The sequence below is a fragment of the Bacteroidales bacterium genome (assembly GCA_016707785.1).
Classification (GTDB): Bacteria; Bacteroidota; Bacteroidia; order Bacteroidales; family UBA4417; genus UBA4417.
This window is the reverse complement of sequence record JADJGZ010000026.1, coordinates 1-57671: the sequence shown is the minus strand read 5'-3', so window position 1 is coordinate 57671 and position 57671 is coordinate 1. Positions and strand designations below refer to the sequence as shown.

At 43.7% G+C, this 57671-nt stretch carries 41 protein-coding genes and 4 pseudogenes (1 of these 45 running past the window's edge); 22 read left to right on the top strand and 23 right to left on the bottom strand.

The window, feature by feature from the left end:
- From IPH84_14265 to IPH84_14225, 9 genes are all read left to right on the top strand, one after another.
- Positions 1-670 carry the 3' portion of an alpha/beta hydrolase gene (locus IPH84_14265; protein ID MBK7174360.1) on the top strand. It extends 578 nt beyond the left edge of the window, so the window shows 670 of its 1248 coding nt (coding positions 579-1248); its start codon lies off the left edge, out of view; the stop codon is at positions 668-670.
- Positions 671-742: 72 nt separating this feature from the next.
- On the top strand, positions 743-1189 hold the full coding sequence (gene arr, locus IPH84_14260) for an NAD(+)--rifampin ADP-ribosyltransferase (protein ID MBK7174359.1): 447 nt from the start codon (positions 743-745) through the stop codon (positions 1187-1189).
- A 242-nt stretch (positions 1190-1431) separates the two neighbouring features.
- A complete protein-coding gene (kaiC, locus tag IPH84_14255) occupies positions 1432-3168 on the top strand; it encodes a circadian clock protein KaiC (protein MBK7174358.1) in 1737 nt (578 codons plus the stop codon).
- A gap of 11 nt (positions 3169-3179) precedes the next feature.
- On the top strand, positions 3180-3521 hold the full coding sequence (locus IPH84_14250; protein ID MBK7174357.1) for a circadian clock protein KaiB: 342 nt from the start codon (positions 3180-3182) through the stop codon (positions 3519-3521).
- A 29-nt stretch (positions 3522-3550) separates the two neighbouring features.
- Positions 3551-3901 (top strand): circadian clock KaiB family protein, encoded by a 351-nt coding sequence (locus tag IPH84_14245; GenBank protein MBK7174356.1) that lies wholly within the window; start codon positions 3551-3553, stop codon positions 3899-3901.
- A 40-nt stretch (positions 3902-3941) separates the two neighbouring features.
- Positions 3942-4649 carry a PAS domain S-box protein gene (locus IPH84_14240; GenBank protein MBK7174355.1) on the top strand — a complete coding sequence of 236 codons (708 nt, stop codon included), beginning with the start codon at positions 3942-3944 and terminating at the stop codon, positions 4647-4649.
- A gap of 130 nt (positions 4650-4779) precedes the next feature.
- Positions 4780-6579, top strand: coding sequence for a T9SS type A sorting domain-containing protein (locus tag IPH84_14235; protein ID MBK7174354.1), 1800 nt, complete (start codon positions 4780-4782; stop codon positions 6577-6579).
- A 202-nt stretch (positions 6580-6781) separates the two neighbouring features.
- Positions 6782-7039 (top strand): hypothetical protein, encoded by a 258-nt coding sequence (locus tag IPH84_14230; GenBank protein MBK7174353.1) that lies wholly within the window; start codon positions 6782-6784, stop codon positions 7037-7039.
- Positions 7040-7136: 97 nt separating this feature from the next.
- Positions 7137-7877, top strand: coding sequence for an FKBP-type peptidyl-prolyl cis-trans isomerase (locus IPH84_14225; GenBank protein MBK7174352.1), 741 nt, complete (start codon positions 7137-7139; stop codon positions 7875-7877).
- A gap of 82 nt (positions 7878-7959) precedes the next feature.
- Here the strand turns inward: IPH84_14225 and IPH84_14220 are convergent, their stop codons facing one another.
- A complete protein-coding gene (locus IPH84_14220; GenBank protein ID MBK7174351.1) occupies positions 7960-8907 on the bottom strand; it encodes an NAD-dependent epimerase/dehydratase family protein in 948 nt (315 codons plus the stop codon).
- Between the two features lie 345 nt (positions 8908-9252).
- On the opposite strand from IPH84_14220, the gene IPH84_14215 reads away from it, so the two are divergent.
- Positions 9253-10038 (top strand): hypothetical protein, encoded by a 786-nt coding sequence (locus tag IPH84_14215; protein MBK7174350.1) that lies wholly within the window; start codon positions 9253-9255, stop codon positions 10036-10038.
- A 27-nt stretch (positions 10039-10065) separates the two neighbouring features.
- Here the strand turns inward: IPH84_14215 and IPH84_14210 are convergent, their stop codons facing one another.
- The gene (locus IPH84_14210; protein ID MBK7174349.1) at positions 10066-11469 is read right to left on the bottom strand and encodes a hypothetical protein; all 1404 of its coding nucleotides are present in this window, start codon (positions 11467-11469) and stop codon (positions 10066-10068) included.
- Between the two features lie 91 nt (positions 11470-11560).
- Positions 11561-12889, bottom strand: coding sequence for a hypothetical protein (locus tag IPH84_14205; protein ID MBK7174348.1), 1329 nt, complete (start codon positions 12887-12889; stop codon positions 11561-11563).
- Positions 12890-13108: 219 nt separating this feature from the next.
- Here IPH84_14205 and IPH84_14200 point away from each other — a divergent pair, with 219 nt between their 5' ends.
- On the top strand, positions 13109-14077 hold the full coding sequence (locus IPH84_14200; protein ID MBK7174347.1) for a T9SS type A sorting domain-containing protein: 969 nt from the start codon (positions 13109-13111) through the stop codon (positions 14075-14077).
- A gap of 46 nt (positions 14078-14123) precedes the next feature.
- Here the strand turns inward: IPH84_14200 and IPH84_14195 are convergent, their stop codons facing one another.
- The 8 genes and pseudogenes from IPH84_14195 to IPH84_14160 form a co-directional block, all read right to left on the bottom strand.
- A complete protein-coding gene (locus IPH84_14195; protein MBK7174346.1) occupies positions 14124-15554 on the bottom strand; it encodes an alpha-L-fucosidase in 1431 nt (476 codons plus the stop codon).
- 9 nt (positions 15555-15563) lie between these two features.
- On the bottom strand, positions 15564-16712 hold the full coding sequence (locus tag IPH84_14190; protein ID MBK7174345.1) for an adenylyltransferase/cytidyltransferase family protein: 1149 nt from the start codon (positions 16710-16712) through the stop codon (positions 15564-15566).
- A 321-nt stretch (positions 16713-17033) separates the two neighbouring features.
- Positions 17034-17345 (bottom strand): annotated as a pseudogene (locus tag IPH84_14185) (L-rhamnose mutarotase).
- A gap of 101 nt (positions 17346-17446) precedes the next feature.
- Positions 17447-18079 carry a class II aldolase/adducin family protein gene (locus IPH84_14180; protein MBK7174344.1) on the bottom strand — a complete coding sequence of 211 codons (633 nt, stop codon included), beginning with the start codon at positions 18077-18079 and terminating at the stop codon, positions 17447-17449.
- 259 nt (positions 18080-18338) lie between these two features.
- Positions 18339-20465 carry an alpha-galactosidase gene (locus IPH84_14175; protein ID MBK7174343.1) on the bottom strand — a complete coding sequence of 709 codons (2127 nt, stop codon included), beginning with the start codon at positions 20463-20465 and terminating at the stop codon, positions 18339-18341.
- A 124-nt stretch (positions 20466-20589) separates the two neighbouring features.
- Positions 20590-22566, bottom strand: coding sequence for a glycoside hydrolase family 97 catalytic domain-containing protein (locus tag IPH84_14170; protein ID MBK7174342.1), 1977 nt, complete (start codon positions 22564-22566; stop codon positions 20590-20592).
- A gap of 89 nt (positions 22567-22655) precedes the next feature.
- Positions 22656-25310, bottom strand: coding sequence for a transglutaminase domain-containing protein (locus IPH84_14165; GenBank protein MBK7174341.1), 2655 nt, complete (start codon positions 25308-25310; stop codon positions 22656-22658).
- Between the two features lie 66 nt (positions 25311-25376).
- Positions 25377-28310 carry a GH92 family glycosyl hydrolase gene (locus IPH84_14160; protein ID MBK7174340.1) on the bottom strand — a complete coding sequence of 978 codons (2934 nt, stop codon included), beginning with the start codon at positions 28308-28310 and terminating at the stop codon, positions 25377-25379.
- Positions 28311-28506: 196 nt separating this feature from the next.
- On the opposite strand from IPH84_14160, the gene IPH84_14155 reads away from it, so the two are divergent.
- Positions 28507-29613 (top strand): carbohydrate-binding family 9-like protein, encoded by a 1107-nt coding sequence (locus IPH84_14155; protein ID MBK7174339.1) that lies wholly within the window; start codon positions 28507-28509, stop codon positions 29611-29613.
- Positions 29614-29696: 83 nt separating this feature from the next.
- Here IPH84_14155 and IPH84_14150 read toward each other — a convergent pair whose 3' ends face one another.
- The 6 genes from IPH84_14150 to IPH84_14125 all read right to left on the bottom strand — a co-directional run bounded on the left by IPH84_14150 (position 29697) and on the right by IPH84_14125 (position 39518).
- Positions 29697-30506 (bottom strand): M50 family metallopeptidase, encoded by an 810-nt coding sequence (locus IPH84_14150; GenBank protein ID MBK7174338.1) that lies wholly within the window; start codon positions 30504-30506, stop codon positions 29697-29699.
- A gap of 129 nt (positions 30507-30635) precedes the next feature.
- A complete protein-coding gene (locus IPH84_14145; GenBank protein ID MBK7174337.1) occupies positions 30636-31619 on the bottom strand; it encodes a lipoate--protein ligase in 984 nt (327 codons plus the stop codon).
- Positions 31620-31709: 90 nt separating this feature from the next.
- Positions 31710-32885, bottom strand: a complete 1176-nt coding sequence (locus IPH84_14140) for a hypothetical protein (protein ID MBK7174336.1) — start codon at positions 32883-32885, stop codon at positions 31710-31712.
- A gap of 107 nt (positions 32886-32992) precedes the next feature.
- Positions 32993-34795 carry a hypothetical protein gene (locus IPH84_14135; GenBank protein ID MBK7174335.1) on the bottom strand — a complete coding sequence of 601 codons (1803 nt, stop codon included), beginning with the start codon at positions 34793-34795 and terminating at the stop codon, positions 32993-32995.
- A 435-nt stretch (positions 34796-35230) separates the two neighbouring features.
- Positions 35231-38227 carry an alpha-N-acetylglucosaminidase C-terminal domain-containing protein gene (locus tag IPH84_14130; GenBank protein MBK7174334.1) on the bottom strand — a complete coding sequence of 999 codons (2997 nt, stop codon included), beginning with the start codon at positions 38225-38227 and terminating at the stop codon, positions 35231-35233.
- 124 nt (positions 38228-38351) lie between these two features.
- Positions 38352-39518, bottom strand: coding sequence for a proline dehydrogenase family protein (locus tag IPH84_14125; GenBank protein ID MBK7174333.1), 1167 nt, complete (start codon positions 39516-39518; stop codon positions 38352-38354).
- Positions 39519-39856: 338 nt separating this feature from the next.
- Between IPH84_14125 and IPH84_14120 the strand changes: the two genes are divergently transcribed.
- Together IPH84_14120 and IPH84_14115 are read left to right on the top strand one after the other, a co-directional pair.
- Positions 39857-40933 (top strand): 3-dehydroquinate synthase, encoded by a 1077-nt coding sequence (locus IPH84_14120; GenBank protein MBK7174332.1) that lies wholly within the window; start codon positions 39857-39859, stop codon positions 40931-40933.
- Between the two features lie 282 nt (positions 40934-41215).
- On the top strand, positions 41216-41512 hold the full coding sequence (locus IPH84_14115; protein ID MBK7174331.1) for a hypothetical protein: 297 nt from the start codon (positions 41216-41218) through the stop codon (positions 41510-41512).
- A gap of 101 nt (positions 41513-41613) precedes the next feature.
- Here the strand turns inward: IPH84_14115 and IPH84_14110 are convergent, their stop codons facing one another.
- Positions 41614-42300, bottom strand: coding sequence for a DedA family protein (locus IPH84_14110; protein ID MBK7174330.1), 687 nt, complete (start codon positions 42298-42300; stop codon positions 41614-41616).
- 222 nt (positions 42301-42522) lie between these two features.
- Entirely contained in the window at positions 42523-42834 is a 312-nt protein-coding gene (locus IPH84_14105) for a hypothetical protein (protein ID MBK7174329.1), read from the bottom strand.
- Between the two features lie 258 nt (positions 42835-43092).
- Between IPH84_14105 and IPH84_14100 the strand changes: the two genes are divergently transcribed.
- The 8 genes and pseudogenes from IPH84_14100 to IPH84_14065 all read left to right on the top strand — a co-directional run bounded on the left by IPH84_14100 (position 43093) and on the right by IPH84_14065 (position 53897).
- Positions 43093-43812 (top strand): (Fe-S)-binding protein, encoded by a 720-nt coding sequence (locus tag IPH84_14100; GenBank protein MBK7174328.1) that lies wholly within the window; start codon positions 43093-43095, stop codon positions 43810-43812.
- Between the two features lie 193 nt (positions 43813-44005).
- On the top strand, positions 44006-47176 hold the full coding sequence (locus tag IPH84_14095) for a hypothetical protein (protein ID MBK7174327.1): 3171 nt from the start codon (positions 44006-44008) through the stop codon (positions 47174-47176).
- Positions 47155-50511 (top strand): PKD domain-containing protein, encoded by a 3357-nt coding sequence (locus IPH84_14090; protein ID MBK7174326.1) that lies wholly within the window; start codon positions 47155-47157, stop codon positions 50509-50511. Before IPH84_14095 ends, IPH84_14090 begins: the two co-directional genes overlap by 22 nt.
- A gap of 100 nt (positions 50512-50611) precedes the next feature.
- Positions 50612-50920, top strand: a pseudogene (locus IPH84_14085) (PKD domain-containing protein).
- Positions 50921-51166: 246 nt separating this feature from the next.
- Positions 51167-51454: pseudogene (locus IPH84_14080) on the top strand (PKD domain-containing protein).
- Positions 51455-51511: 57 nt separating this feature from the next.
- Positions 51512-51697, top strand: a pseudogene (locus tag IPH84_14075) (PKD domain-containing protein).
- A gap of 699 nt (positions 51698-52396) precedes the next feature.
- Positions 52397-53674 carry a PKD domain-containing protein gene (locus tag IPH84_14070; GenBank protein MBK7174325.1) on the top strand — a complete coding sequence of 426 codons (1278 nt, stop codon included), beginning with the start codon at positions 52397-52399 and terminating at the stop codon, positions 53672-53674.
- Complete coding sequence (locus IPH84_14065) at positions 53571-53897, top strand: gliding motility-associated C-terminal domain-containing protein (GenBank protein MBK7174324.1); 327 nt, start codon at positions 53571-53573, stop codon at positions 53895-53897. Before IPH84_14070 ends, IPH84_14065 begins: the two co-directional genes overlap by 104 nt.
- A gap of 106 nt (positions 53898-54003) precedes the next feature.
- Here IPH84_14065 and IPH84_14060 read toward each other — a convergent pair whose 3' ends face one another.
- From IPH84_14060 to IPH84_14045, 4 genes are all read right to left on the bottom strand, one after another.
- Positions 54004-54657 (bottom strand): DUF2807 domain-containing protein, encoded by a 654-nt coding sequence (locus IPH84_14060; protein ID MBK7174323.1) that lies wholly within the window; start codon positions 54655-54657, stop codon positions 54004-54006.
- An 85-nt stretch (positions 54658-54742) separates the two neighbouring features.
- On the bottom strand, positions 54743-55396 hold the full coding sequence (locus IPH84_14055) for a hypothetical protein (protein ID MBK7174322.1): 654 nt from the start codon (positions 55394-55396) through the stop codon (positions 54743-54745).
- Positions 55397-55810: 414 nt separating this feature from the next.
- On the bottom strand, positions 55811-56107 hold the full coding sequence (locus IPH84_14050; GenBank protein MBK7174321.1) for a hypothetical protein: 297 nt from the start codon (positions 56105-56107) through the stop codon (positions 55811-55813).
- Between the two features lie 420 nt (positions 56108-56527).
- On the bottom strand, positions 56528-57454 hold the full coding sequence (locus IPH84_14045; protein ID MBK7174320.1) for a bifunctional hydroxymethylpyrimidine kinase/phosphomethylpyrimidine kinase: 927 nt from the start codon (positions 57452-57454) through the stop codon (positions 56528-56530).
- Positions 57455-57671: the final 217 nt, after the last annotated feature.

Sequence of the window (57671 nt, the reverse complement as noted above, 5' to 3'; positions counted from 1 at the left end):
AATAGGCGAGTCGGAAAATGACAGCCTTCCTCCAACCACGGCGCATATTGTCGATAACCTGAGAAATATGCTTTTACAAAAAGGACTGAAACCACCCTATTTATTGGTTTCTCATTCATTTGGAGGTGCTTATATAAGAAGTTTTGCATCTATGTATCCCGGAGAAATAGCCGGACTTGTTTTTGTGGACCCCATTGATTTTACGCAAAAAAGCGGGGACGGTGATTTACCTTACCTTGAGATAGGATTGAGCCAACATCAGGTTGATTCCATGTTTGGGAAACCCTATGCTAATTTTGTAGAGAAACTTTATGAAGAAATGCCTGTTTTCTATGTGGAAGAGGTGAAAATTTCGAGGGCGTTATATCAAAGCGAATTCAAAGAATGTGAAATCAATCCATTGCCCGATGTGCCGGTGCATTTCATTCAGGCAGGGGGATTCACATCAGGTTTGGATCATGCACCTGGTATTTATGACAGGGAGAAGTTGTGGCGGATAGCCAATCATCTGAAAATGAAACGATGGCTTAACCTGATAAACCCCTTGAAATATGGTAAGTACTTCTATAGTGCGCAATCCGGCCATTTCATTCAGCAGGATGACGCTGACCTGGTGATTTCAAGTATTCACCTGGCCCTGAAAGATTATGAAAGAACAAAGAAAGAATAGGAACCGGTCAATTTGGTATCATTACAGCCTGGCAAAAGTGTCATAAAAAAATTCATAGTTGCATAAACGACCATGGAAAAAGATAAAAGTGAAAGTAAACAGAATGAAGCAGGACCGGCTCCGTTTGTCCAGACCTACTTCCATGGTACTAAAGCGGATTTGAAGCTTGGTGACTTTATAGAAGTGGGGCTTAATTCAAATTATGGACAAAGAAAAAATGCAAAATTTATATACCTGACTGCAACACTGGATGCTGCGATCTGGGGTGCTGAACTTGCGCATGGAGAAAAAAGGGAAAGGATTTACCTGGTTGAACCTACAGGCCCCATTGAAGATGATCCCAATTTAACGGATAAAAAATTTCCGGGTAACCCTACAAAATCCTATCGTTCAGCACATCCATTTAAGGTGGTTGGGGAGGTTTCCATTTGGCAAGGTCACTCTGCAGAATTGGTCAATGCTATGAAAGACGGATTGGAAAAACTTAAGGAGCAAGGTATTGAGGCAATAGAAGAATAAATTGTTCTGTTTTTAAAAGCATAATAACTAGATTATCAATGAAAAGAAGGGTTGTACTGTTATTCAGTACAACCCTTTTTTGCATTCAAACCTGTGAATTATGTAGTAATTTTTAATAATTGTATAAATAAAGGTTCACTTAGAAATTGAAACTTTGACGCTTTTATATTTAGAAAATATGGAGACCATTTTATTGGTTGATTTTAACCCTATCTAGCAGAATAAAGATTAAACATACATCAATGAAAAAAGCAGAACAGAAGAATCTCAGTAATTCACTTCAAAAATCTCCAACCGGAATCCAGGGGTTTGATGAAATAACTTCAGGCGGATTACCTAAGGGCAGGCCAACACTGGTGTGCGGAGGGGCAGGATGTGGAAAAACACTTTTTGGAATTGAGTTTCTTGTTCGTGGTGCAACTCAGTATAATGAACCGGGAGTCTTTATGTCATTCGAAGAAACGAATGAGGAATTAATCAAGAATGTAGTTTCTCTAGGTTTCGACCTGGAAGAACTTATTAAGGAAAAGAAAATTGCTATTGACCATATTTACCTGGAACGCAGTGAAATCGAAGAAACCGGTGAATATGATTTGGAAGGCTTATTTATTCGCCTGGGTTATGCAATAGATTCAATCGGGGCAAAACGTGTTGTGCTGGACACTATTGAATCGCTGTTTGCGGGGTTGCCTAACCAATTGATATTGCGGGCTGAACTCCGCCGTTTATTTCGCTGGTTAAAGGAAAAAGGCGTTACTGCCATCATAACAGGTGAAAGGGGAGATGAAACGCTTACCAGGCAGGGATTGGAAGAATATGTCTCAGATTGTGTTATTATGCTCGACCACCGGGTAAATGACCAGACATCTACCCGTCGGTTAAGGGTAGTAAAGTATCGTGGTTCTATGCATGGCACTAATGAGTATCCATTTCTGATTGATGAAGATGGGTTTTCAGTTTTGCCTGTAACTTCTTTAGGCTTAAAACATCATGTTACCGATGAAAGAATTTTAAGCGGGATAAAAGTACTGGATGAGATGCTTGAAGGTAAAGGCTACTACCGGGGCAGCACTATACTTGTTTCAGGAACATCCGGCATCGGGAAAACAAGTATAGCCGCTCATTTTGCGGAAGCAGCCTGCAAAAGAGGAGAACGTGTACTCTTTTTCAGCTTCGAAGAATCTCCAAACCAGTTAATGCGCAATATGCTTTCCATTGGAATAAACTTAGAACCCTGGGTCAGGAAAGGACTATTACAATTCCAGGCAACCCGTCCCACATTTTATGGACTGGAAATGCACCTGGCAACCACACATAAAATTGTAAATCAATTTAAACCTGATATTGTGATCATGGATCCAATCAACACTTTTGTAGTGGGTGATAAGGATTTCGAAGTTAAGTCCATGCTGATCCGTATGGTTGATTTTCTGAAAGCGAATCAGATTACGGCATTATTTACCAGCCTTACAGATAACCATACCGCCATGGAGAATACTGATGTTGGCATATCATCCCTCATCGATACCTGGTTATTACTTCGTGATATCGAACTGAACGGTGAAAGAAACAGGGGAATGTATGTGCTGAAATCGCGTGGTATGGCGAATTCTAACCAGATCCGTGAATTCATTTTAACTAATCATGGTGTAGAACTTAGGGAGGTTTATGTGGGAGCGAGCGGAGTTTTAACAGGCTCAGCCCGCATTGCACAGGAAGCCCTTGAAAATGCAGAACGACTGACCCACAAACATGATATTGAACAAAAAAAGCGTGAAATAGAACGAAAACGAAAGGCTTTGGAAGCTCAGATTGCAACATTAAATGCCAATTTTGAGGCGGAAGAATCAGAAGTAAAAAAAATGATCGAAACAGAACAAGAAATGATTAAGCGGCTTGAATTGGATGAAATAGAAATGGCAGTGAGCAGGAAAGCCGGCAAAGTGAATAACAAAACTAAGAATCAAAAAAATAAGTAAAAGAATTTTCCATGAGACAAAAGGAAGTGATTTCAAATACAAGAAGTACAGAAGAAAAAGTGGCAGAATCAGATCACGATAGGTGGATTCTTCGTTTGTATGTTGCAGGGAAAACTCCAAAAGCCTTAACTGCATTTACTAATCTCAAGAAGATATGTGAAGAACAATTAGATGGTAAATACTCTATTGAAGTTATAGACCTTTTAATTAACCCTAAGTTAGGTGTTGAAGACCAGATTTTTGCCTTACCCACATTGGTAAGAAAACTACCGGTCCCGGTGCGTAAAATAATTGGTGATCTATCTAATACAGAACGTGTACTTGTTGGATTGGATTTATTACCCATAAAATGATTGGAAATATAAATAAATCCGTAATTATCATGAAAGAGAAAAAGAAAATCAGAAGCTCTGCGGAAGAATTTGATTTGACAATTTCAGATTTAGCTAAAGACAAATACTTGTTGCGTTTATACATTACCGGGTCCACAAGCCGATCAATTATTGCCTTAACTAACCTTAAAAAGATCTGCGAAGAATACCTGGAAGGGAGATATGAGCTCGAAGTGATTGACTTGTACTTAAAGCCAAGTTTAGCGGTTGGTGACCAGATCATTGCAGCTCCAACACTGATTAAAAAGCTGCCCCTTCCTTTTCGTCGTATTATTGGCGATATGTCAGACAAAGATAAGGTGCTTTTGGGACTGGATCTGAAAGAAGTTAAAAACACATAGCAATCAGGAATTTACACATTTGATCTATTCAATCAATTCAATGAATAAAACCAGTAAACAGCTCAGTATTGAAAATGAGGAATTACGCTCCCGCCTTATTGAAATTGAAGAAGCACTAAATGCAATCAGAAACGGTGAAGTTGATGCAATTATGGTTTCCGGCCAAAATGGAGAGCAAGTCTATTCTGTCAGCTCTGCTGAAACACCTTACCGCACTTTTATTGAGGAAATGAGTGAAGGGGCTGTCACTCTTACAAAAAAAGGTACAATTCTTTATTGCAATCCGAGATTTGCTGATATTGTTAAGCATCCTTATGAAAAGGTTATTGGTTCGTCGCTTAAGCGCTTTATCACCCATGATGATCATCCAAAACTAGGTGAATTTCTTGCACGGCCAACCTATGAAAAACATGATGTTTTAATTGTATCCCTTACCAATACCGTATATCTTAGGTTGTCGATTCACCTTTTACCCCCTTATCTGCAAGGTGATAATTATATTCTCATAGCGACAGATATTTCCGATTTAAAGAAAAAGGAAAATGAACTTAAGGAAATTGTTTTAAAGCTGTCGAATCACATAAAAGCTTTACGGGCATTGCATATCGATACTATTTGTGATTCCCTGGATTTAGAAGGAAGGAAAAATAAACTGGAGTTTGCCAATGATAAGCTGGGTAAGGAAATCCTGAAGCTTAATCATTTAGTAGCAAAATTAAAGCAGAAGCAAAAGAAGTCAGCTTCCTGAAATTATCATTTTACATGTAGTATAAAAGATCTTCTTGCCATCAGGCTATAATAATTTCTTCAACAGGCGGTGTAAACATTGAACAATAATATTTTATTGTTGTTTAATATTTTAACAAAAACATGAAACAATGAAACTGATCCGCCACCGAATTGCACAACATCTGAAATCTTTGTTTTTCGTGTTGTTTCTGATAGCATCACTCATAACAAAAACTTCCTATGGCCAATCAATTACCATTCAATCTCCGAACGGTGGCGAGGTATGGAACTATGGAGGGTATGAAACAACTTCATGGACAGGACAGAACATAGGTGTTAATGTCCGCATAGAATTTTCTCCTGATGGAGGAACCTCCTGGTGGATCATGGGTGATTTTACCTCGGGTCCAAACGGTGGAATCACTCCAGTACAGCCATTTTATTTCTCAACCACGAATGCTCTTCTGAAAATAACCGACTTCAGCAATCCGGAGGTGAGCGATATAAGCGATGCTCCTTTCACTGTGAACACCAATCCCATCAGTATTTATCAACCCGCATCCGGATCTGTCGTTTTTGTGAACACACTGACTTATGTGAACTGGATCGTTTATGATCCGGATATCAGCCTTCTCAATGCCGAAATATCAACTGACGGAGGACTGACCTATAAACCTGTTGCTCAAAACATCAATGCACAGAACGGGTTTGCATATCTGATTTTATCCGACATCCCGGCCGAAGCATGTGTTCTGAAGCTATATAATGCCATGGATCCTTCGGAGTTTGTCGTAAGTACTCCTTTTACTATCAGTGCAGTACCTTCTTATAACCTGACCTCTCCTGCCGGGGGAGAAATCGTGAATATTTACAGCCCTCTCAACATCAGCTGGACTGTTGAAAATTCATATTCCGACAATTGCAATCTCGAATATTCAACGGATAATGGTGAAACCTGGGTAGTGATCAACAATGTAACAAGCACCGGGAATTTCGGGAGTTACGAATGGACTACCCCCAATGTAAACTCTGATGAATGCCTGATCCGCATCAGTGATTTGTATGCACAGTCGGCCATTGACATCAGTGCAGCATTTACCATCATGCCCTATCCTGAAACTCCGGTTTGTTTGGTAACAGTTGACAGTCTGACAAAAAATAATGTGATCATTTTCGAAAAACCAGTCTCTGACCTGATTTCTGATTTCCTCGTTTATAAGGAAACAGATGAAGCCAATGTTTATGAAATAATTGACACATTAAGCTACGAAGAGGTTCCAATAGTTACTGACTTTTCCTCCGACCCTGCCATGAGGCCTTACCGTTACAAAATAGGTTTCCAGGATAGTGAAAACAGGGTATTCCCGGCAGGAGATTACCATCAGACCATTCACCTGATCATTAACCAGGGTGTAAATAACAGCTGGAACCTGATCTGGACGCCTTATGTCGGGATTAACTATGCATCCTGCAACATTCTTCGTAAATCAAAATCAGGAAATTATGAGCAGATTGCCACCGTTTCCAGCAGTTTCAATTCATTTACTGATTTCAATGCCCCACAGGGTGATATTGCCTATATTGTGAGTATCGTACATCCGACCGGATGTGGCATTGGTATGCGTGCTACCGATGTTAATATAGTTTATTCCAATGAGGCATCATTAAGCCTCTCTTCATTGGATGAAAACAAAGAGGTTAACATCAGTATATATCCTGTTCCGGCAAATGATCTGATTAACATTCAGTTTGGAGACAATAGCAATGAAACAATCAACCTAACCATCACCGATGTTACCGGACGGATCATTTACTCAAAGGAATTCAGTGATGTCCTTCCCGGCCAGGTACATTCAATCAACAGCACAAACTATGCTGAAGGAATGTATTTACTGAATGTTATTTCTTCAGGGAACAAGAGTACCAGGAAAATTGTGATTCAACATTAAATTCTGACTGATATCCGGGCAGCTTTTTAGAGGCCGGATGATGAGATTTCAACAGGAGAATCCCGGCATTGACGGGATTTTTCGTTTTCAGAGGTTCGTCATTGCAATTGCTGTATTGTACATAGATATACTGACCTCTGTTGTTTTAATTGTTTATTTCGTTTAAATCCTTGAATAACACTTTGCTGCTAAGGTTTGTAAAATGATCAGGTTGGTTTTAGGATTCATAGTAATCTGTCTGCCCTTAGTAGGCGGAAATTGCAACCACACTAATGGTTGGTCATTTCAAAAGACCATGCCGGTAGTAAATAAAATACAGATTTCCGATCGTTCGGTGCTGACGCCGATACCATCTGTTTATCAGGCAGAACAATGGGCATATAGTCCTGCAGGTGTGCCGGTGTGCATACTTACAGGTAAACTCGCAGCAAATAAGATTATCAAATCAATGAAGAATTAGAGGCTGATTAAAATCAGGCTTTGCTACTCAAATTAACAACTTTTAATAGCTCAGGTTCTTACGTTTTCCTACATTTGCGCTTTCAAAAAAATAACTAATGAAAAAGAGCAACTTCCTACTGATCATTTTAGCGATGATATTAATTCTTCCTGCAAGCACTTTTGCACAGAAGAAGAGTGATAAGAAAAAGAAACGTAAAGGGGAAGCTATAGAGCGCCCGGTGTTACTGAATAACATTGATACCATCAGTTATATCATCGGGTCAGATATCGCCCGTAGCTTCAAAAGCAATGAGGTGGTAGTAAATTACGATATGATGAATGTAGGGATTCAGGATGGGCTTAAAGGAGCAGATACCCTTTTCACTCCTGAGCAGATACAGGAAATTATGACCGCCTGGAACCAGGAAATCATGAAATGTAAACAAGATAAAGCAGCAAAGGACTATATGGATAACAAAGCAAAAGGTGAAGCATTCCTTGCAGAAAATAAAGCAAAGGAGGGTGTAATTGAACTTCCCAGCGGATTGCAATACAAAGTGATCAGGGAAGGTGCCGGGATTTCGCCGGTTGATACAAGTTTCGTTAGAGTGGACTATGTAGGTACACTGATTGACGGCACTGTTTTTGATTCTTCAAGAGAGAGGGGTGAACCTATTGAATTCGCTTTGAATGGTGTAATTCCCGGTTGGACCGAAGGTCTTATGCTCATGAAACCAGGTGCTGTTTATATGTTATACATCCCTGCCGACCTCGCTTATGGTGAACGTAAAATGGGGACTATACCTGCAGGTTCTACCTTAATTTTTGAAGTAGAATTGTACTCCATAAAAGAATAATCGTTTTTTTTATTGACGCAAATACAGGAAAGCCCGGTTTATCCGGGCTTTCCTTTTTTGAATTGAAGGTTCATTTTTACACTCAATCCTGCCAGATACTCTTCCGTCTTGGATTATAAGTAAGCATTGTGTTAATAAGTCCCTCCTTGTAGGTCGTATTTTCCAGGCGAAATATTCTATCGAATTTTCCGGAATGGAATAGATATTCATACTTAAACTGGTATGCCATTTCCCTGGTTTCCCATAACACTGGATTTAAAAGCCCCGAAAGGCTGAGCATCCAGGGCTTTATGATGGTAGGCTTGCGACGCAGTCCCATCTCATCGAGGACAATCTTGAGCATCTCGGCTCCTGTAAGCACCCTGGCGTCGGTAGGTAAATGCCAGGTTTGATTGAAAGCGGTCAATGTATTCCCTAACAGAGCAGTTGCATAACCTGCATCAGGAGTATAGGTGTAAGAATGTCGCACATGTTTGTCTATCAGAATCTGAGGATTTTTGCGTCTTACCAGGTTTCCAATCATCATCTCGTTCAGGAAACTGTTTTCGGTTTCTGGCCCATAGAAATCCGCAGATCGGGCAATCATGGCTGTGATATTTTTTTTTCCTATCTCATCCAATAGCATTGTTGCCACTTTAGCCCTTATTTCTCCTTTTTTGCTGCAAGGATTAAAAGGAGTGGCTTCAGTCATCCAGCCATCCACTTTTCCGTACATATATACATTATCAACAAACACCAGCCGGGCATTGTAGGTTTTACACGCATCAATCACATTCTGCATCAGTGCCGGCCAGGCTTTGAGCCACATTCCGGTATCATATTTTAAACCTACAGTTAAATAAACAACTTCAGAACCCTTCACAGCATTCATCACTTCATCCCTGCGGGTGAGATCCGCCTTGAATAATTCCTCCTTGCCAATGATCTTCTTGGGATTGCGGCTAACCAGCCGGACATCCTCTGTAAAGTTACTCAATGAACCAGCTACGTATGACCCAACAGAACCATTGCCACCTAAAACTGTATGCATATGAATTTTTTTTGCAAAGATAAGGATGTAGGAAAGGATGTGCATGATAAATGGACGAACGGTATGAATTTGATGGTAAACGGTAGCTTTTAGCTATCTAAGGTATTTCCCGGATTTCTGCTTTGGACTGACAATTTAGTGATTTAGCCTCCTATACCGAATCGCAACGGGTTTACGATCCTTCAATTGATGGACTGTTCTTCATCCTGGTAAAACTCATTCCATGCAGTTTCCGTAAGCCAACAGATCGCAAAACAGCCTGGTATGATTAAAAAAGAAAAAGTACTGTGTTTCTATTGGATCAAATTAAACAATTTATAAATTAGCTTATATAAATAACACCATATGAATCAGACCCCCGCTACTGATAAACATCCGCCTTCAAAAAGTAACGGGATTTGGGGTGATTTGCGGTATTTTTTTATTCAAAACCCTGCTGAATCCACGCTTGTGAAGTTCAGCAATGAAGAAAAGAGGCGGGAATACAGTTCGAGCATCCTGCAAAGGACGGGAATGGAGGTGGATAAGTTCAGGGTACTGAATATTCATAAAATCGGCATTGATGTCCCGGCTACTTTTGTTTTTGAAGAATTACTGAAATGGAACGGGGATTCCAGTTGCTGGCCGAATCATATTGCCAGGGTAACTCTTAAAGATGGTGAACTCAAAACAATCAAAGTCAACCTTTTTGGATTGCCTTCTGATCCTTTCCGGCCGGGGAAAGGCTTACTCAGGATACAGTTGCTTCACCTGTTTAACCTGAATGCCATCAAAATTCAGCGTACCCCGGAACCGTATGATTTCGATAATGCCAGGTACCTGTTATACGAGTGTTGTGGCGGGTACCCGATTGGTGTGTTTTCAATGTACCTGCGATCAGCCATTCCCGAGAGAGGAGAAAAGGAGGTGTCACAACTATTTATACTTGTAGGATTTAATTTTTATGGAAGCCGGTCACTAACCCGGGTGAATTTCATTCATAAAACCTGGGAAGCCATCCATAACCGGGCTACTGCGCATATATTGAATCGCTTTAAACAACTCTGCGAATGGCGCTTTCAGAAATTTATTACTGAATCCACCCTGAAAAGCTCTTTTACTACAGAGACTTCTGATTCCATCCCTTTTTAATTGGAATTGATTGAAGAATTCGCTGCACTATCTTTGATTGGTCTTTGGATCAACAGGCTTATAGGCGGGCTTGCCAGGATCCGGGAAAGTTGAAGGATGTTGACCTGTCATCAAACGTTGATTTTCATAATAAAGCCCTTCTGCATCCTTTTGGGTATTCCCATCATCATTCAGGCCGGTTGATATTTTCCGTTTATAGCCGGCAGAGGTCACCTCAGTTGAAAGTTCAGGTTCTTCGTACCCTTTCCTGTTTCCAATAGCTATATATGACAAAGACACCGTGTTTTTGCCTGCATTGTTCTCCAGTACTTTGCATCCGGTTGCAGAAACTTCTGCGAGGTAAACGCCATTGGAGTTGCCCGTTGGAGTAATCGTAACAACAATCGGTTCATCCGTGGAAACAGCTTCTGCGAATGCAGGGTCAAAGGTGATGATGGCTTTACCATTCGAAAGGGTAGCGTATCCACTGGTTTGAACCGTGACTTTTGAGGATACCGAGGTATAAAGCACAGTCTGTGATTCGGAGCCATTGCCCTGAAGATGAACATCAAGTCCATTCCGGTAAACATCCCCATCAGCATATAATGCATATTGCTCACCTTGAGTGAAGGTGCCATAAATATTTCCATGGATATGGGCCCCCATCAGGTCGCCATAGGCACCCATTCCGATACTGGTATGTGCCTGGGATGATTTACCAGTTCCATTGCTGCTGCTGGTAAAATAACCTCCATATGTGGTGCCACCTGAATTTTTATAACCCAGGGATCCCCAATACATGCCTGATTCCTGCGAACCCAGTATACCACCACAGCGGGTATAATCATTATAATTAAAACCACTGATCCCAAAGGAGTAAACATCACCCCAATACGAATAACCAACAATCGCTGAGTTCCCCCCGCTAATGCCATAGGATATACCGCTATTCACCGTTGTACGGGTCCTGATGGAATAAATACCTGTCTGCCCGTCGGTCTGGTCGCTTTCTACATGTATGATATGATCCTGAATGTACTGACTAAACCCGATATTGGTGTAGTTGTAAAAGTCATAATTGACCTGCAGAACAGAAGAAGGTGAATCTGTCCCCATTCCAACAAAACCATCAGTGTAATATATACTATTACCATTCCATAACCAGGGAGGAGTATTTGCCCCTACCATCGTCCAGTATGGGTAAGCCGGGGAGCCGGCATTATGATATAACCCTACATCTCCATCAGTCTGATAAACTATCAATCCAAAGGCCGGATTAGAGATTGACATTCGCTGGGCAGCTGTCATTCTCGGAGCCAACAGGCCTTTACTGTTGCTCTTTATATCAAGAATAGAAGAATTGTCAGGGCTGGAACCATCGGTGTTTACAGCTACCTGTGCGAAAGAGAAACTCGCCAATACAAGTAGTATTGGTAACAGAAATTTTTTCATGCGGGGGTTTTTGGTTTTTCTCAACTGAATCACCGCTTGCCAGGAAAACCTGTTAAATGGTAATAATTTCCCGGTTCTGTACATTCCGGGATCAGTCAGCCTCAAAATTATGGATTTTAAGCAAGCAGTAAAGCCTTGAATAGATTATAATGCTGAAAAATTTGCAACGTGCATAGTCATTATACTCTTGAAGGTAACCCTCCCCCCCCCCCCCCCCCCCCCCCCCCCCCCCCCCCCCCCCCCCCCCCCCCCCCCCCCCCCCCCCCCCCCCCCCCCCCCCCCCCCCCCCCCCCCCCCCCCCCCCCCCCCCCCCCCCCCCCCCCCCTCCCCCCCCCCCCCCCCCCCCCCCCCCCCCCCCCCCCCCCCCCCCCCCCCCCCCCCCCTCCCCTTCCCCCCCCCCCCCCCCCCCCCCCCCCCCCTTCCCCCCCCCCCCCCCCCCCCCCCCCGCCCCCCCCCCCCCCCCCCCCCCCCAAAATCCTGTTTTGTAAATATTGCCATTCTCATAATACCATTTCCAGGTACTATCAGGTACACCTTCTTTATAAAAACCCTCTGTTTGTACTTTGCCATTTTCATACCAATAGGTCCAGTATCCTACTTTACGACTGTCCTTGAATTCTCCTTTGGCCTGCTGGTTTCCGGAAGGGTAATTGATGGTTTTTATTCCATTCACACCCTTGTCAGCAAAGAAATAAGTGGCAATGATGATGATAAGTCCGATAATTAATGCAACCGGGCGGTGCTTAAAAGATTTTGGAATGCCATTGCTTTCATAGGCGCTGATTTGGCGGATGGTTTCTTCCGAAACTTTTCTGAACGCAAACTTATATCCTTCATAGATTGCTATACCATAGATGAAAAAATCCACAGGCTGATAGGAACCGCTAACCAGGCCCCATGCAGCCTCAGCATTTAATGACAGGAGGGTTTCAAGGTAACTGCTGTTCAATTCCTGTGCAAGGAAAACCACCTGGCTGAAAAAATTCCCCAGGAAGCAGGCAATAAAGGCAAGGAATGCTCCCAGGTAGCCAAATTTTTTATCGATTCCACCTCCGAAAAAGGAGATGGAATATCCGATCAGCAGCCCGATGATAATAGCACCAAAACCGGTCTGGTAGTTGGTAATAATTGTAATTGCAGCCCAGATGATCGCACAACAAAGTGCTGCAACCAATCCTCCCCAAAATGCAAAACTGAAATCCTGCTGGCTTTTCAGTATCCTGCTGATCTCTTCACCGGGTAAGCCATTGGAACTCCTGGCTTCTTCCACTGTTTCTTCTACTTCAGCCTGCCCCTCCAGGTCTTCATAATACGGGCATTCCTGTGATTCTGCCGAAGGCTTTCCAGTAACACTGCAATAAAGGACTTTAACTCCATCCTTTTCGGTATGAATACACTCCGTACACCTGAACTTTGGCATAATTTATTAGAATTTTGGGATTCCTATGGCTAAGATATTAAATACCAGTGAATATGAGAGACAATCCTGCAATTCAATTTATTCTTATTTCAGGTGATCCAATCCGGCTGTGTAAGCTACTTCCTGTATTCCTTGCAAATCTATTCCTGTATTTGCAGGGTATGGATGTTTTCAGTGTAATTTTACAGGTACTTTAGGTGTTTCTGAAATGCCAGGACTATGAAAAGGCTATTCCTTTTATTTGCTTCAATTTTCTTCATCATGCTTGCTGCCAGGGGTCAGACTACTATTAATTTTTCAGGGATAAGCTGGAATGTAAGGAACGGAACTGGCGGACCAGGCCCTAATCTCTGGTCAGATGATCCAGCTAATGTTTGGGTTGATACTCTTGGTTACCTTCACATGAAAATCCGAAAGGAGAATGACCAGTGGTTCTGTTCCGAGATCTATTCCCAGAAATCATTTGGTTATGGTGACTACACGTTTGAGCTGCTCAGCGATCCGGAAGTCTATGATCCACGCATTGTTGCGGGATTATTTACCTATGAGGATGATAGCAGGGAGATCGATATTGAATTTGCCAGGTGGGGTAATGTGTCGGGGTTGACTTCCTGGTATACGGTTCAACCTGCTCCCTATACCTCTGAAAATCAATTTGGTTTCAGGATGGGCTTACAGGGAAGTCCATCGAGCCATAGTTTCCGCTGGACCGCTGACAGCATCTTTTTCAGAAGCGCTAAGCCTTTTACTTTTACTCTTCCGCCTCTGGATTCAACCATTGCCGAATGGACTTATGACGGGCCTCATATTCCACCGGTCGGAAATGAACGACTGCACCTGAACTTCTGGCTTTTCCAGGGACAGCCTCCCCTGGATGGAAATGAAGCCGAACTTATTATAAAGTCAGTAAAAGTACATTCCATTGCTTCGGAACAAGAATCGGAAAAAGAATCAAAAATCCAGGTATTCCCAAATCCTGCTAAAGATATGGTTCGGATTAAGTTTGAGGGCCCGGCAGTATCCACCAGGATCCGTCTGTTGAATGCCCTGGGAGTACAGTTACTTGAACTGGTCAGTGATAAGGCGGTAACAGAGATTGATATCTCCCGCTATTATAGAGGGATGCATTGCATTATTGCTGAGCGGGAGGGTAAAGTTTACAGTACAAAATTCATGATCATTCCTTAAAGGATGCTGCGGGATATGAATGCAAAGCGTAAATAGGATAATCAGACTATTCTGCCCGGCTGATGCTGAAAGTGCAGGCATATTTTGAAGGAGGAGTTTTCTGAGCTTTGGCCGGAACCAGGATAATGGTTTCCCCATCTACAGTCTTCCACTTCAGTTTTCCTTCGAAACCTTTGAGCTGAATCACTGCTTTGGATGCAGGTTTAATGCCTTTGATCCTGATTTCAGCCGGTAAACTGCTTACATTTTCATCCAGGAGGTAAATGGCATTCACCTGTCCATTTTTGTTCCTGGTAAAACAAATATTGTTTTCCTTATAAGGGGCAACGGGACGGGTGGCATAAATTGCCTCGCCATTGATTTTCATCCAGGCACCAATTTCTTTCATCCGGTCGTAGGCTGCATCATGATAATCGCCTTCAGGGCTTGGGCCAACATTCAGCAGGTAGTTACCGCCTTTTGCGACAATATCCACGAGGTTATGAATGATCTTCCAGGCAGGTTTATAAACATCATTTGGAACATAGCTCCATGAGCCGGCCATGGTCATACAGGTTTCCCATGGGTAATCCAATGGCTTTGCAGGGATCTGTTGTTCAGGAGTGCGGTAATTCTCAAATTCAGTTCCTACCGCCCTGTCCACAACAATAAGCCCGGGCTGATGACTTCGGCCCATTGCAGCAATTCCAGCCATATCAATATCCTGGTCGATCACCTTATGATAGTAGTCTACGTTAGGGTTGACGGTGCTTTTAGGACAAACCCAGCCACCATCGAGCCACAGGATATCAATTTTACCATAACCGGTCATTATTTCCTCAATCTGGTTGAAAGTGAATTTCTTGAATGAGTTCCATCTTTCCGGATATTTGGCAGGATCATAGTTTACGTTCCTGTCTTTTGGCGGGAAATAGGACCACCAGTAATCAGGACAATTCCAGTCGGGCTTGCTGAAATAGGCTCCCACTTTAAACCCGTTGGAACGAAATGCATCCGTAACTCCTTTGGCAATATCTGCTTTGGGATTGGTATGAAAAGGGGTCTTTCCTGAAGTGATCTTATAGTCTGTCTGCTTAGAGTCGAACATACAGAAGCCGTCATGGTGTTTAAAAGTAAATACTACATATTTGAAGCCTGCATCTTTAGCAGCAGTGGCCCATTTCTCAGGGTTGAACTGCGTAGGATTGAAAGTTGTCTGAAGGCCTTCGTAGGCTTTCTTGTAAGTAAAGTAATCTTTCGAGAATTCACCGCTTCTTTGCGTCCATCCTTCATCTTCGGGGCAAAGGCTCCAGGATTCCACAATCCCCCATTGACTGTATGTTCCCCAATGCATAAAAATTCCGAATTTAAGGTCCTGCCATTCTTCGAGATTTTGCAATACTTTAGGATCAACAGGTTTGATATAAGGGGATTCATGTTCCTGGCAGAATGAGCTGATGCCAATGAACATAAGCAGAATGAGGAGTTGAGTTTTCATATTATTGGATTATAGGCTGTTTTTCCTTCTGATTTTGATTTGCATGGCTCCGTCAATGGGTTCACTGGAAACGAGGATAAGGTATCCACCGCCCCCGGCACCGGATAATTTCCATCCCCATGCTTTATCTTTATACATATTGATTGTATTGTTGATATCCTCATCCACCATGTTGGGGAACATCGCTACCTGGGCTTCGAAAGATCGTCTGAAAGCATCCCCGAAGGCCTTGATATCTCTTTTCAAAATTGCATTCCAGCAATCCACGGTTGCTTTGGATAGTAATCCGGCTGCATCGGGGGTTATTTTTGTGTTGTCCAGGACGCTGTAGGTATTCACCCTGGGTCCCAGTGTTACCAGGTACAAGTTCTTTTCAATCCAGGTGAGGATTCCTTCTTCATGCACAGAAGTGATCTTTTCAGGCCAGTAATTCCCGTTATAATCAAGCCTGTTAAGCCCGGGAAGCACTATCCCTAATGAATCCTGTGAACCTGCCACTTCCTTGGTGCCGGGTGGGTTCTCGAAACTAAACAGCAGTCGTGCCAGTTGTTCCGCATCCCCGAGCGGGATTTCATTTTTCCATAATTCAATGGCTTTCCTGCGGGTACTTGACGACATACCGCTTCGTTCGTTGAAAGCCACGGTAGGTTCAATGCTGACAGTGATTACCGGACCGGGATGATACCTTGAAACAAAAGGTTGATCCAGCCATCCACCTGCCAGGTCGATGCGGAAAGGGATCGTACATTCGGTGCGGAGGGAAGTGGTGGAACGTACCGGCAAATCGGCATGAGGGATCCTTTTCAGGACCTTATACTCAATGCCCATATCCTTGCAAAGGGCTTGCTTGGTAGGTGTATGCCCATCTTCATTAACGATGAAAAAATCGGGCATAATATCACGCAACTCCTTTTCAAAGTCGATGATACCCCAGCCGGAGTTAATACGGCATTCCTTTACGCATGCAAGTGCATCAATCATATACTTCCGTTCAGCCTGGGAATTGACAGGATACCTGCCTTTGAGGTGCTCAACATTGGCATCGGAGCCTATGCTTACATAGAGATCACCATAGGAGGCAGCCTCCTGGAGAAATGCAATATGGCCGCTATGGAGTAAATCGAAGCAACCGGTAACAAATACTTTCTTTTGAATCATTTCGGGCAGGGGTTGGCGATGATCTGTATGGAACACTTCTGTCATAGGTTCAGGCCATTCATTGAGGTTTAAGGCTGAACGCAGGCTGGAAAGCATCGGGAAAAGTCCGCTGATGAGTGATGTTTCAATATACAGGAAGAGTTGCTGGGCTTTTTTAAATATGCGGATACGGTAGATCCCTTTGAAGATGGAACCAGATTCCTGTTCATTAATAAAATCAGCAGGAAAACTGCCTAGTGGGAATGGAGCTGAAAAAGTATAGGCCAATCTTACAGGATTGTCAATAGGAGGGATGTTGGGTTCCCATTCAAACCATAATTCCAGCCCGGTCCACCATTCTCCTTCGTTTCGGTTTTCCAGCGGTTCCTGCATCGAATCAGTGAGTTTCCACCATTCACGGGTAGTTGAATCCTGACCGATAGCATTCATATCTTTCTTGAAATCCTCGCCGGAGTAAACCATATGGCTAAAAAGCAGGCTATTATGGAGAAAGATAGTGTAATCAGTGATATTCGAACGCCTGATCTGCTCCAGCACCCTGGGAAAGGTATGGCGGTGAAGAACTATGTAACGCTCTTCAAATTCTTTCTTCAGGCCAATAATGCTTCCAAAACAACTGGATAAATCTTCCATAGGTGAAACAGGGGTCTGTTCATATTAAAATCTGATCATCATGCAATTAAAGGAATAAATTAAAGGACCATTATCAGCAAGGGCCTCCCTGATTCAGCATTCTATTCCCTGTGATATCTTTTCATTTCAGCAATCTGCTCTGCTGTTAACCTGATTGCCATATTATTGCTTCTCATTATAATACCGCAAGCCAGTTCAAAGAACAATGCCTTCTGGATAACATCCTCAAAGGACTTGCCTACTACTACCTGCCCATGATTCTGAAGGACAACAAGATCATGATGCTTCATGGATTCTGTCACCTTTTTCCCAATTTCAGGGGAACCCGGACAAATATAGGGGAGCATGGCAACCGGTCCGACATACATAGGGATTTCATTCACCACATTAAAATCCTGTGGGGGCTCCGGCAGGCATGCCAGTGTCGTAGCATAAAGTGACTGGAAATGCAGGATCACTTTCACATCTTTTCGCTCTCTCATGATGCCAAAATGGAAACCACTGTCCATAGAAGGCCGCACTGAATTCAGGATCATCCCATCCGTCAACCGGCTGATACAGATTTGATCCTTTGTTAAGGTTGGAAGCCATGAGCCTGTTTGAGAAATAAGCATAATATCATTGTCGATGCGCCATGACATATTACCACTGCTGCACAGCAGCAATTGATGCGTTCCCAGTTTATGGGCGGCTTCCGTGAATGCCCTGAGCTGACTATCGGTTACAATTGGCATGATGAGCGGATAATTAGGTTACAAGTTTAAGAAATATTTTATTTTGTGGTTATTCTTTGATAAGCTTTCATTTACCCTCATCCTGTTGAGAATAGATTCCAATTGCAGAACCATGAACCTGACCTATCATGGAATGCTGTTTTAATACCTGGAATAGAAAGGGAAACTTTCGATCAGGCAGGCGGGAAAAATTAATCTGGCAGAGAAGCCGGGTTTTCATGAGTAGTAAAACAAAGTCGCTACAAAGGTACTACAGCTTTCATTCTATTACAAACCAACTGAATCCGTGAGCAGGAATATTGATTTCCAGCCAGATGTCTCCATTATTATCTGTTTTATAAGTGTTTTGGAGTCCTTCTTTTTCACGTACCCGGGCAATTTCTTTAATTCCTGTATAATATAACGGCACTTTGATTGTACGTTGGATAGGCTCATCCAATGGATTGAAAACCATCAGGAGTCCTTTTTCTTCCAGGGAAGGATCAACATGCATAAATCCATCCCAATCCCTGCCATCAGCTCTTCGCAGGTGTATGATGTCGGAATTCAGGATCAGCCTGTATTTTTTGTACCATGTTACCCATTCTGTCACCAGTGTTTTCGTTGCTTCTTTGTCATAGAGCCTGAATCCACGGTAGCAAGCCTGAACACCTGCGCCGAAGTTTTGCGCCAGGTGAGCCTCGTATTCCTTAAGATGTTCTGAAAGTGGCTCCAGGGTAGCCTCTGCGCCTCCTCCCTGGTATTCAACGAGAGGTACAAAGGTCCAACCCATTGAGGGAGTTTTTTCCCAGGTGCCGTCATAGAGGTTTTGCCTGCCCAGCATAATCTGCCGGTCACGAGGCAATGACCAGTTGGTTTCCCTGTAGCCGATGGCCGATTTATTGGAGCCGGAAAGGAAATACCAGTCGGGAACATTCAGGTAAATATCTTTTGAACGGCAGTAGTTGTAAAATTCAGTGATTGATTTCCATTGATTCCATTGTGAATCTGCCAGTCCCTTATGCCCCGGATGTGTCACAGAGGCACATTTATCACCGGGATATGATCCGTCATGTTCCAGAAGGGCGAAACCGGTCTGGTCGATGAAATTCTTCAGATTTTTAAAATAATCAATGCCCCATTCACTGCCAAGGCAGGGAGAATTGCCAAAGATCGCACCGCCTGTTTTTCCTGTGGCAGGGTTAATCACATCTTCCTCATCATTAATCCTCCTGCTGGCTAACAGTGAGTATCCTCCCAGTTCAATGCCTTTTTGATTTGCTTCGGCAACCAGCCCTTTCATTTTATTAATATATTCAGGATCAGTACTTTCCATATTCAATCCACTTCCAAAGCTCAGGATGATCATTTCGAAACCTGTTTCAGCACATTGCTGGATCGCTTCATGGATCACAGATGGGTCGGTAGAGGTGAGGTGCAGGAAAATGGGATTTTCAAGGGCCCATGGAGCAAGGGTCCTGTACATTTTACGTGTTGCCAGTCCTTTCCTCTCCAAATCATCGCTGTCGTAAAGCAGCTCAAAAACCCTGAAACTTTCCAGGCGTTCACCGGGTTTAAGAGTTTGATCCGGCCCAATGGGTGGTTTACAGATCAGCTGGCATGGAGTATTCAGACCATAGTCAACCTGTGAGGTATAAATGCTGTCCCTTACCCAAAAGGTAGTTTGGTTAGATGTTTTTGAATTCATCCCGCCAAAAGCATAATCCGACAATACCAGCATATTGGGCTTATCCCAGTATCCAATGGTTTCTGTATGGGCAACCGGTTCCACAACAGCAAGATTCTCGTTATGAAACGATTGAATGGTTATGGATGAAGAAGATTCGTTTTTAACTTCCAACCATTTACTGATCAACGGAAGCCCTTCATAAATTTCATAATGCACTTCGGGCTTGATCCCCGGGTAAAGTGAAGAAGAGTACTGGAAGATGATTTCAATTCCTTTGGGTGGCCAGTTATGGGCAGCAATCCATCGTTTTGGAGCCCACTCAAACCGGGCACTGATGGGTTTGATGAGAAATCCATCAAATGTAAAATCGGAAGCTCCAACTTTAAACAGATCCAGCCATTCAGTTTCGATGTAGCCATATTCAAATTGGCCTTGAAGTCCGCCAATATTGAAGTCCTTTCCATCAATCACCAGGCTGGCCTCCGGTTTCAATGCCCTGAGCATCTCTTCACCATTCACCAGGTTTTTAAAGCTGTAACAGGCAACATTCGGACTCAGTCTGAAATGTCTTTCAACCAGGCCATTGCTAATGACCAGGTCGTTATTGGTTTTTCCTTTAAAGACCCCGGCTTTGAATACGCCCGGTTTCAGCAGCCAATCGGGTGTTTTACCGCTCAGAGTTGCTGGAAGGGGAGGCAGGGAAGAGGCTGATTTCAAGAGCCCCTGTGCTTCTGTTTCCGTGAGCAATGTTACTAATACAAACAGGGTTAGAAGGATTTTCATTTCTGGCTTATTAAAGTTAAAGTAGGCTCTTATTTAATGCATCCGGAATGTGCCAATTTTATTTTTTAACCAGCCTGGCAGCATACCCTCCTCCAGGAGCCAGGTGAATGCTGATGACGGCTGATTTTGAAACATCAGCGGAGTTTACCTTGAAGTCCCTGGCTTTTCGGTCGGCATTGATACCATCTTCCCATCCCATGAGTATGTAGTTTCCATCGGGTAAAAAGCTGAGGGGAATTTTTATATCCCTGGCATTGCTGTTGGTCATAGCTCCGATATAGTATTCATTTCCATGCTGGCGTGCCACAACCAGGTATTCTCCAATCCTTGCATCTATTGGGAAGGTTTCATCCCAGCTGGTAGGGACGGCAGATAGAAAGTCCATGCATTCCTTTTCCTTTATGTAATTTCCGGGAGCATCACATAGCATCTGCAGAGGGCTCTCGAAGATCACATATTTGGCCAGCTCGTGGCAGCGGGTTCCCATACTCATAGGTTCTGTCCAGCTGATACTAAAGGTTTTGCTGTTAGAATTTATCATGGCACCGGGTGTATAATCCATGGGGCCGGCAAACATCCTCGTAAAAGGAATGGTGCAGTCGTGTTCAGGGGTGATGTTTTTCGACCACTTATTGTTTTCCGATCCCTGCACACCTTCCCTGGTAAGGGCATTGGGATAGGTGCGGCTAAAGCCTGTTGGTTTGTAGGAACCATGGTAGTCTACAAGCAGGTGATGCCTGGCAGCAGCTTCAGCCACTTTTTCGTAATAATTCACCATACGTTGATCGTCCCGTATAAGGAAGTCGACCTTAATTCCGGCAGCACCCCATTTTTCAAATTTCGCAAGGGAAGCCTCGAATTTCTCTTCCAGGGCCCTTCCGGTAACCCAAAGGATCAGTCTTACCTTTTTCTGACTTGCATAGCTGAACAGTGCTTCCATATCAAGGTCGGGGTTGATCTTATCCAGGTCATCATTATCTGACCAGCCTTCATCCATGATCACATACTCCAAACCATGAGCTGAAGCAAAATCGATATAATATTTGTAGGTTTCAGTATTGATGCCGGCTTTGAAAGGTACATCCCAGATATTCCAGTTATTCCACCAATCCCAGGCTACCTTGCCTGGTTTGATCCAGTCGGTATCCTTTAGTTTGCAGGGACTCCCAAGCCGGTAGATGATGTCATTCGAGAGGAGGTCTGCATCCTTTCCTGCTATTCCTATTACCCTCCATGGATACTCCCTGGTACCGGCAGTCCGGGCAATATAATCCTTTCTGTCTGCTACGAGGTAGCTCCTGCGGTCGGTACTGATCGTTTCCCTGCCAGATGCTTTGGGAAGAATACTCCTGAAACCTCCTGCCTGAAGGCTATCCCTGACCAGGTAGAGTCCGGGATAATCGAGAAGATCTGCTTCGCTGAAAGCAAGAATTACGTTTTGAGGTGTCCTGAAAACAGCAGGGAGCACACACATTTTTCCATTTGAAATGGCACTCACTGCTTTACACGGATATAGACGCTCACTGTGGGAAATAAAGTTGTTTTCTTCCCCGAAATAGATGGAATCGGCAGGGTTCACGAGTAACCTGAATGGTTCATTCAGAATGGTGATACTGTCTGGTAACCGGGTAAGCATTCTCCAGGCTACCCCATCATCATAGGCTCTCATTTTTATGCCGGAGCCACCTTTGAACCAAACTTCTGTCTCGGTGTAAAAATCATTGATCCGGCTCCTCTTTTCAGGAATTACGGGTATAATTGTATTCTTATAAGGTGTTGTGGTAACCACTCGCCTTACAGGGTTCACGTAAGCAAGCGGATATTCCAGGATGTTCAATCCCAGGTCCTTAACAGTCGCTACTTCCTTATTATTATACCTGACAATGATCTCTGCTGTTTCAGCGAGATTCATCGTTATCACTGTTTTCCCATCCGGAGAAACAGCAGTTATGGGCATGACTTTTTTTTGTGCCATGACAGAACACATCAGCATTGAAATCAATACTGTTAGCAGGAACCGGGAAAATTGGGTCATTTTTTCTTGGATTAATTATCAGGTCAATAATAAATAAAGGGTTTTTCAGGCAAGTTAAATGCCTGGACAATTATTCTTTATAACGTTGATCATTTTTGAAGGTGTGAAACCTCTTTGGCCAACTGTTCACCGATGCCGATTTTGTATCCTTCGGAAAAGTACACGAGATTGCCCTTGGCATCACTAATGATAATCACCGGGAAATTGTTTTCCAGTTTATGTTTTTTCAACCTGCTTAATTCATTGAGCAGCTTTGATTGCTCATCGAAAGCAAACTGGCTTTGAGCGGGTAAGTTTGGAAAAAGTCCCGGATTGAAGGATTGACTGATCCTCTCCTTTTGAAGAAGGAACACGAGTCCGCCATTCCATTTCTCAAGCAACGTTTTCACGGCAGGGATATCCGCCATTACATGTTTTGAAGGCTCTTTATCCGGGTCAATCCAGATGTAAATGGCTCCTTTGGATTCTGCAGCTTTCGACGCCCTGGTAGCAGGTTTATTGGGGTATTCTTTGATAGAATAGGAACTAAGATCAACATGGGCCCAGGGTTTTGCCCTTTCAAAGGATTCCCTTACCAATACAGGGATTACTGTAAGTTTTCCTTCAGGGACTTCAAAGAAAGTCAGTGAAGATAACACTGATCCGTCTGATTGCCTGTTCCCGGTAACCAGGTAATATTTCCCGGCTTCAATATCGATTGATTCCTTGAATTTTGATAATTCCTGTCCATATTCAAAATCTACCGACCGATAGACCCCTTCCTTAAACCTGGCAATGGTGAAATGGATGGCATACTTAGGGTCGATGCTTTGATTTGCGTTCGTGAACCGGATGCTTCCCATGGCAGAGATGTTCTCTTTTACGGGCTCAAAAGCAACATTGATCCAGGATTGGCCATTCCAGTACTGGGGCAGATAGGTGGCAGGATTGATGCGGGATGCAATATGAAGGCTCCTGCAGACAGCTACAAAGAAAATGTCCCTGGAGCGTGTGTCAGCTACTTTCAGTTCAAATACCCCCCTGGGAGAAAGCGGAGAGCGGGAATGCAGGTTGGCAATATCATCAACACGAATATTCTCCCTGATCCATTGAATCAAAACCTGGATATCACTTTTAATACTTTGCTTGAACTCCATCGTAAACTGCTGTTGCAGATAGCCTCTCCATGGGCGCATCATCTCATTGGAGATACGGCCTGAAAGTATATAGGCGGAATAGAATTCAGCTTCTTCTCCTTCAATAGCAGCAGGGTAGGGGGCTGCGTTCAGAAGATGGTCAGTAAGGATTTCAGAACGCGTATCCCTCAGGTCTTTCTCGCTTATAGATTCCAGCAGGCTTAAAGCCCAAACATGGAGTTCGGGTTTGCATAAACTCAGAAAGTCAACAATCTCTTGCCAGTTTCCATAGCTTTTCTGGAAAATGGAAATCGTTTCTTTCTCATCCAGATTCATCTTCCTGGCAAAGTTCACTGACCATGCAGAGTCTTTGAAAGTCTGCATATAAGTCATACGAATGGAGTCTTCTACCAATAAACGACGGGCATTCTCGGCCCTGGAGGCTGGAGAAGCTGATGTTTCAGGGGGTGCTTTTTCTACAGGAGGGATCAGGTCGAAGTTCTCCGAAAAACTGGAAGGATGGTCACTCAGAAGCTGAAGAGTGAGGGTATCGGTCTTTTCAATTGTGATTTTTTTATAATTCCAGGCACCATCCAGGGTAGCCCAGATCAGCAGGTCTCCCAACCCGGTTGTAATGGAATGGAATCCGTTTGCATCGGTTTTTCCTTTGGCAATTGGATAGAATTCAGCATAATTATATAGTTGATATTCAACACTGGCTTTCACAGCCGGTTTCCCATCGGTATTGATGACTTTGATAACGATGGGTTTTGTTTCCGCATAATTCTTAATGAGATTAAGTTCAGAGAAATTATCCTGGCGGTCGATCACATTTTCATCGCCATTATACCATCCATAGGCCCGGGTATGCACTAACATTGCGCGCATGGCAGGTGCTGCAAACCAGCCCATATTCAGATCAGCATCCGGTTCACAGGCTCCCAGGAAATACCATTTCCCATCAATCCATACTTCTACCCATGCATGATTATCATCACTATGTGCCCAACGGGGGGTGTAGACCTGGCGGGCAGGGATCCCCATTGCCCTCATGGCTGATACGGTAAATGTGGACTCTTCCCCGCAACGGCCAAAGGATGTTTTAAGTGAGGCCAATGGGGAACTGGTACGCTCATCGCTGCCACGGTAGGTCACCTTTTCATGGCACCAATGGTTGATCTCAAGAGCGGCAGAACGCATATCCATCCCGCGAATCCTGCCTTTCAGTTCATCATAGACAGTTGTTCGGAACTCATCCAGGTTTTCATTATTAACCCTGATGGGTAAAACGAAATGCAGGAATTCTTCTTCCGGGATTTTTTGTCCCCAGGGCATTTCATTCCTGGCTTGTATCGTTTTCTTTACCTGTTCAAGGAAATAATCCCCCTGGTAATCAGCCAGGTCACTTAAAGGCATATATGCAAATAGGTATTCTAAGGCTTGACGTTCTTCAGGCCTTACTGTTCTTTCCAATACTGTAAAAAGTTGAGTTGCCCGGAGTTCAGCTGCCGATCTCTTTTGTTTCAGCGCCTGCGACATATTGGCAAGGGTCTGTGGATTGCTTATCAACTGGGCTTTCAATGAAGCTGCAATGAAAAGAAAGAGTATGGCCGAAAATAGAGTCCTCATTTGTTTTATTTTAATCTTACAGAATGGTTTCAAATTTCTGAATAACCTGGCACTGCTGCATTCTCTTTATTCGATGGTGATCTCATCGCAGAAAATCCAGCAGGCATTAGGATACCCTTTATGACCTTCCGGACAGGTGCCCAAACTGGAAGCAATAACTTTTACATACCGCGCTTGAACAGTTAATGCCGGTAATGACAAACTGCTCAATAAAGTACCTTTTTTATCGGTAGGGGTATTGTTTTTGGCAATCCCTGCGGAAGTATAGTTGATACCATCGTCTGAAATGAGAAATTCTACCTGGCTTGGCATAAAGATCCAGGAATTCTCATCCTGAAGGAATCCTGCACTAAACCGGGTAAGACTTTTTTTCTCCCTGAGGTCAATGACTGCTTCTAGGTTCACTTTTTCGAAACCTAACCATCCGCCTACCCGGTAATCAAGACTCCCGGAGAGTCCATCCACAAGCGTCCCTGCACCATTGCCTGAGTATTGACTGGCGGGTTGGGTGCTGAGGGAGATATCCTTGTCGTTCTTGATTTTCAGGAATTCCGCTGATATCCATTGACTTGCAACGCCCTTTGATTCAGCATAGAAGCGGATTTTACCGGATTCTGATACTGTGAAAGGACCATTGTAACTATTCACTCCCTGTCCGGCCATTACTTTGATGTCTGTGCCTGCAGGACCTTTGATTTCAATTTGTTTGGTATCTGTAAAAGTCTTGACCGCATCTGTCAGATAAGGTGCAGGAACAATAAGCTGATCAGTAATAGCTGTCACGGGTTCCTTCTTTTTCCCTGTACCCCAGCTCTTATTAGGTTGTCCGCCCATATCAAACACCAGGTTTCCCCCTTTTGACAGGACATCGTGATTCAGGAAGGATGCAGCATATTTCTTGCCGTTCAGCGTTGCAGACTGGATGTACTTATTTTCAGGAGATTGGTTTTTAGCCTGAATAATGAAGCTTTTTCCATTTTCAAGATGTACTGTAACTTTATCAAACCAGGGTGAACCTAAAACATAGAAGACACTTCCCGGATTAACGGAATATATTCCCATTGCACTCATAACAGCCCATGCCGACATTTGTCCGCAATCTTCGTTTCCGATTAATCCATCCGGTTTATCATGGTAGAAATCGGTCAAAATCCTGCGAACCAGTTCCTGGGTTTTCCATGCCTGTCCAGCAAAAGGATAGAGGTAGGCAATATGATGACTGGGCTCATTTCCATGGGCATACTGACCAATCAGACCAGTAATATCACTTTGTTCACGGCCTGTAGTTTTTGAAGATGCACTGAACAATTCGTCGAGCTTAGCAGCAAATTTGTCCTTGCCACCATGTAATGCAATGAGACCGGAGATATCTTGTGTAGCGGAGAAGCTGTATTGCCATGAATTGGCTTCAGTATAATTATAGTTCACCTCTGTTGGGTCGAAAGGTGAAAACCAGCCACCGTTAATTCTTGCTCTCATATTTCCTGTTGAAGGATCAAAGAGGTTTTTATAGTTCTGTCCCCGCTTTACAAAGGTTTTATAGTCTTCATTATTTCCGGTGGCTTTGGCGAATTGGGAGATACACCAGTCATCATAAGCATATTCCAGGGTCTTTGAGGCAGATTCCGCTTCCCTGTCGGAAGGGATGAAACCGATCTGGGCAACGGCTCTTAATCCTGCATTATCGCGTGTGGCACTCGTTTTCATGGCTGTTAATGCCAGCTCTGTGTTAAATCCTTTGATTCCTTTCATATAGGCATCAGTGATTACCGGGATGCTGTGGTATCCAATCATACAATTGGTTTCATTCCCATGCAGTTCCCATACAGGCAGCAATCCTCCCTGTTCATACTGGGCCAGGAAGGTCTTAATATAATCAAGTGTTCTTGTACGGTCGATGAGTGTCATCAGGGGATGATAAGCACGGTAAGTATCCCATAAAGAGAAAGTGGTGTACATGGTGAAACCATCCGCTTTATGGATCTTCTTATCCAGTCCCCGGTAATTGCCGTCAACATCTGTAAAAGTATTGGGCTGCACCATTGTATGATAAAGAGCCGTATAGAAAACAGTTTTCTGCACATCTGTGCCACCTTCCACTTCTATTTTATTTAACTCCTTATTCCAGATAGCTTTAGCATTTTGTTTTACAGCCTGGAAGTCCCATGCAGGAATCTCCTGGTTCAGATTTTTACGCGCCCCTTCAGCACTTACCGCAGAGATACCGACTTTCACCAGGATTTTTTCATCCGCAACCGTAATGAACCTGAAGCAGGCTTTAATATTCTTTTTCTTGTCGATAGCTTTGATCTTCAACCTGGGGGTATTATCTACCGCAATTTCATAAGATTCGAAAGGTTTGGAAAATTTCGCAACAAAATATACATACTGGTCTTCAGCCCATGAACGTGAGCGGCGCAATCCCTCAATTTCGGTATCACTGATCACTTTCAGGGATGATTCAAGGACTTCATCCCTGTGGAATAGGTCCAGGATGATGTTGGATTGTTCACTTGCCGGAAAAGTGTACTGATGAAACCCTGCACGGGTTGTAGCACTTAACTCTGCAGTAATTTTATAATCTTCGAGCAAAACCTTATAATATCCGGGCTCTGAACTTTCTGTCTGGTGTGAAAAATGGGAACGATATCCTGCTTGTCCGTCGGATCCGTTATTCCACCTGCTTTCACCTGTTGTTGGCATGAAAAGAATGTCACACAGATCAGGGACTCCGGTTCCATTGAGATGCGTATGACTGAACCCATAAATGTATTCATCATCATAATGGTATCCGCCGCATCCGTCCCAGCCTTCGAGTCGTGTATCAGGACTCAGTTGCACCATCCCGAAAGGCAGGGTAGCCCCGGGGTAGGTATGACCATGCCCGCCTGTGCCAATAAAGGTGTTTACATAATCGGCAGGTGATTTTTGTGCAGAGAGGGTTAACGTTACACAAAATAAGATTAAGGTAATGAGGTGGTTTACTGAGATTATTTTCATGATTATTAATGAGTTAATTTGTATTCTTGTCAACAATTGCGCCTGTTTTGTAATAGGGTAAAGATACAACTTTTTAAATTTCTTTATAAAGTCATTCAAGTAAAGATGGAATTTAGTTACTTTGTTTTCCGATAGCCTGGCAAATTCAAATGTTCATCCTGCTGACCTTAAAATTACTTCATAAAACCCCTTGATCATGAAATTCCGGTTGATTCTTTTAGCTGTCCTTTTATCTGGTGGAATCCTTTCCGCCCAGGAACCTCCGATTCCCATTGTACCCCGACAATACATATGCTATCAAACACCGGTTGCAGTAAAAATTGATGGTCTCATTAATGAACCGGAATGGGAGAAGGCTGCATGGACAGAGTGGTTTGAAGATATAGAAGGAAGTCTGAAACCAAAGCCTGCTTATAAAACACGGGCCAAAATGATGTGGGATGATCAATACCTGTATATAGCTGCCTACCTTGAAGAACCACATGTGTGGGCTACCTTGAAAGAAAGGGAGTCCGTGATTTTCTATGACCCTGACTTCGAGGTGTTTATCGATCCTGATGGAGATACACACCATTATATTGAATATGAAATGAATGCATTCAACACTCAGTGGGACCTGCTATTGTTAAAACCTTACCGGGATGATATTATTAATAATGTGGCGATCGATCATTGGAATTTCAATGGCGTTCGCTCAGCTGTGCATGTGGATGGCACCATTAATGATGCGTCCGATACCGACAAGGGGTGGAGCCTTGAGATAGCCTTCCCGCTGGATGCATTGGCGGAATTGAGTGCAACAGGAAAAGCGCCTGTAACGGGTGAGCAATACCGTATAGGTTTTTCACGAGTTGAGTGGGCGATAGATATTATTAATGGGAAATACAGTAAGAAAACTCACCTGGTAAATGGTATTCAGAAACCATTGCCGGAAGATAACTGGGTATGGTCACCACAGGGTGTGATCGCAATGCATCAGCCTGAAACATGGGCTTACCTGCAGTTTTCAGAAAAAGCTGTGGGTATTGGATCAGATCTTTTTGTTGAAAATCCTGACAATGCCGTTAAATGGGCGCTTCGACTACTCTATTACAGGGAAAAGGAGTGGAAGTCGAAACATGGTACCTATACTACCGAATTAAAAAGTCTTGGACTTGATGACTATATGATTGATGGCCGAAAATTTATCCCATCGATACAACTCACTTCCACATTGTATGAAGCCACTTTTCAATCAGACGATCAGAAAAGGCTATGGCATATTACGCAGGATGGACGGATATGGTTTACTTCCAGGCCTTAATATTCCTGGATAACAAAGGTTGGAACTGAAGATGGATTTGTGCGGATTAAGGGTGCTTTTTGAAGTCAACTTAAATATCTTTCTTAAAACCCTAATACTAACAATCGGTTGATAATAACTACTGCAAACAATGCAATCACAGGGTAGTAATTAAACTGGTTGATACTATCAAAATCACGGTTTGAAATCACTCCCCGGTAGTTTTTCTTCAATGCCTGCGGGTAGGTAAATAGAATGACCAAAGGTTTCACAATTGGCGATACCAGGATTAAGGCTGCAGCAACAGGGAGATTCAGCATGGTTGTGGCCACAACACCAACAATAAGCGGATACAAGATCAAGATAGCCATAAACCTGCCTCTCGCATAATTTATCTCCAGTGCTTCATAGGGGCTGAGCAGAACGAAATTCCTGGTAAGGCGGAACATGATTACATAGAGGAACATCATGGAAATTACCGATATGCTTATTACCAGCCATAACGGGAAATCCAGGATCTGGAAGGCTAGGCTTGTATCTCCTTCAGAAATAAAAGGTGCCACCATCAGGTAGCCGAAAAAGCTGATGTATCCAAAAATGGAAAGATAGTTCTGGAACATGAAAACCAGGTCCTTTTTGGTTCTGCCTTTACAAGCCCATTGGAAAATAATACCAATCAGCAAGCTAACCAATGGCCCGGCTGAACTAACCAATAATCGGTTAAGCTCCGAAACCGCAGAATTATCAAAGAGGGTATAGTTATGGTAAATCGTCACATTAGGAATACCAACAGCTAAAGCTGTAAAATAGTGCCCAAATTCGTGCAGTAGGGTTTCAAGGATATTCGCTATGATGAAAAGTATTGTAGAATTCAGAAAAACATAAAAATAAGTCCCTTTTGAATTATCTGCCATCATTTTTCTGTATTAATCACTGCAAATTTACACTAATAGATGATGGATATGCGAATTTTTCACCCTTAACTTCATTTAAGGGTGATTTCTGAGCGTTTAACAAGAGGGTTATTGAGAATATAAAACAGATCAGAAGAAGAGCGTAATAAATTCATCACGGGTGACATGGGCAAAATATTCATCGATTTCTATCTGGTTTGCCAGCTGCTCGATGGCATCCATTGTATGAGGGAGACCCACCAGGGCGGATTCCAGTTCGGCAGTTTCCTTACGGCTGAAATAATCTCCGAAAATTCTTACGGCGGTTATCATCCCATTCTCAGCCTGAAGATTCATTTCAATATGTCCGCCATTAGAAGTTTTGATATTTTTTCGGAAATCATAAGCTGGTGAATATCCAAAATTCCAATCCCAGCCTGAATATTTCTGATCCACAAGTTTCCTGATATTAATGTGATCGTCTTCACTCAATTCCATGACCCTTGCATCAGGATACATCTCATGGACATGATCTGTGACCAGTTTCATGAAAGCTTCAATCTCCATTGGTTCCTTTAGATGTTCAGAAATATTGGTTACCCGGCTTCTCACCGATTTTACTGCCTTGTCGGAGAATTTGGAAGGATCTACCTTTAATGCCCCGGTAAGATCAGCCATAACCGAGGAGAATAGGAGGGTGCCATGGTGAAGTACCCTGTCCTTGAAAACATGCTCGGCATTCCCCGAAAACTTACGGCCATCAATTGTCAGGTCGTTTCTGCCTTCAAACCGGGCCTGGATTCCAAGTTTCTGCATCACTTCCAGGATGGGTTGAGTAAACTTCCGGAAATCTACCAGGGTTCCGGGTTCTCCATGTCGGATAAAGGTGAAATTAATATTTCCCAGGTCATGGAATACTGCACCACCACCGGAGAGCCTTCGAACAACCTTAATCTTATTATCATTTACATATTCAATATTGATTTCTGCCAGCGTGTTCTGGTGCTTGCCCACAATGATGGAGGGTTCATTACGCCAAAGCATAAAACTGTCTTCTCCATAATTCTTCAGGATATATTCTTCAGCAGCAAGGTTAAAATAGGGATCAGTCTGATGTCGTTTTATGATTAACATAGGGTGTATGTGATTATGTAATAGGATGAAACCTGAAAAATGGCGCTATGTTCAATACAGATACATTAGATTATGAGTGAAATCAACCAATCAGTTTGAACTTATTCTTTGTTTCAGGTATGTTTCTCGTTTGTAGAGCCAGGGATTAGTTCCCATCCCATATTCCAGGGTGATGGAAATGGCATTTCCCCTCAGATTGGTACCTCCCTTATTCTTGAAATTCATGAAATGATATCGGCTGCTCAAACCAATAAACCTGTCGTTTTTCAGGTAGTACTTGTAACCGGCACCCAGGTGAATGGATGGTGAATAAATGTATTCACTCTCATCATCTTCATCTGAATCCGGATCATTTTCCAGGGTTAAAGTGTTGATAATCTCCAGGTCAGTACCTCCCAGGATCTCAAACTGATGGCGTCTCCAGTTTATCAGCTGCCGCCCTGCTTCCAGTGAAATATTGATCCCGGTGAAGTTATCAGAACTGTATAAGGAATCATTGTAAAGGACGTCATATTTATTAGCTGCACTTCCTATCCGGAAATGGAGTCCGAGGTTATAGATCATTTTTTTGTTGCTTGCTCCGATATACCCTCCCAGACTGGGATGTGACCCCAGGGTTAAAAGTTTATCATAGGGAATCCATGCACCACCACTTGCCGCATAATGGATCAGTGGACCAGAAAGTGAACCATAAACGGGCTGATCATAAACCTTGAATAATTGTGTTTCCTTATAATCAGAGGTCTCAAGCAATTTGAGCAGACTGTCACTGGGGTGCTGATAGTATTTCACAAAAAAGACTTCTTCTTTTGACAGATCCGGGTAGTACTGTGCTCTGCCGACAATACTATCAGTAAATGATTTGTACCACTTCAGCAATTCAAATTCCGGCACATAATAATCGTAGGCATCAAGTGATTCTCCAAGGGTATCATTACAGAACCAGAGGTAATGGTCAAGATGCCTGATGGTTTGATCACTGATCAGGGAATCACTGAAAGTACCTGCATCGATAGCCCATAAGATTTTTGTCCGATAGATGGTTTCATCTGTTCCGCATTTTTTCTCCCAATAATTCAACAGTGCATAGGCAGTGTCAATGCTCCCATCCTGGTAATATAAAGGAATCAGCTGCATACAGGCATACTGAAGTTCACTGCAGTCGGTAAGAGAATCGGAGAGTATCCATCGGGCTTCTACATTCTGCGCGAAGGATTTTGTAAGAAAGAAGAAAGAAATAAATAACAATGCCAGGATTCGTCGCATAAAAATTCAAATTCCGATGAAGCAACAAATATTAAGCCACGAAATTAAGAAAAAAAACCGGCCAGGGTAAATGCTGCCGGTAGTAATAACGAATTGACTTTTGTTTACTAATTGGGAACAGGATCAGTGAGATAAGGGGATTTAACCGACAATAGCCGTGTTTCCTGTTCTGATAGCTGTTTCATAAAAGTGCTGAAATCATCCTTGTCCACCAGGCCTTTAATTCCCTGAAGTGACCGGTAATAGCTGATTCCTGCAAGTATATTATGCCTGAACCCATTGTAGTAGTCCAGTTGTTTCTTGTCTGGATCTCCTTTCAACTCTTTTAAAAGCCCGGTAAGGTAATCGATGTATAATTTCAATTCATTGATAAACACATGTGGGCGGTCTTTATCGCTGATCAGGTTATCCCGTCCATAAATGTGATCTGTCATCTGTTTTAAAGTAGCTTCTTCACTGAACCAGGCCAGGTTAGGGCCGGGACAAACAGAAACACCGATGCCTTCAACATGGGTATCCAGGTCATTGGCGAGCAGGGCAGATGTGCCCAATCCGACGCAAATACAGGATTTATCGGTAATAGTCTTATATTCTTTGATATAATCCTTGAAGCTGAGCTCCTTATGGCCAAGTTCATCGATTTTGAGCTTTTGATATTGTTTCGAAGCTGTACATATCGGTTTCTCGGTAAATTCATCATTCAGAGATGCATATTGCTTTGAACAGGCACTTCCAGGGTTTCCATGATGGATTTGTCTGAGCTTTTCCTCGTCCTTGCTATTGCCCTTTACAGTATTAAAAGGAACTCCCAGAGGAGAGATATTACTCAGGTACAGGTCTTCTGCTTTTGCATTCTGCAGAAGCTGCAGGGTTTCCTTGTCGATATTTGAAACTTCAGGAACCAGCAGGAATGGGGTTCCCCATCCTATGGAATTCAATTCATAATGGTCGATAAGGAATTGGTGCTCTTCAGCAGTTCCAACACCGCCTTGAGCCGTAATTTTTATCCCGGGGGCATTTTCAGGGCAATACCTTGATTTGGAGGCCAATGCCTGTTCAAAAATGGAGAAAGTTTCATTCACCAGTTGAGCCCTGTTTAATTTGAATTCTTCCAGGATCGGACCTAAAAGGAATCCTTGGGTAGCGAAGGCGTGACCACCGCAATTCAGACCGCTTTCGATACGGTATTCAGAAACCCATAATCCCTTTTTTGCAAGGAATTTACCCTGGATCAATGCTGAACGGTAATCGCTGACTTTAAGGATGATTTTCTTTGTAAAATCCTCACCCTTAACAGGAAAAAAGCCTTCAAACTCTTCCAGGTAGGAATATAATTTAGGGTTCATTCCGGCTGAAAGTACCAGGGATGCCTGTACGGTACTGTTGGCAAAACCCCTGAGGGCTGCATGGGCATCATTGAATTCTGCAGGAAGTTTCTCCTTGTTTTTATAGTTTGCCCTGTCGAGTTTGGTCATGATATTGACGTCAATCCCCCCAACAGGCAAATGTGCATTTAACCAATCCCTGATACTACCCTGGGAATGATCTTTTACAAATTGCTGAAACTTTAATTTGATCTCGGAAGAGGCTGGCAACATCTCCATATATTTTTCAAATTCGCCGCCTTTACGGTGAACCGACTCTTTCAACGCTTCTACTTTTTCCTTTACTGATTTATCCATTAAATCAAGAAAAGCAGTGATGCGCTTAGCCCTGAAATCTTCAATCTTGCTGGAAATACCCTGGAAAGGAACATTCATCTGCCTGCAATGAAATTCCCGCATCTTTTCCATCAACATATCGTCCACCAGGGATATCACTGAAGATATGCCTAAATGAGCTACCCTGACAGGGGTATCAATTGTGAAACCAATTCCCATAACCGGGATATGGAATGAATGTGCATTCATGTTTTTATAATTAATAAAATTGTTGGGAGATGTATCAGGATGCCGGACACTGCTGTCATATTTCAGATGCAAAAGAAGCAACTCTGAGGGGCAACATTGGAATACCACTCCGGTAATTCTTTCACAAAGATAACTGCTTTTTGGTAATGAATTGCCAAATAGTTGACATATGCATTTTTCTGAAGATGTATAAGCTTAGCTTTGCTTTGATATCAGCCTGTTTAAGGCGTCAGGATTCTTCACAATGATTGTTAAATATTTGTCGCGTATTCAGCAATATGGTTGGTTCTATTTGTAGTTAGGGATAACAGGTAGCAAAAGAAACAGGCTGTCTCAAAATAAGTCGTCAGACTGAGCGGAGCCGAAGTCTGACCACTGTTTTTGAAACAGCCTGTTTTATCAAATTCCAGGAATCCTGGAATGATATCGATTGGATTAATCTACCTTAATTTCATCGACAAATAACCAGCTCTTCTTACCGGCGCATTGTGAACCGTCAGGACAAATGCCCTGGTTATATACATTCACTTTTACAAATTTTGCTTCTGTTTCAGTAAAATTGGCAGTGAATGTATTCAAAACAGCAGAAGCACTCCAGTAATGGGTATCAAAATCCTTGGTATAAACAGGTGTATAGGTTATCCCATCATTGGAAACATGCACTACCAGTGCAGAAGGACCAAATATCCATGAATTTCCGTTTTCAAGGTAACTGATGGTTACACTCTTGATTTTTGTGGTCTTTTCAAGGTTTATAGTCGCATGCAGATTGATCCCTTCGAAACCGAGCCAATTGCCAGTATTGAATTCAGTGGTTCCAAAAATGCCATCGGTAATACTGCTACCGCCATTTCCTGGATACTTCGTTGATGGAGCGGAATTCAACACAGCCGTTTTTCCAAATGAAAGAGGAAGACTTAAATAGTTGACTTCACCGAATGGTTGATCGTTATAATATGCCTGTGCCTTGATAACAGCAGGAAGTTCAACAGTAAATGGTTTTTGGGTAGATAAGGAAGTGGGTCCCGGTTTTGAACCATTCGTTGTATAGAAAATCTCCACAACAGGCTGAGGTTTAGTCTCCTGAACAACCTTTGTTTTTCCCTTTGGGGCTACAACCGGTTTCTTTGTTTTTTCAGCTGCTGCCACAACTGCAGTAAATGCCTGATCAGGGCTTAAATGGTTAGGCGCCAGGGTAATTTCAGCCTGGTTATTGCCTTTGTACCGCGTTTTAATACTTACCTGGTTGAGGTATTTTACTGTAAATTCACCGGCAGTGTTATAAAGAAGCCTTGCATAAGTGAGTACATCACCAGTAACAGGAGCTTTTGACTTCAGGCCGGGTGTATTGATCCAGTCTTCCTCCCAGTTATCAAAAGCAGGTTGTTTCCCGTTTTTCAGTGCATCTGCATAATTCATCCAGCGATTCATATAGTATTCCCTGATAAGGCCGCTCCATACTTTTGATGCATATTCATAGAGCACAGGTGTTGACTTATTCCCCCACATCGTTAACTGACGTTTGGCATTGGCTTCGTAAAAATCGCGCTCAGCAGGTGTAGTGCCCCACTTCCTGGCATCTTCAATCCAGTTTTCCAGTCTTTGCTGAGGCAGGTTATGCATCAAACCATCCATCATCAGCATTAACTCCTGGACTTTCCCGAAAAGCAGCTGGCTTTGTGTGGTATTTCCCTGTTTATGCAATAGTAATGCCTGGTCAATGAGGAGGTCGGTCTTCATTCCGGCAAACTGAACAACCAATTGGATAAGGTCATTCTTAAATCCCGGATTATTCTTGAAAGCTTCCGCTTCCTGGAGGAAAATTGCAACAGCCTGGTCGAAGGCCCTGGATTGATCCAGATTAGAGCCTGGACTCATGCTTGGCCTGTTCTGATACTTGTTCAAAGGATGTGCAGTCGGGATGCTGTAAACTGACTCAAGTAAGCCCATCCAGGCATTAAGAAGATTTTCGTTATAGACTCCGTACCTCTGTTCTGTGTAAGCTTTAAGCCATGCTTTGATATCAACAGGTTTTGAAGTCCATGAAACATCGGTAAGCAACTCATAAACTACTTCATTATTCAACACGCCTTCAGGTGAAATACCGAATCCGGAAATATTTCCTTTTGCAGGACTATTAAGCATTTTGGCTGCATCGGTAGCATAAAGGGGTAAGTTACCAACCCATTGTGAACTTCCGCCATAATTATGGATTATGCTATAAATCCAGGGTTTTCCATAAAAGGAGTCAATCTGTTCCCAACCATGAAAGGATTCATTTGCCAGGTCAATAATAATCATTCGATCATTAGGTATTTTACTCAGGAAGGATTTTACATTTTCATTGTTCCAGAATGTCCGGTTATTATAGAAAAGCCATCCCTGCATCACCCAGGTTCCTTCCGGGTCGCCGGCATTAATTGCATCATAAACCGATTTGCCAAAGTCAGCAAGTTCTTCTGATTTATTGGCAGCAGTAACCGGTACTTCATTCTCATTGAAAAGGTCAGCAAGGTAGTAATGTACTTTACCATAAGTGCGGTTATACTCTTCAATAAACCGTTTCCCGATATTGATGAAATCGGATGATCCCGGAGGAAGGATATAGGCCTGGTTCGAATCCGGGAAATTGCACCATCCCTTCACATCCAATAGTTTACTGTCGGGATAAATTCTTTTATAAGCTGCAGGAACAAATCCTGAGAATGCAGGTACAACAGGATCCATACCTAATTGCTGCATACGGATCATCACCTGCTTCTGAAGGTCTTTTGAAGCATCGATATAGGACGATGGCAAAGGGCCGGCATGCTTGTTCACATTTCCCATACGTTGCCAGGGTAAGAATGCCGGGCCGGTAAAATGGGAACGAATCTCAAGGTCGGTCATACCCATATCGGAATACACTTTATGCCAGACTGCCTCTTGCCCGGCCATTGCAATTGGCATATTGATTCCATGCAATGCCATCCAGTCCAACTCTTTTTGCCATTGCTCCCATTTCCAGAATGGATTGGTATAGCCATAGGCACATACATTATAATAGAGCCTGTGTTTATAAGGGGATACTGTCCTTGGAATTGTTAAGTCGGGGAAAGAAGCAGGTGGCGTTACTTTATCTGTGCTCCAGTTATATTGAATATTACAGGCATTCCTCAGGTATTCATAGGCTCCCCTGGTCATAGCAATGGTGCTTGATCCTTTTACCAGAACCTTACCATCCAATGCAATGACTTCAAAAACATCCAGGCCTTTTTCATCCGGAATTTTTTCAAATTTAAAAGATTCAGCTTTCATGCCGATCAATCGCATGATGACCTGTTTGGCAGCCATTAATTCCTTTTCTTCTGACGAAGGGAGGTTCTTTTGCCCGAATGAAATACCGGGAAAAATGAACAAAAATGTTACTAATGAGAGGATTAATCTATTCATTTTTTATTGTTATGGGTGTTTGTGTTAAGTTAATCGTGCTAACGCCTTTTTCTCCGCTTTATTATGAAAAACCTGTTGTTTAAGGATTATTAGAGAATGACATTTGTATGCGTGGCAAATAAGGTTACTTGATTTTCCTGCGGTTTATCTCTTTCTGAATGAGAGAGAGTTCTCTTCCTGTTTGACCTGCAATTGAGGTGTTTTCTTCCGCCCTTCTGAGCAGGTAGGGTAATATATTATGCACCGGCCCGTAAGGGATATATTTTGCGACATTATATCCGGCATCAGCCAGGTTAAAACTGATATGGTCGCTCATACCATAAAGCTGGGAGAACCAAATTCGCCTGTCATTTTTTTCCAGGCCTTTTTGCTCCATTAACTCTGTAAGGTAACGGTTGCTGATTTCATTATGGGAACCATTGAAAAGAACGAGATTGTCAATATGCTCAATAGAAATTTTCAAGGCTTCATCATAGGCTGTGTCAGTGGCTTTCTTATCAGGCTGGATAGGGGAAGGGTATCCATTTTCTTCTGCCCTTTTCCGCTCTTTTTCCATGTAAGCACCCCTGACAAATTTCACACCGAGGACGTATTTGCCTTCCTCTGCTTTACGGATGGATTCCTTAAGGAATTCAATCCTGTCGGTGCGATACATCTGTAAGGTATTAAATACAATCGCTTCTTCCTTGTTATACTTTTCCATCATCTCAGTGACCAGGTCATCGATCAGGTCCTGGTACCAGGAATCTTCTGCATCAATCATGATAGGGATTTTTAACTCAGATGCCTTTCTGCATAAGGCTTCCACACTTTCCCTGAAAAGAAGCATTGCTTCTGAGGTGTTAATTTCACCTGACTTTCCCATCGCTGCTTTGGTCAGGGCTTCAACAGATGCAAAAGCTGTGGGTTTAAATACAGCAAAGGGAATTTGGTGGTTCCCTGCAGCATTCTCGATGGATCGAAGTGTTTCTGCAAGGGTCCGTGCCATTACTGAAGCATTGCTGCCACCTTCTACTGAATAATCCAGGATCGAACTTACCTTGTACCTGGCTAAAAGATCTACAGTTGCTTTGCATTCGTCGAGGCTTTCTCCTCCAACAAAGTGCTTGTAAAGAGTAGGCTTGATGGCCCATGCCACAGGAAGTCCCAAATTCAGGGCCAGGTAAGTCATCTTTTTACTGATGCGCACCAGTCCGGGATTAGCAATGATTCTGAATAACCAGTAAGCTCTGCGCATCCCTGCATCAGTTTTATACCTGAAAGCAATTTCAGTATTTTCAAAAGTGATCATTGAATCGAATTTGTGGGCAAAAGTAAGAATATCCTTTTGTAAATAAGTGTGGTAGAATCTGATCGACAAAAGAAACTCTTCTTCTGACTTCAGGTAACAGGAAACGGTTCTGAAGACTCACATGAAAATGTGATTTTTAACTGGATATGTATTATTCAAGGTTATTGCTGTGATTTTGTATTAAAAAAACATGCACTTTTGTAATAATATCTGGCCCGGGAAAAGTGGTATATATGGTAAATGCTTCTATTGAATAGCATTTTCTGAAAGCAATAAGTCATAGGTTCTATTCTGGTCTGGATAAAATTATATTATCTTTGGCAAATCGATGACAATAGATGAATCTTAAAGATTTCATATTCACAGGATCTGATGGTTGGCAGAAATTAGCCTATATCGTTGATCAGTATCCATTGAAAGGTGTTTTCATTTTAGTAGATGAAAATACCAGGGATCACTGCTTGCCGGTAGTTTTTGAAAAATGCCCCGCCTTAAAATCTTCTGATATCATTACTGTTCAGTCAGGCGAGGAGAACAAGACGATCATTTCTGCTGTTAACGTCTGGCAGGAACTCAGTAACCTTGGGGCTTTAAGAAATTCTTTGCTGATATGCCTTGGAGGTGGAATGGTATCCGATCTCGGAGGATTTGTGGCAGCAACCTATAAAAGAGGAATGGATTACATCCTTATGCCAACTTCTTTGTTAGGGATGGTGGATGCAGCTATTGGAGGTAAAACCGGGTTGAACCTCGATGGACTCAAAAATCAGGTAGGATTGATTTCAGCTCCCAAAGGAGTTTTTCTGATGACAGAATTCCTTCAGACATTACCTGAAAGGCATTTCAAATCAGGTTTTGCAGAAATGGTAAAACATGCATTGATCAGTGATCGCTCTCATTATAATGAATTGTTGCAGTGTAATCTTTTGAAAGATGCTGATGCTGATAAGTTAATCTACCATTCGGCAGCTGTGAAAATTGGGGTTGTAGAAAGTGACCCCCATGAGATGGGACGCAGGAAAGTATTGAATTTAGGGCATACTGTGGGCCATGCACTTGAATCATACTCCCTGATGCACGATGCCCAGCCACTGATTCATGGTGAAGCGGTTGCAGCCGGACTGGTTTGTGAAGCCTTTATATCAATGAGGATGCTTGGCCTATCTGAGTCTGATTTACAATCGATCTCAAATTTTGTTACCTGGAACTTTCCGCACTATCGTCTGAAACCTTCTGCATGCAATGATATTATTGCAATAATGCTGAAAGATAAAAAGATTGATAACCCCGGGAAAATTAATTTCTCCCTTATTCAATCCATCGGTAAACCTTTGGTTGACCAATATCCGGGAGAAAAACTGATCAGGGAAAGTATGCATTTCTATGTAAATATTGAATTCGGATTCTTCTCATAGTCCATAAGTTCTATTCTTCATTCCCCCTTTCATGTTGTTTTCAGGCAGGCTTTGCCAATAATAACTTATTGATTCATTCCCATTTACTTAAAAAATCACATTAAAGTGTGATTGATATATCTTATTTGCCGATATACATTTGAACTGAAAAACAGGGCTTTCCTTGCGACTGGTTGCAGTAACCAGGGAAAGGCTATTCAATGTTTAATTTTCTTAAAGTGTGACTTCAGTAATGGATAGCCGAGGCCATATTTATGCAGGCTTATAATTAAATCAATCACTATGGGAACTTGTAAAGTTTATTTGCTCTTCTTTTGTCTGGCATCTGCATTAATCTTTAACTCATGCAGTAAAAGCGAAAGTGATGATCCGGGATCAAACACTTCCTACAATGGAAAAACCACAGCTGTCTTTAATCCTGCCCTGACCTACGGAACAATGACCGACATTGACGGGAACGTATATAAAACCATCCAGATAGGCACCCAGACCTGGATGGCGGAGAATCTCCGTACGACTAAGTATAATGATATAAGTGAAATTCCATACATTACTTACCAGTCTTGCATACACCGGTGATGCCTCAGCGCATGCAGGCCGGGTGATTCGTTGCATAAAAGACTGATTCATGCCATTGCGTAAATTTAGGGTCACTTGGGTCCATCACTATTCTGTCTCAATTAGTTTGAAGTGCCAGATTCTTTTTTAACTGTGGCACGAATTGTTTCTATAACCATTGGTAGCAAAGAGATTCCAATGATTGCGAATACCACATATTCCAGGTTATTTTTAATGAAGGGCAGGTTCCCGAAGAAGTACCCAGCCAGTACCATGCTTGTCACCCAAAGACAACCTCCTAGTATATTGAACCAGATAAATCTGTTGTAATTCATGGAGCCTATACCGGCAACAAAAGGTGCAAAAGTTCTGACAATTGGCACAAAGCGGGCAATGATGATGGTTTTGGGGCCATGCTTCTCATAAAAAGCCTGGGTTTGGTGAATATATTTCTGCTTGACTAATTGTCTGCCGCCTATTTTCCAGGAAACCATTTTTAATCCGATAGTTTTTCCAAAGTAGTAATTCAGACTATCACCCAGAATCGCTGCAATTATGAGGCTCGAAAGTATTATCGAAAGGCTCAGCCCGACTGCCTCTCCCTGGGAATTAATGACTCCTGCGCAGAAAGTTCCTGCCACAAATAAAAGGGAATCGCCGGGCAGAAATGGCATCAAAACGATTCCTGTTTCAATAAATATTATGAGAAACAGAATAACATAAACCCAATTGCCATAATTATCAATCATGGTAAACAGATGATTGTCAAATTGTAATAAAAAATCCAAAGCTGATTTTAAAAATTCCATCCGTATTGCTTTTAAGTGTTTATTTATTTGATTTTTTGATTTAGCGATCCCTGAACTAAGTGTCAAGGGAATGAAAAATCATTCAGGTCCAGCATAGCCAGGGCTGTCGGCAATAACTTCGTTGGTGTCTTTCTTGAAATTAAACAGGCGTATCCTACCTGGAAAACCCAAAGATTGTGAACACCACTGAATGGCTTAAGATTGATTTGCTAAGATTGCCTGTCAGGATTTTGGATGAATCCTGGGAGGTTGCCAGATTGGCAGTTTTGGAAAAGGAATTAAGGATATTTCCTCAGAAGACAGATCACATTTCATTTCATCGGGAAATAAAAGATATTCTTCTGTTTCTGAGAACTGATCATCAACTGACGAATCTGCATAAGAAATTACAGAATGATGATTTAGACAATTGCCTCCCGATAATTCAATGAGACCTGGAATAAGATCATTATTTGAGAATGTAATCAGTGCATGATAGAGTATCAATACTGCTAAAGAGATGAATTTCGGGGCTATGTCTTTAAATTGGTTCATTGAACGACAAAATTATAAGTTTGCTACTGATCGTCCAACGTGCCGCTTGTTAATAATTGTTATATAAAATCTAATTATTCTTTCCGGAGGTTTCTGAATCCTGGCGAAATTTTGTCGGTTCTTTTTAGGTGAGTGCTTCAACAGTATAACAACGAAAGAGTGTTGTCAGCATTATTATTAACAAACAGTTGAAAACTTTTGATTATTCGGGCAGTTGATTTTAATACTTTTGTCAAATTGCGGCTAGAAGAAACTATTATGACTGTTGATATATTTATCCCTTGTTTCATTGACCAGGTTTACCCTGAAACGGGTTTTAATATGGTGAAAATTCTTGAAAAGCTGGGTGTTAAAGTGAACTATAATACTAATCAGACCTGTTGCGGACAGATGGCTTTTAACAGTGGATTCTCGGATGAAGCAAAGGCAGTAGGGGAGAAGTTTATCAAAGATTTTCCGAATAACCGTTATATTGTGGGGCCTTCAGCCTCCTGTGCCGGATTTGTCAGGAATTATTATGATGAAATGTTCTATAATTCAGCACTTCATAATGAATACCACCAGCTGAAGAAGAACTTTTTTGAATTCACTGATTTCCTGGTAAATGTCCTTAAAGTTGAGGATGTTGGAGCTACTTTTGAACATCTTGTTACTTACCATGACTCTTGCGCCGCATTAAGGGAATATAAGCTGGGAAACGAACCCAGGATACTGTTGTCGAAAGTGAAAGGCCTTGAATTGGTTGAAATGAAGGATACTCATACCTGCTGCGGATTTGGTGGTACCTTTGCCGTAAAACATGAAGCGATTTCAACTGCAATGGCTCAGCAAAAAGTCGAAAACGCCCTTCAAACCGGTGCCGAATATATCATTAGTACTGATTCATCCTGCCTCATGCATCAGCAAGGTTACATTGATCAAAATAACCTTCCTCTGAAAACTATGCATATTATTGATTTGCTGGCACAAGGATGGTAATTGTAACCTCCCGGAATTGAATTATCATTTCAAAAAGGATGATTCCGCTTTATTAATGGGATTTGCCTGTTACTTTTTATCGTTAATTGGAGTAAACCATCTGTTTAAAGTGTTATTTTGACGCTTGATTTTTAATATTTACTAATGAAAAACAACTATTTTTACAATCTGTAAACCTCTTGTAGATTGTAAAATGCGATCACTAATACTACTCCCTACCTTCCTTTTTTTGGGTGTTTTGTGCCTTCTATTCAAACCCTCTTTTTCACAGGAAGTCCAGCCTGTCAAGGCCCCATTTGCTTCTGACTTCAGAATTGCTGATCATGAAATAACTTTTACCATTGATTTGGATCAGCTTGTTTCTCCGGTCGGAATTCTGTCATTTTATAATCTTGCATATAGCAATAAAATATTTGCAATCGATAAAAATGAACTTTTAACCCATTCTGCTCACTTCACTTCTGCAACATTTGATACCATTCAGCTGAAGCTGTTATTAAATGATTTATTGGAAGAATCACTCTTTCAATTGAATAAGCTGGATGCAGAGCTAAAAAATAAGCCATTAAAGGAGTTGAGTATTCTGGAAACCGATGGTTCTAAAGCCACCAGCCCCACCTGTGAAGAATCCCAGGTGTTTTGCGGATCTTCGGCTTATGCATTCAATGGAGGTACCGGTACCCCTAATGCACAACCTGGCCCATTTTACGGCTGTCTTTCTACGACTCCCAATCCTGCATGGTATTTTATGCAGGTAGGTCCCCCGGGAGGTGATATTGTAATAGATATGTGGAGCAGCCCATCTTATGATATTGATTTCATTTGTTGGGGTCCTTTCTCCTCTCCAACCGGAGCCTGTGTTGATGGACTTACTTCAGGTGCTGTTGTTGATTGCAGTTATTCTGGCAATTCAACAGAAACCTGTAATATCACAAATGCTCAGGTTGGTGACTTCTATATGCTATTGATTACTAACTATTCGAATAACCCTTGCGAAATCACTTTCTCTCAGACTAACTTTGGAGACCCCGGATCGGGAACAACAAATTGTGATATCGTTGTTGAATGTTCTGTATTGTCCATTTCTCCATTCCCTTCAGATTGTGATCCCACGACAAATACTTTCACTATTTCTGGTAGTGTTGAATTTACAAATGCACCAATAGCCGGTGTTTTAAAAGTGAATGACAATACGAGTGTTCCCCCGGTTTCTCAAACTTTCAGTCCCCCTTTTAACAGTCCTCAGACATTTACGCTGCCTCCTGTTACATGTGATGGCCTGGCGCATGACATTGAAGCTTTCTTTACTGATGATGCCGCCTGTACCCTGATTCAACAAGCTACTGCACCTTCATCTATATGTCCGATAGCCACCATTTCCGGAGGGGGAATTATCTGCGATGATGCTACCAGTGTGGCTACAATTCAGGTGGATATTGTTGGAGTTGGGCCTTTTGATTTTGCTTATGCTCTCAATGGTGTCCCCCGACCAGCTATAACGAATTATAATGGCCCGCTTCCTTTCACTTTTACTACGGATACCGCCGGAACTTATACATTAATTTCTATTGAAAATGCAGCATGTCCCGGGACTTTTTCAGGGACAGCAGTTGTGACTGTTAATCCGGTCCCTGTACCCACTTTAAATGGCTCCATTAATACTTGTCTTAATAGTACAGGGAATGTTTATGTTACTGAAGCAGGGTTTCAGAATTATATATGGAATATTCCGGCCGGTGGTTCTGTAACTGCCGGTGGTAACGGAAGCAATACTGTCACAATTACCTGGAACCAGGTGGGCCCGCAATCAGTAAGTGTTACTTATTCAGGACCTGGACCAACTAATTGCGCTGCGGCCGCACCTGCCGTTTTCAACCTTACCGTTGACCCCCTTCCTACTGCCAACGCCGGCCCCGATGATGATATGTGCCAGGTGGATACCTATACCCTTGCTGCACTGGCCACTGATTATGATGCAGCTACCCTTACCTGGACTGAAAATGGTCCGGGCACACTTACCGGTGGCACAACTCTTACACCTACCTATACCCCCATTCCCGGTGAGATGGGCAATGTGGTTTTCACCCTTACAGTCAATGGCACCGGTTCCTGTGCTTCCCAGCAAGCCACCGACCAGATGATCCTTACGGTGAACCCTCCACCTTTTGTGCTGGCAGGGCCATCGGCTTCCATCTGCGCAGGAAGCATCTATACCCTTAATAACTCCATGGCCAATTTCTGCCAGGCATTACTCTGGACGACCAGTGGTACTGGCACCTTCGGCGACCCCACCAGCATTCATCCGGTATATACCCCTTCTGCTGCAGATATTGCAGCCGGTTCGGTCATTCTCACTTTCCGCGGGGATGGTTCACTCAGTTGTAGTGCCATTCAGTCCACCGACCAGCTTACCCTGACCATCAATCCCAAGCCTGTTGCCGATGCAGGCCCCGACGACAACACCTGCCAGGGGATGAACTATACCGTTTCAGGAGCTTCTGCTTTAAATACAACAGCCTCCGGGGTGCTTTGGACCGAAAACGGAGCCGGATCGCTGATCAATAATAATACCCTTACACCCACTTATGTACCCGCCTTTGGTGAAACCGGCACGGTTACCTTCACCCTTACCGTATCAGGGGCTTTGATGTGTGCCGGAGAAATAATTTCTGATGACCGTCTCCTTACATTCACCCCTTTGCCCGATGTGGCTGCAGGCACCGATGCCACCATTTGTGCTGCCGGGACTTACACCCTGTCCGGCACCCAGCAGTTCTGTTCACTGCTCACCTGGAGCAGCTCTGGTGACGGGACTTTTAGCAACCCCAACCTGGCAAATGCAGTATATACGCCCGGAGTAAATGATATAGCTATTGGAAGCGTTACCCTCACCCTCACAGGACAAGGTATGGGTACCTGTAATTCCATGAATGATGCAGATGCCCTCACCCTTACCATCGATCCCATGCCTACTGCCAGTGCCGGGCCCGATGATGCTTTCTGCGTGCTGAACCCCATTAACGTTACCGGTGCTGTGGCCACCAACTTCTCATCCTACCAATGGTTCGCAGGAGATGGTACCTTTAATAACAACACCCTGCTTTCCCCCACCTATATGCCTGGCAACCTGGATTTCAATGCAGGAAGCGTCACCCTCACCTTTGCCGTTCAGGGCAGGCTCTCCTGTTCAGCACAGACAGTGACCGACACCAGGGTTTTTGCTGTTTCGCCTTTTCCCGTGGTTAATGCAGGGTCTGATAACTTTATCTGCAGCAATACCACCCAGTTTACCCTTGCGGGATTGGGAATAATTATGATGCAACCAATATCCAATGGACTTTTGTGGGAGGAGATGGTTTTCTGAGTAATCCCAATATCCTTAACCCCACCTATTTTGCCGGTCCTATCGACCTGAGCACAGTAAACCGCACCATCACCTTTACCCTTACCCTGGAAGGGAACGGACAATGCGCAGGCACTTTCGTGAATGACCAGGTGGTGCTCCAGATTGACCCTACCCCTGTGAGCAATGCAGGCCCCGATGGACAAATCTGCGGACAAAAGCCATTCCCTATGGCTGCCTCGGCTCAGTACCAGTCAATTATCAACTGGACTACTTCGGGAGATGGCAGCTTCAGTAATCCCAATATCCTCAACCCCAGTTATACCCCCGGTCCGAATGATGTCGGAAATGTGGTGGTACTGACCCTGGGACTGGCCGGATGCCAGAGCCTTACCGGAAATGACTTTATGTGGCTTACTGTTCATGAAGACCCCTCTGCCACCATCAGCGGAACCACAAGCATCTGCGAAGCCACTTCCACGCCAATAAGCATCGCCCTGACAGGAACACCACCCTGGTCGGTGACCTATACCAATGGTACCACTCCGGTTACGGTGAACAATATCATGAGTTCACCCTATGTTTTCAGTGTGAGTCCGCCGGTTACCACCAGTTATTGGGTAACTGCTAGTAATGATAACTTCTGCAATGCCCCGAATGACTCTATTCATGGACTGGCTTCCATTACCATCAACCCTTTACCTGATCCTTTCTCAATCACCGTTACCAATAACGGGGTATTCTGCGAAGGGACACCGGGTGTTACTATTGGATTGTCAGGTTCACAGTCAGGCATGAACTATGAGCTGCTGCTCAATGGAGCCCTGGAAGGCACCAACCGGGCAGGTACCGGAGCCCCTCTCAGCTTCGGCATTAAGAATGTTCCCGGGCAATACTCCATCAGGGGGATAAACCCTGTGGGCAACTGCGAACAGATCATGAATGATACAGTTACCGTAATCATGAATCCTATTCCAGTCACCGATTTTGAAGCCAATACCGTTTGTAATTCTGATACCACATTTTTCACTGTCAGTGGGAACTATGTTGATAAAATCAGCAACTGGCACTGGGACTTTGGCGATGGCACTTTCGCAACCTTTAATGCCCCGACCAACCCTTATCATATATATCCCACATATGGTACCTACCAGGTAATCCTTAGTGTAGAAGATACTAACAACTGTACTTATTCCATCAGTCACCCGGTAGAAGTCAGGCCTCATCCCAATGCTTTTTTCAGTTACAATACCCCCAACTGCCTGGGTGATCCCAGTTTCTTTACCGACCTGAGTAACAACCCAGTCGGACAGGGCTATATCAGTCAGTGGGTATGGAGTTATGGCGATGGCACACCTAATGATACGATTGATTTCCCCAATACCTCCAATACCACGCATCAGTATGCCGGTGACGGCACTTATGCAGTGACCCTGTATATCACCAATAGCCGCAACTGCACGGATATTTACAGCACCACTATCACTGTCACCCGCCGTCCCCTTGCTGATTTTGACTTCTGGAGCAACTGCCAGGATGAACTGGCTATTTTCAATGATGCGAGCAATGCCAATGGAGGCGGAGCCGTTACCAGCTGGAGCTGGGATTTTGGAGATCCTGCTTCTGGATCTTTGAACACCAGCACCCTGGAAGATCCTACACATTTATATACTACGGCAGGATTGTATAATGTAACCCTGATCGTTCAAAACTTCAATGGCTGCAGCGACACTATCATTCGGCAGGTGAATGTAAAAGGCGCTCCCCTGGCTGATTTTACTAGTACCACCGGCTGCCTGGGCACCCCCACCTTGTTCTGGGCCGACAGTACCTTGATCAACCTGAATGCTACCGCTACCTACCACTGGGATTTTGGCGATGGCTCCACGAGCAATACCCGCAACACACAATACACCTATATTGCAGCAGGCACCTATACGGTAATTCTTACCATTACTGATACCGCAGGCTGCGAAGGATCCCGTTCCCATACCCTGATTGTTACCCCACCGCCAACGGCATTGTTCAGCTCTGCTACCGATAACTGCCAGGGACAAACCATCAGCTTCAATAACCAGAGTACCACGGAAACAGGCTACCTGACCAGCTGGAGCTGGAACTTTGGCGATGGGAGCCCTGTTCAGACCATCCTTTTCCCTGCGATCCCCGATGTAAGCCATATCTATGCCGTAACAGGCACCTTCAATGTGACCCTTACCGTTACCAACTCCGAGGGCTGTACCCATAGCTTCTCCCGGGTGGTGAATGTGTTTGGTTCCCCTACAGCCGACTTTATGAGCTCAGGCCATTGCAAGGACAGCCCTGTACACTTCACCGACCTGACCACCACTTCCGGAAGCCAAAGCCTGACCTCCTGGCAATGGAACTTTGGTGACCCGGGTTCAGGAGTATTCAATACCAGTACTGATCAGAACCCCATACACAGCTATGCCGCAACGGGCAACTATACAGTGACACTGATCACCCTCACCTTAAATGGCTGCTCCGATACGATCAGCTACCCTGTCACCATCAAGCCTTTGCCTGTAACCGACTTCAGCTTCCAGAGCGCCTGCCAGGATAATCCTGCACAGTTCAGCCCTGCCGGAATGGCGATCCCCACCATTGCCAGCTGGTACTGGAGCTTTGGGGATGGAGGCAGCAGTACCCTGCAGTCTCCCAGCCATGTGTATACCTTTGCCGGGACCTATACCGTTACGCTCACCGTTACCGATACGGCAGGATGTGAGAACCAGCGCAGCCACCCGATCATCATCGTTCCGCTGCCCCTTGTGAACTTCGACTTCTCTTCTCCTGCCTGTGATGATCAGCAAATACAGTTTACTGATCTTACTACTTCTGCCGCCGGATATGTTACGCGATGGTTCTGGGATTTTGGTGATGGCACCACCCAGGTAATCAACTTCCCTGCTACCGCCTCTGTATCACATACCTATGCCCAGGCGGGGACTTTCAATGTGACCCTGACAGTAAAAAGCTCCGATTCCTGCACCAACCTGCAGACTAAAACCCTTACCATCCTTCCCAAACCTACGGCACTGTTCAGTCATGGCGCTGCCTGCCAGGGAGCAGCGGTATCGTTCACAGATCTTTCCATGAGCAATACCACCTCCGGGATCTCCAGCTGGCAATGGGATTTTGGTGACCCTGGCTCAGGCAGCTCCAACCAGAGCAGCCAGCAGAACCCTGTTCATCACTTACAATACCGCAGGGACCTATACAGTCAGGCTGATAGCCACCATCTCAGGCGGATGCAGCGATACGGTAACGGGCTCAGTGAATGTAACACCGCCTCCTGCAGTAGATTTCAGTTCATTGGCAGGATGCAGCGGTGATACCACCCAGTTCACTTCCAGCACAGCGGTGAATGTAAATGCCACCCAGAGCTGGTACTGGCAGTTCGGGGATGGTCTGAGTTCCACCCTTGTGGACCCGATGCATATCTATGCCCAGTCCGGCACCTTCAATGTCACCCTTACCATCACCGATACGGCAGGCTGCATAAACACCAAGACCAATGCCGTGGTGGTAACCCCCGGTCCGCTGTCCAACTTCAGCTTCAATACCCCCGCCTGCTCAGGTACTGAGATCACCTTCACCGATCTTGGCAATGGCAATGGCGGAATAATCAACAACTGGTACTGGCAGTTCGGTGATGATAATGATACCACCTTTACTACTTACCACCCCACGGTAACACATACCTACAGCCAGCCGGGCACTTTCCTTGTAAGCCTGACCCTGGGCACACAGCAGGGCTGCAGCCATACACGTGTTATCCCTGTGACCATCTCTGCCTCGCCACTTACGGCTTTCTCTTACCAGAATACCTGCCAGGGACAAGCCACACAGTTTACCGACCAGACCAGTCTGAATGGAGGTCCCACACTGGTATCCCATAGCTGGAACTTTGGCGATCCCCCATCGGGAAGCAGCAACTCAAGTACCCAAACCAACCCGGTACATAACTATGCCAACCCGGGCACTTATTTGGTAAGGCTTATTACTGCCAATGCTTCTGGCTGCCAGGATACCCTGGAACAGAATGTATCCATTGTTCCAAAACCAGGAGTAGATTTTTACAATGACAGCCTGCTTTGCCTTGGATCAGCCACCACCTTCTTTACCGATACCACCGCCACACAGGTGGGAGCGGTACAGACTTACAACTGGAACTTTGGTGATGGCAGTCCCACTGCAAACACACAAAACCCACAACATAGCTATGGAGTGGCCGGTACTTTCACCGTGGTGCTCACGATCAGTGATACCTCGGGTTGCCAGAATGCCATCAGCCATCCTGTGACCATCCACAGTGCACCTCAATCGTACTTTATGGCCCAGCAGGCCTGTGCCGAGTCTCCCACACAGTTCACCGATCTGAGCTCTGCCCCGCAGGGAGATACCCTTGTTGCATGGAGCTGGGACTTTGGACTCTCAGGCACCGCTGATACCAGCACGATGCAGAACCCGCAATACACCTTCAATACAGCAGGCACCTATACCATCACCCTTACCACCACTACCGAGCATGGCTGCACCCATGTGAAGACCATGCCGCTGCAGGTATGGAACAAGCCTACGGCCTACTTTAAATACTCAGCCAGTCCCTGTGCCAATGGAGCGGTACAGTTCCAGGACTCCTCATGGAGCTACCAGGCACTGGTCACAGGATGGAACTGGGAGTTTGAGCCTTACCAGTATGGCAATGGACAGAACCCCAACCATGTGTATTATGCCATTGACTCCTGCTATGAGGTAAAGCTGATGATCACCGATATCCGCGGATGTGTGGATACAGCCTTCCAGCAGGTATGTGTCCCCTCAGAGCTCACTGCTACCTTCAGTTATACACAGTCCTGCTTCGGTGAGCCTATGCAGTTCACCCCGCAGTTGCTAACCCCTGCTGCTCCTGCCGATTCCCTGATCAGCTTCCAGTGGAACTTTGGAGATCCGCAGTCGGGAGCACAGAACCTGAGCACCCTCAAAACCCCGGGACATATTTTTACCGCCCCGGGCTTCTATACCATTAACTTCTCCACCACGGACCAGTTCGGATGCCAGGCGGATGCCTACCAAAGTGTGCAGGTGCATGCTTTGCCTGTAGCATTGTTCGATTATACCCCGGGCAGCTGCGACTCAACCATCACCTTTACCAGCCAAAGCATCGATACCGCAAGTGCTATTACCACCATGTACTGGAACTTTGGCGACGGGACACTGGATACCATCAATGCTCCCAATACCAGTACCACGCATAAATACACCACGGCCGGAACCTATGTAACCACATTGACCGTGGTGGATGGAAATGGTTGTACATCAACAGTCACAGACAGCATTCAGCGTTCCCCCTGTATTGTGGCAGCCTATACGCCATCAGACACTTTGCTTTGCCAGAACTATGCCCTTGCGTTTTCGGACTTTTCCACCTGTGATGCCCAGATCAGTCAGTGGGTATGGACCTGGGGAGATACCGCACAACCGACCACTTATAACAGCTATCAATCCCTCACCACCCATACCTTCACCCAGCCGGGTACTTTCCTTGTAAAACTAAAGGTCAGCACCATTGTGGGAGGCAGCGTGATCAGTGACTCCACACAAAGGGTGATCACGGTGATCGCCACACCTATGGCAGGCTTTTCAACACAGGATGTATGTTACAAACAGGAGTCGATGTTTACCGATACCACCAAAGCCAATGGAGCCACATTGCTCACTTACCGCTGGGAGTTTGGTGATCCGCAGAGTGTGTATGACACCGCTGTAAACCGCAACCCCTCCTGGGTTTATCCTGCCCCGGGCAGTTATGACCCCAGGCTGATTGTCACCAACCAGTCGGGATGCCGTGATACCGCCACCACCAGCCTGATAATCCATGGACTGCCTTCTGCTACCTTTAACAGCTCTATTGCCTGTGTAGGGCATCCGACCTACTTCTTCGACCATTCAGATCCTTACCTTGCCCCGCTGAACCTATGGGGATGGAGGGTGAGTGACAGTCTGGGAAGATTTTTAGGCTCGATGCAGGGATCCACCCCGCAGTTCGTGTTCGACAGTATCGGCAGGTATAGGGTGCTGCTGACCGCCAGCGATACCAACCAATGTGCAGATACCTTAAGGGCAGAGGTAGATGTGGAACCATCACCACTGAGTGCTTTCAGTTATACAGAGGATGTAGAACAGGTGCAGGGACAGGTGCAGTTCAACGATGGATCCATCGGAGCCGATGAATACCACTGGGACTTTGGCAATGGAGAGATATCACCATTGGCCTCCCCATTGATCACCTACACCGAAGACGGCACCTATACCGTGACCCTGGTGACCCTGAATGAGCAGGGCTGTTCGGATACTACCAGCATGTTATATACCTTGCTGTTCAAAGGGCTTGTATGTCCCCAATGCTTTTGCCCCGGGAGGTACGCTACAGCAGACAAGGATATGGAAACCTGTAGGTCAGAACCTGGCCACTTACCACTGCCAGGTGTATAACTCACACGGAGCCATGATCTGGGAATCCAAGCAGCTGGATGAGAGAGGATCACCGGTGGAGTCCTGGGATGGAACCTACAAAGGCCACCCCGTGCAGCAGGATGTGTATGTCTGGAAAATCCAGGCCATCTTCCGCGATGGAACCATCTGGAATAATAAGGATGTGGGGAACCATGACAAGCTGACCGAACCTGTGTTTGGGACCATTGTGCTGATTCGGTAATTAGATTGTAGTACTAAGTTATCCCTTCCTACTATAATCATCATAAAAAAACTGCCTGCTAATTCCCGAAAGGAATTAACAGGCAGTTTAGGTTTTAATTCAGATCTCAGAGATTGATTACATTACCCATCCCGGAAATACTTTGTTTAATTTCCGGATTCCCTGTATAGTAAACATTACCCATGCCAGGTATTGAAATATCAATTCTTTCATCTGCATTCATCTTCACATTACCATTGCCTGAGATGCGGATATCTGCAGTGGATACTTTCATATCCAACAGGTTGATATTTCCAAAGCCAGAAAGCAAAACTTCAGTATGTGTCGTTTCACCTGAACAGCTGATATTACCGGCTCCTGAAAGATAGATTCTCTCAATAGGACATTCTGACCAAACCAATCCTGAACCTTTCATACTTAATTCATCCATTTGATTATCTGTTATATAGATATCCAACGAAATTGTACTATCAGTAATGATTGAAAAGTTACCTGAAGAAATGATAAGGGAACCATTGATAACATTAGTATGTATCCCCGAAAGAATGTTTTTCTGTGCTTTAACCTCAACTTTTCTGGTACTGCTCTTCATGATGCGAATGTTGGCAGCTAACCTGTTTTCGATCTTGGTAAAACCATAAACAGTCCGTTCTTCCATGTGCAGAGGACCCATACCTGTTATTGAATCATGCTCGTTTTGAATCTTCTCACATCCAAAAAGTGAGAGAGAAATAAAAAGTGAAAGTAGTATTGATTTCATTTTAGTAATTATTTACAAGAGTCATCATTGCGACCTGATTATTATTTGAATTAGATAGAGCTATTTCTGACAACCCCGGAGAATCTTAGAATTTCCCGAATTTAAGTCCCACAGTGGCTGAAAGATTATTCATCAAATCGGAAGGAGTATTCATAAGTTCCAATCCGCTTACATAACGGTAACTTACACCTGCATTCAAACGCATGAACCTGAATACATTCAGTTCAGCCCTGATACCGGGTTCAAAAGAAAAGAACAGGTCTGTGTCAAGATTTTTATGATAATTATCCCAATCATCTTCATCCCATTCGAAATAGTCTTCTTCGGTAATGTAGCTTGCACCGCCACCTCCCAGCAATATGGGGAAAGTGATATGCAGTGGCGATTGAGGAAAAGGTGTGATTTCAAATAGCATCCTGCCAAAGCCGCCTTCCAGGTAAGCACCTGATGTATCGGTGACATGATTATAATACATGGAATTTCTGTTTGTCCAGCCGGAACCTGAGAATCCAACTGCAAAAGAGTGATTGATGATAAGTCCCGCATTGAAACCACTCATATGGACATCCCTGGAGCCAAATTGAGTGTAACTATTATCGAAACCTACAAACCAACCCAGTTTTGTATCCTTATTCTTTCCAAAAAGGGTGCTGATTTCATCGTTTGACCTGGTGGCCTCCTGTGCATTTAATATTAATGCAATGAATAGAAGTGCTAAAGTAATGCTGATGTTTTTCATTGTTTTATTGTTTTGTTTGATTGATGATGCAAAACTATGTTCAGGAATCGGGTCGTGAAATTTATTCTGGTTGAATGACGAAAACGAGTAGTTGAAAGTAGTTTTTTAGGATGTAAAAGTACTTTTGTCAATAATTATCAACTTATTTTCATTTTCTTGACATTCTGCGAGAAATATTTCTATCTCACTTTTTATATGTTAGTTAGAAAATAGCATACCTCTTCCATAATCATTATTATAATGATTAATGAATTTTTGTCAAATAAATTTAGTTGCTAATAAACAGAATGTGCAGAAACAACAATTCTTCGTTTAGTTTCCAGGAGTATAGACGGAAGTCGAACAAAAAAGTTACTCTAACAATGAGTATACAATAATCAAAGACTATAAGAAAATGAGGGAAAACAATGGGTATTAATCCACCATTTTATAAATGATACGGCTGAAACCGGTATAAGGGTGTAGTTCCATTAATTCGAAGCCTATCATACCTGCTGCCACGAGGGGAAGAGTGCCCAATACTTCATTGGCTTCATCCTTCGATTTAGATTCGAGTACGATGACTGCGTTTTCATTTTCGTTGAAATAGATCTCCCTGATTACTCCTTCCTGAAACAGTTGATACACTCTATATGCTTCGTTGTTAAGCACTTCACTTTGTTCATCCCAGTTTACCTGTGTGAGTTCTTTTTCGATGGCAAGCAATTTCATTGATAATAGATATTAAGGGTATGATAGAATAGGATAATGCCAGGATCCGATGATTAGTCAGCAAACGGATAATTCTTCACCATGGTATATCGCTTAAGAATTATTGGCAAAAATAAATCGCACCCATGGGGTAATAAATAAATAATCGGTGAATGGCGGAAAATGGGGAGTGAACCGACGAAAAGAATGAGATAATTTGAAAATTTGAAAATTTGAAAATTTGAAAATTTAGAAATTTAAAATGTTCCGCTAGTCACGATTCACTAGTCGCTATTCACAACCACCAGAAAATAAACTAACTCATAAGGGAAATATCAAACCGATCCAGTCACTATTCGCTAGTCACTAATCACCTGTCACTATCCACTAATCACTAGTCACTAGTCACTAGTCACTAGTCGCTATTCACTAGTAACTACTCTAACTCACGAGGGAAATATCAAACTGCACCAGGTCGACAAACAGCTTGACCCTGTCTTCAATGGCTTCATGTGACAAGCCCTGCAATCCTTCAGTCCCGAATTTTTCAACGGTAAAAGAGGCCATTGCGGAACCGTAGATGATTGCATTTTTAAGATTATGAAAAGAAATATCCTTGGTTCGGGCCAGGTGGCCGATAAATCCTCCGGCAAAGGTATCGCCGGCGCCTGTTGGGTCAAACACTTCTTCGAGCGGGAGAGCCGGGGCATAGAAAACACTTTTTTCATGGAAAAGCAAAGCTCCATGTTCACCCTTCTTGATTACCAGGAATTTTGGGCCCATGGTCAGGATTTTCTGAGCGGCCTTCACGAGGGAGTATTCACCGGTAAGCTGACGGGCTTCCCCATCATTTACTGTAAGGACATCTACCCTTTTAATTACTTCCAGGAGGTCATCCCAGGCGGTATCCATCCAGAAATTCATGGTATCCATAACGATCAGGCGGGGCCTTTTCTTCAGCTGATCGAGAACGCGCATCTGAACAGCAGGGGTAAGGTTGCCCAGCACCAGGAACTCAGGACTGGTATATGATTCCGGGAGCACTGGATCGAAATCAGCAAGCACATTCAGGTCGGTAATCAGGGTATCCCTGGAATTCATATCTGAATGATACCTCCCTGACCAGAAAAAGCATTTCCCTTCGGGTTTCACCTGCAGGCCATCAGTATTGACTTTATATTGATGCAGAAGGTCGAAATATTCCTGTGGGAAATCACCTCCAACAACTGAAACAAGATTCACTTCACCTCCCAGCTGGGAAGCAGCTAAAGCGATATATGTGGCGGCACCGCCAAGTATTTTATCAGTCTTATCAAAAGGGGTTTCAATCTTATCGAAAGCTACGGTTCCAACGACTACAATGCTCATTCCTGTTCAGTATTTTAAAGGTTTTTGAAAAATTTTTTGCAAAGATATTGTTTATTTAAAACGAAAGTTTAATTTTGCAGTCCCAATTTTAACAAGGGATATTCCTCCTTAGTCCGTCAGCTGACGGATTGGTTAGAGGATATAGAAAATAGATAAAGATATTCCTCCTTAGCTCAGTTGGTTAGAGCATCTGACTGTTAATCAGAGGGTCTCTGGT

Bases quoted from the DNA above. Each gene is read 5' to 3' on its own strand.
- arr (MBK7174359.1), top strand. From the start codon at position 743: ATGGAAAAAGATAAAAGTGAAAGTAAACAGAATGAAGCAGGACCGGCT.
- kaiC (MBK7174358.1), top strand. From the start codon at position 1,432: ATGAAAAAAGCAGAACAGAAGAATCTCAGTAATTCACTTCAAAAATCT.
- IPH84_14250 (MBK7174357.1), top strand. From the start codon at position 3,180: ATGAGACAAAAGGAAGTGATTTCAAATACAAGAAGTACAGAAGAAAAA.
- IPH84_14245 (MBK7174356.1), top strand. From the start codon at position 3,551: ATGAAAGAGAAAAAGAAAATCAGAAGCTCTGCGGAAGAATTTGATTTG.
- IPH84_14240 (MBK7174355.1), top strand. From the start codon at position 3,942: ATGAATAAAACCAGTAAACAGCTCAGTATTGAAAATGAGGAATTACGC.
- IPH84_14235 (MBK7174354.1), top strand. From the start codon at position 4,780: ATGAAACTGATCCGCCACCGAATTGCACAACATCTGAAATCTTTGTTT.
- IPH84_14230 (MBK7174353.1), top strand. From the start codon at position 6,782: ATGATCAGGTTGGTTTTAGGATTCATAGTAATCTGTCTGCCCTTAGTA.
- IPH84_14225 (MBK7174352.1), top strand. From the start codon at position 7,137: ATGAAAAAGAGCAACTTCCTACTGATCATTTTAGCGATGATATTAATT.
- IPH84_14220 (MBK7174351.1), bottom strand. From the start codon at position 8,907: ATGCATACAGTTTTAGGTGGCAATGGTTCTGTTGGGTCATACGTAGCT.
- IPH84_14215 (MBK7174350.1), top strand. From the start codon at position 9,253: ATGAATCAGACCCCCGCTACTGATAAACATCCGCCTTCAAAAAGTAAC.
- IPH84_14210 (MBK7174349.1), bottom strand. From the start codon at position 11,469: ATGAAAAAATTTCTGTTACCAATACTACTTGTATTGGCGAGTTTCTCT.
- IPH84_14205 (MBK7174348.1), bottom strand. From the start codon at position 12,889: ATGCCAAAGTTCAGGTGTACGGAGTGTATTCATACCGAAAAGGATGGA.
- IPH84_14200 (MBK7174347.1), top strand. From the start codon at position 13,109: ATGAAAAGGCTATTCCTTTTATTTGCTTCAATTTTCTTCATCATGCTT.
- IPH84_14195 (MBK7174346.1), bottom strand. From the start codon at position 15,554: ATGAAAACTCAACTCCTCATTCTGCTTATGTTCATTGGCATCAGCTCA.
- IPH84_14190 (MBK7174345.1), bottom strand. From the start codon at position 16,712: ATGATTCAAAAGAAAGTATTTGTTACCGGTTGCTTCGATTTACTCCAT.
- IPH84_14180 (MBK7174344.1), bottom strand. From the start codon at position 18,079: ATGCCAATTGTAACCGATAGTCAGCTCAGGGCATTCACGGAAGCCGCC.
- IPH84_14170 (MBK7174342.1), bottom strand. From the start codon at position 22,566: ATGACCCAATTTTCCCGGTTCCTGCTAACAGTATTGATTTCAATGCTG.
- IPH84_14165 (MBK7174341.1), bottom strand. From the start codon at position 25,310: ATGAGGACTCTATTTTCGGCCATACTCTTTCTTTTCATTGCAGCTTCA.
- IPH84_14160 (MBK7174340.1), bottom strand. From the start codon at position 28,310: ATGAAAATAATCTCAGTAAACCACCTCATTACCTTAATCTTATTTTGT.
- IPH84_14155 (MBK7174339.1), top strand. From the start codon at position 28,507: ATGAAATTCCGGTTGATTCTTTTAGCTGTCCTTTTATCTGGTGGAATC.
- IPH84_14150 (MBK7174338.1), bottom strand. From the start codon at position 30,506: ATGGCAGATAATTCAAAAGGGACTTATTTTTATGTTTTTCTGAATTCT.
- IPH84_14145 (MBK7174337.1), bottom strand. From the start codon at position 31,619: ATGTTAATCATAAAACGACATCAGACTGATCCCTATTTTAACCTTGCT.
- IPH84_14140 (MBK7174336.1), bottom strand. From the start codon at position 32,885: ATGCGACGAATCCTGGCATTGTTATTTATTTCTTTCTTCTTTCTTACA.
- IPH84_14135 (MBK7174335.1), bottom strand. From the start codon at position 34,795: ATGAATGCACATTCATTCCATATCCCGGTTATGGGAATTGGTTTCACA.
- IPH84_14130 (MBK7174334.1), bottom strand. From the start codon at position 38,227: ATGAATAGATTAATCCTCTCATTAGTAACATTTTTGTTCATTTTTCCC.
- IPH84_14125 (MBK7174333.1), bottom strand. From the start codon at position 39,518: ATGATCACTTTTGAAAATACTGAAATTGCTTTCAGGTATAAAACTGAT.
- IPH84_14120 (MBK7174332.1), top strand. From the start codon at position 39,857: ATGAATCTTAAAGATTTCATATTCACAGGATCTGATGGTTGGCAGAAA.
- IPH84_14115 (MBK7174331.1), top strand. From the start codon at position 41,216: ATGGGAACTTGTAAAGTTTATTTGCTCTTCTTTTGTCTGGCATCTGCA.
- IPH84_14110 (MBK7174330.1), bottom strand. From the start codon at position 42,300: ATGGAATTTTTAAAATCAGCTTTGGATTTTTTATTACAATTTGACAAT.
- IPH84_14105 (MBK7174329.1), bottom strand. From the start codon at position 42,834: ATGAACCAATTTAAAGACATAGCCCCGAAATTCATCTCTTTAGCAGTA.
- IPH84_14100 (MBK7174328.1), top strand. From the start codon at position 43,093: ATGACTGTTGATATATTTATCCCTTGTTTCATTGACCAGGTTTACCCT.
- IPH84_14095 (MBK7174327.1), top strand. From the start codon at position 44,006: ATGCGATCACTAATACTACTCCCTACCTTCCTTTTTTTGGGTGTTTTG.
- IPH84_14060 (MBK7174323.1), bottom strand. From the start codon at position 54,657: ATGAAATCAATACTACTTTCACTTTTTATTTCTCTCTCACTTTTTGGA.
- IPH84_14055 (MBK7174322.1), bottom strand. From the start codon at position 55,396: ATGAAAAACATCAGCATTACTTTAGCACTTCTATTCATTGCATTAATA.
- IPH84_14050 (MBK7174321.1), bottom strand. From the start codon at position 56,107: ATGAAATTGCTTGCCATCGAAAAAGAACTCACACAGGTAAACTGGGAT.
- IPH84_14045 (MBK7174320.1), bottom strand. From the start codon at position 57,454: ATGAGCATTGTAGTCGTTGGAACCGTAGCTTTCGATAAGATTGAAACC.